Annotated in this window: 62 protein-coding genes, 1 tRNA gene and 1 pseudogene (1 of these 64 only partly in view); 29 read left to right on the forward strand and 35 right to left on the reverse strand. The window is 60.9% G+C overall.

Going from position 1 to position 54,066, the window contains the following annotated elements:
- Positions 1-180: 180 nt before the first annotated feature.
- The 6 genes from ACM5SV_RS15850 to ACM5SV_RS15875 all read right to left on the reverse strand — a co-directional run bounded on the left by ACM5SV_RS15850 (position 181) and on the right by ACM5SV_RS15875 (position 4,333).
- Positions 181-1,062: an aldo/keto reductase gene (locus ACM5SV_RS15850; protein ID WP_222015259.1), complete on the reverse strand. Its 882-nt coding sequence runs from the start codon at positions 1,060-1,062 to the stop codon at positions 181-183.
- Positions 1,063-1,369: 307 nt separating this feature from the next.
- On the reverse strand, positions 1,370-2,005 hold the full coding sequence (locus ACM5SV_RS15855) for a TetR family transcriptional regulator (protein ID WP_012755848.1): 636 nt from the start codon (positions 2,003-2,005) through the stop codon (positions 1,370-1,372).
- Positions 2,006-2,024: 19 nt separating this feature from the next.
- A complete protein-coding gene (locus ACM5SV_RS15860) occupies positions 2,025-2,696 on the reverse strand; it encodes a class I SAM-dependent methyltransferase (RefSeq protein ID WP_012755847.1) in 672 nt (223 codons plus the stop codon).
- A 296-nt stretch (positions 2,697-2,992) separates the two neighbouring features.
- Positions 2,993-3,295 carry a hypothetical protein gene (locus ACM5SV_RS15865; protein ID WP_012755846.1) on the reverse strand — a complete coding sequence of 101 codons (303 nt, stop codon included), beginning with the start codon at positions 3,293-3,295 and terminating at the stop codon, positions 2,993-2,995.
- Between the two features lie 154 nt (positions 3,296-3,449).
- Positions 3,450-3,821, reverse strand: a complete 372-nt coding sequence (locus ACM5SV_RS15870; RefSeq protein WP_012755845.1) for a hypothetical protein — start codon at positions 3,819-3,821, stop codon at positions 3,450-3,452.
- Between the two features lie 191 nt (positions 3,822-4,012).
- Positions 4,013-4,333, reverse strand: coding sequence for a hypothetical protein (locus ACM5SV_RS15875; protein ID WP_012755844.1), 321 nt, complete (start codon positions 4,331-4,333; stop codon positions 4,013-4,015).
- Between the two features lie 199 nt (positions 4,334-4,532).
- Between ACM5SV_RS15875 and ACM5SV_RS15880 the strand changes: the two genes are divergently transcribed.
- Positions 4,533-5,231 carry a class I SAM-dependent methyltransferase gene (locus ACM5SV_RS15880; protein ID WP_222015257.1) on the forward strand — a complete coding sequence of 233 codons (699 nt, stop codon included), beginning with the start codon at positions 4,533-4,535 and terminating at the stop codon, positions 5,229-5,231.
- Positions 5,232-5,321: 90 nt separating this feature from the next.
- Here the strand turns inward: ACM5SV_RS15880 and ACM5SV_RS15885 are convergent.
- Positions 5,322-5,908 (reverse strand): annotated as a pseudogene (locus tag ACM5SV_RS15885) (hypothetical protein).
- 211 nt (positions 5,909-6,119) lie between these two features.
- Between ACM5SV_RS15885 and ACM5SV_RS15890 the strand changes: the two are divergent.
- Entirely contained in the window at positions 6,120-6,611 is a 492-nt protein-coding gene (locus ACM5SV_RS15890; RefSeq protein ID WP_017995903.1) for a hypothetical protein, read from the forward strand.
- 262 nt (positions 6,612-6,873) lie between these two features.
- Here the strand turns inward: ACM5SV_RS15890 and ACM5SV_RS15895 are convergent, their stop codons facing one another.
- A complete protein-coding gene (locus ACM5SV_RS15895) occupies positions 6,874-7,170 on the reverse strand; it encodes a hypothetical protein (protein ID WP_017995902.1) in 297 nt (98 codons plus the stop codon).
- Between the two features lie 27 nt (positions 7,171-7,197).
- The gene (locus tag ACM5SV_RS15900) at positions 7,198-7,380 is read right to left on the reverse strand and encodes a hypothetical protein (protein ID WP_222015255.1); all 183 of its coding nucleotides are present in this window, start codon (positions 7,378-7,380) and stop codon (positions 7,198-7,200) included.
- A gap of 205 nt (positions 7,381-7,585) precedes the next feature.
- On the opposite strand from ACM5SV_RS15900, the gene ACM5SV_RS15905 reads away from it, so the two are divergent.
- Both ACM5SV_RS15905 and ACM5SV_RS15910 read left to right on the forward strand, forming a co-directional pair.
- Positions 7,586-8,107, forward strand: a complete 522-nt coding sequence (locus tag ACM5SV_RS15905; RefSeq protein ID WP_017995901.1) for a hypothetical protein — start codon at positions 7,586-7,588, stop codon at positions 8,105-8,107.
- A 238-nt stretch (positions 8,108-8,345) separates the two neighbouring features.
- The gene (locus ACM5SV_RS15910) at positions 8,346-8,591 is read left to right on the forward strand and encodes a DUF982 domain-containing protein (protein WP_012755837.1); all 246 of its coding nucleotides are present in this window, start codon (positions 8,346-8,348) and stop codon (positions 8,589-8,591) included.
- A 92-nt stretch (positions 8,592-8,683) separates the two neighbouring features.
- On the opposite strand, the gene ACM5SV_RS15915 is transcribed toward ACM5SV_RS15910, so the two are convergent.
- The 5 genes from ACM5SV_RS15915 to ACM5SV_RS15935 form a co-directional block, all read right to left on the reverse strand.
- The gene (locus ACM5SV_RS15915) at positions 8,684-8,902 is read right to left on the reverse strand and encodes a hypothetical protein (RefSeq protein WP_113546452.1); all 219 of its coding nucleotides are present in this window, start codon (positions 8,900-8,902) and stop codon (positions 8,684-8,686) included.
- Positions 8,903-8,930: 28 nt separating this feature from the next.
- Positions 8,931-10,859 (reverse strand): hypothetical protein, encoded by a 1,929-nt coding sequence (locus ACM5SV_RS15920; RefSeq protein ID WP_113546451.1) that lies wholly within the window; start codon positions 10,857-10,859, stop codon positions 8,931-8,933.
- Positions 10,860-11,340: 481 nt separating this feature from the next.
- Positions 11,341-11,417, reverse strand: a tRNA-Arg gene (locus ACM5SV_RS15925).
- Positions 11,418-11,539: 122 nt separating this feature from the next.
- Positions 11,540-13,060 (reverse strand): ATP-binding protein, encoded by a 1,521-nt coding sequence (locus ACM5SV_RS15930; RefSeq protein WP_222015253.1) that lies wholly within the window; start codon positions 13,058-13,060, stop codon positions 11,540-11,542.
- A gap of 157 nt (positions 13,061-13,217) precedes the next feature.
- On the reverse strand, positions 13,218-15,215 hold the full coding sequence (locus tag ACM5SV_RS15935) for a methyl-accepting chemotaxis protein (protein WP_012755833.1): 1,998 nt from the start codon (positions 15,213-15,215) through the stop codon (positions 13,218-13,220).
- A 419-nt stretch (positions 15,216-15,634) separates the two neighbouring features.
- On the opposite strand from ACM5SV_RS15935, the gene rpmH reads away from it, so the two are divergent.
- The 8 genes from rpmH to ACM5SV_RS15975 all read left to right on the forward strand — a co-directional run bounded on the left by rpmH (position 15,635) and on the right by ACM5SV_RS15975 (position 21,214).
- On the forward strand, positions 15,635-15,769 hold the full coding sequence (rpmH, locus tag ACM5SV_RS15940; protein ID WP_003545006.1) for a 50S ribosomal protein L34: 135 nt from the start codon (positions 15,635-15,637) through the stop codon (positions 15,767-15,769).
- A 20-nt stretch (positions 15,770-15,789) separates the two neighbouring features.
- The gene (rnpA, locus tag ACM5SV_RS15945) at positions 15,790-16,191 is read left to right on the forward strand and encodes a ribonuclease P protein component (RefSeq protein WP_003545005.1); all 402 of its coding nucleotides are present in this window, start codon (positions 15,790-15,792) and stop codon (positions 16,189-16,191) included.
- On the forward strand, positions 16,191-17,978 hold the full coding sequence (yidC, locus tag ACM5SV_RS15950) for a membrane protein insertase YidC (protein WP_222015250.1): 1,788 nt from the start codon (positions 16,191-16,193) through the stop codon (positions 17,976-17,978). The genes rnpA and yidC overlap by 1 nt, the downstream gene beginning before the upstream one ends.
- A gap of 153 nt (positions 17,979-18,131) precedes the next feature.
- Positions 18,132-18,785 (forward strand): ribosome biogenesis GTP-binding protein YihA/YsxC, encoded by a 654-nt coding sequence (yihA, locus tag ACM5SV_RS15955; protein ID WP_012755831.1) that lies wholly within the window; start codon positions 18,132-18,134, stop codon positions 18,783-18,785.
- 267 nt (positions 18,786-19,052) lie between these two features.
- The gene (locus ACM5SV_RS15960; protein ID WP_003545000.1) at positions 19,053-19,262 is read left to right on the forward strand and encodes a cold-shock protein; all 210 of its coding nucleotides are present in this window, start codon (positions 19,053-19,055) and stop codon (positions 19,260-19,262) included.
- Between the two features lie 133 nt (positions 19,263-19,395).
- Complete coding sequence (locus ACM5SV_RS15965; RefSeq protein ID WP_003556111.1) at positions 19,396-19,620, forward strand: hypothetical protein; 225 nt, start codon at positions 19,396-19,398, stop codon at positions 19,618-19,620.
- Positions 19,621-19,740: 120 nt separating this feature from the next.
- Positions 19,741-20,016: a hypothetical protein gene (locus ACM5SV_RS15970; RefSeq protein ID WP_003556110.1), complete on the forward strand. Its 276-nt coding sequence runs from the start codon at positions 19,741-19,743 to the stop codon at positions 20,014-20,016.
- 121 nt (positions 20,017-20,137) lie between these two features.
- On the forward strand, positions 20,138-21,214 hold the full coding sequence (locus tag ACM5SV_RS15975) for a sensor histidine kinase (RefSeq protein ID WP_128407339.1): 1,077 nt from the start codon (positions 20,138-20,140) through the stop codon (positions 21,212-21,214).
- Between the two features lie 272 nt (positions 21,215-21,486).
- On the opposite strand, the gene ACM5SV_RS15980 is transcribed toward ACM5SV_RS15975, so the two are convergent.
- From ACM5SV_RS15980 to ACM5SV_RS15990, 3 genes are all read right to left on the reverse strand, one after another.
- Positions 21,487-22,041, reverse strand: coding sequence for a fasciclin domain-containing protein (locus tag ACM5SV_RS15980; RefSeq protein ID WP_222015249.1), 555 nt, complete (start codon positions 22,039-22,041; stop codon positions 21,487-21,489).
- A 122-nt stretch (positions 22,042-22,163) separates the two neighbouring features.
- On the reverse strand, positions 22,164-22,883 hold the full coding sequence (locus tag ACM5SV_RS15985) for an anti-sigma factor (protein WP_012755828.1): 720 nt from the start codon (positions 22,881-22,883) through the stop codon (positions 22,164-22,166).
- On the reverse strand, positions 22,880-23,419 hold the full coding sequence (locus ACM5SV_RS15990) for a sigma-70 family RNA polymerase sigma factor (protein ID WP_221990319.1): 540 nt from the start codon (positions 23,417-23,419) through the stop codon (positions 22,880-22,882). Before ACM5SV_RS15990 ends, ACM5SV_RS15985 begins: the two co-directional genes overlap by 4 nt.
- A gap of 143 nt (positions 23,420-23,562) precedes the next feature.
- Here ACM5SV_RS15990 and argB point away from each other — a divergent pair, with 143 nt between their 5' ends.
- Complete coding sequence (gene argB / locus ACM5SV_RS15995; RefSeq protein ID WP_003556104.1) at positions 23,563-24,450, forward strand: acetylglutamate kinase; 888 nt, start codon at positions 23,563-23,565, stop codon at positions 24,448-24,450.
- 69 nt (positions 24,451-24,519) lie between these two features.
- Complete coding sequence (locus ACM5SV_RS16000) at positions 24,520-25,668, forward strand: alpha-hydroxy acid oxidase (RefSeq protein WP_012755826.1); 1,149 nt, start codon at positions 24,520-24,522, stop codon at positions 25,666-25,668.
- A 171-nt stretch (positions 25,669-25,839) separates the two neighbouring features.
- Here ACM5SV_RS16000 and ACM5SV_RS16005 read toward each other — a convergent pair whose 3' ends face one another.
- A complete protein-coding gene (locus ACM5SV_RS16005; protein WP_221990320.1) occupies positions 25,840-26,610 on the reverse strand; it encodes an isocitrate lyase/PEP mutase family protein in 771 nt (256 codons plus the stop codon).
- A complete protein-coding gene (locus tag ACM5SV_RS16010) occupies positions 26,607-27,683 on the reverse strand; it encodes a bifunctional transcriptional activator/DNA repair enzyme AdaA (RefSeq protein WP_222015247.1) in 1,077 nt (358 codons plus the stop codon). The genes ACM5SV_RS16005 and ACM5SV_RS16010 overlap by 4 nt, the downstream gene beginning before the upstream one ends.
- Positions 27,684-27,785: 102 nt before the next feature.
- On the opposite strand from ACM5SV_RS16010, the gene ACM5SV_RS16015 reads away from it, so the two are divergent.
- Together ACM5SV_RS16015 and ACM5SV_RS16020 are read left to right on the forward strand one after the other, a co-directional pair.
- Positions 27,786-28,493 carry a pyrimidine 5'-nucleotidase gene (locus tag ACM5SV_RS16015; protein ID WP_012755823.1) on the forward strand — a complete coding sequence of 236 codons (708 nt, stop codon included), beginning with the start codon at positions 27,786-27,788 and terminating at the stop codon, positions 28,491-28,493.
- Between the two features lie 104 nt (positions 28,494-28,597).
- Positions 28,598-29,236: an EF-hand domain-containing protein gene (locus ACM5SV_RS16020; RefSeq protein WP_222015244.1), complete on the forward strand. Its 639-nt coding sequence runs from the start codon at positions 28,598-28,600 to the stop codon at positions 29,234-29,236.
- An 86-nt stretch (positions 29,237-29,322) separates the two neighbouring features.
- Here ACM5SV_RS16020 and ACM5SV_RS16025 read toward each other — a convergent pair whose 3' ends face one another.
- Positions 29,323-30,189, reverse strand: coding sequence for an LOG family protein (locus ACM5SV_RS16025; RefSeq protein WP_012755821.1), 867 nt, complete (start codon positions 30,187-30,189; stop codon positions 29,323-29,325).
- Between the two features lie 192 nt (positions 30,190-30,381).
- Between ACM5SV_RS16025 and dapD the strand changes: the two genes are divergently transcribed.
- The 3 genes from dapD to ACM5SV_RS16040 all read left to right on the forward strand — a co-directional run bounded on the left by dapD (position 30,382) and on the right by ACM5SV_RS16040 (position 33,120).
- Positions 30,382-31,242, forward strand: a complete 861-nt coding sequence (gene dapD / locus ACM5SV_RS16030) for a 2,3,4,5-tetrahydropyridine-2,6-dicarboxylate N-succinyltransferase (protein WP_012755820.1) — start codon at positions 30,382-30,384, stop codon at positions 31,240-31,242.
- Positions 31,243-31,343: 101 nt separating this feature from the next.
- On the forward strand, positions 31,344-32,537 hold the full coding sequence (gene dapE / locus ACM5SV_RS16035; protein WP_017995888.1) for a succinyl-diaminopimelate desuccinylase: 1,194 nt from the start codon (positions 31,344-31,346) through the stop codon (positions 32,535-32,537).
- On the forward strand, positions 32,524-33,120 hold the full coding sequence (locus ACM5SV_RS16040; protein WP_012755818.1) for a hypothetical protein: 597 nt from the start codon (positions 32,524-32,526) through the stop codon (positions 33,118-33,120). Before dapE ends, ACM5SV_RS16040 begins: the two co-directional genes overlap by 14 nt.
- A gap of 6 nt (positions 33,121-33,126) precedes the next feature.
- On the opposite strand, the gene truA is transcribed toward ACM5SV_RS16040, so the two are convergent.
- From truA to ACM5SV_RS16070, 6 genes are all read right to left on the reverse strand, one after another.
- Positions 33,127-33,945, reverse strand: a complete 819-nt coding sequence (gene truA / locus ACM5SV_RS16045; RefSeq protein ID WP_012755817.1) for a tRNA pseudouridine(38-40) synthase TruA — start codon at positions 33,943-33,945, stop codon at positions 33,127-33,129.
- Complete coding sequence (fmt, locus tag ACM5SV_RS16050) at positions 33,945-34,880, reverse strand: methionyl-tRNA formyltransferase (RefSeq protein ID WP_012755816.1); 936 nt, start codon at positions 34,878-34,880, stop codon at positions 33,945-33,947. The genes truA and fmt overlap by 1 nt, the downstream gene beginning before the upstream one ends.
- A 20-nt stretch (positions 34,881-34,900) precedes the next feature.
- The gene (locus ACM5SV_RS16055; RefSeq protein ID WP_012755815.1) at positions 34,901-35,320 is read right to left on the reverse strand and encodes a type II toxin-antitoxin system VapC family toxin; all 420 of its coding nucleotides are present in this window, start codon (positions 35,318-35,320) and stop codon (positions 34,901-34,903) included.
- A complete protein-coding gene (locus tag ACM5SV_RS16060; protein ID WP_012755814.1) occupies positions 35,317-35,577 on the reverse strand; it encodes a FitA-like ribbon-helix-helix domain-containing protein in 261 nt (86 codons plus the stop codon). Before ACM5SV_RS16060 ends, ACM5SV_RS16055 begins: the two co-directional genes overlap by 4 nt.
- 65 nt (positions 35,578-35,642) lie before the next feature.
- Positions 35,643-36,158, reverse strand: a complete 516-nt coding sequence (gene def, locus ACM5SV_RS16065; protein WP_026157556.1) for a peptide deformylase — start codon at positions 36,156-36,158, stop codon at positions 35,643-35,645.
- Between the two features lie 97 nt (positions 36,159-36,255).
- Entirely contained in the window at positions 36,256-37,740 is a 1,485-nt protein-coding gene (locus tag ACM5SV_RS16070; protein ID WP_221990321.1) for a globin-coupled sensor protein, read from the reverse strand.
- 206 nt (positions 37,741-37,946) lie between these two features.
- Between ACM5SV_RS16070 and ACM5SV_RS16075 the strand changes: the two genes are divergently transcribed.
- Together ACM5SV_RS16075 and ACM5SV_RS16080 are read left to right on the forward strand one after the other, a co-directional pair.
- Positions 37,947-39,170 (forward strand): DNA recombination protein RmuC, encoded by a 1,224-nt coding sequence (locus ACM5SV_RS16075; protein WP_012755811.1) that lies wholly within the window; start codon positions 37,947-37,949, stop codon positions 39,168-39,170.
- An 80-nt stretch (positions 39,171-39,250) separates the two neighbouring features.
- Positions 39,251-40,150: a ribokinase gene (locus ACM5SV_RS16080; RefSeq protein WP_222015231.1), complete on the forward strand. Its 900-nt coding sequence runs from the start codon at positions 39,251-39,253 to the stop codon at positions 40,148-40,150.
- Between the two features lie 260 nt (positions 40,151-40,410).
- Here ACM5SV_RS16080 and ptsN read toward each other — a convergent pair whose 3' ends face one another.
- The 7 genes from ptsN to lptC form a co-directional block, all read right to left on the reverse strand.
- Positions 40,411-40,875 (reverse strand): PTS IIA-like nitrogen regulatory protein PtsN, encoded by a 465-nt coding sequence (gene ptsN, locus ACM5SV_RS16085; protein ID WP_003556082.1) that lies wholly within the window; start codon positions 40,873-40,875, stop codon positions 40,411-40,413.
- A 70-nt stretch (positions 40,876-40,945) separates the two neighbouring features.
- Complete coding sequence (hpf, locus tag ACM5SV_RS16090; protein ID WP_012755807.1) at positions 40,946-41,521, reverse strand: ribosome hibernation-promoting factor, HPF/YfiA family; 576 nt, start codon at positions 41,519-41,521, stop codon at positions 40,946-40,948.
- 292 nt (positions 41,522-41,813) lie between these two features.
- Positions 41,814-42,737, reverse strand: coding sequence for a DMT family transporter (locus ACM5SV_RS16095; RefSeq protein WP_222015227.1), 924 nt, complete (start codon positions 42,735-42,737; stop codon positions 41,814-41,816).
- A 127-nt stretch (positions 42,738-42,864) separates the two neighbouring features.
- Positions 42,865-44,424 carry an RNA polymerase factor sigma-54 gene (gene rpoN, locus ACM5SV_RS16100; protein ID WP_012755805.1) on the reverse strand — a complete coding sequence of 520 codons (1,560 nt, stop codon included), beginning with the start codon at positions 44,422-44,424 and terminating at the stop codon, positions 42,865-42,867.
- Between the two features lie 173 nt (positions 44,425-44,597).
- A complete protein-coding gene (gene lptB / locus ACM5SV_RS16105; RefSeq protein ID WP_003556077.1) occupies positions 44,598-45,374 on the reverse strand; it encodes an LPS export ABC transporter ATP-binding protein in 777 nt (258 codons plus the stop codon).
- A gap of 40 nt (positions 45,375-45,414) precedes the next feature.
- Positions 45,415-46,068, reverse strand: a complete 654-nt coding sequence (locus ACM5SV_RS16110; RefSeq protein ID WP_017995878.1) for an LptA/OstA family protein — start codon at positions 46,066-46,068, stop codon at positions 45,415-45,417.
- A 15-nt stretch (positions 46,069-46,083) separates the two neighbouring features.
- Positions 46,084-46,749: an LPS export ABC transporter periplasmic protein LptC gene (gene lptC / locus ACM5SV_RS16115; protein WP_012755803.1), complete on the reverse strand. Its 666-nt coding sequence runs from the start codon at positions 46,747-46,749 to the stop codon at positions 46,084-46,086.
- Positions 46,750-46,974: 225 nt separating this feature from the next.
- Between lptC and sppA the strand changes: the two genes are divergently transcribed.
- From sppA to ACM5SV_RS16130, 3 genes are all read left to right on the forward strand, one after another.
- Entirely contained in the window at positions 46,975-47,925 is a 951-nt protein-coding gene (gene sppA / locus ACM5SV_RS16120; protein WP_012755802.1) for a signal peptide peptidase SppA, read from the forward strand.
- A gap of 29 nt (positions 47,926-47,954) precedes the next feature.
- On the forward strand, positions 47,955-48,254 hold the full coding sequence (locus tag ACM5SV_RS16125) for an integration host factor subunit beta (RefSeq protein WP_003544934.1): 300 nt from the start codon (positions 47,955-47,957) through the stop codon (positions 48,252-48,254).
- A gap of 161 nt (positions 48,255-48,415) precedes the next feature.
- Positions 48,416-48,748, forward strand: coding sequence for a lipopolysaccharide assembly protein LapA domain-containing protein (locus ACM5SV_RS16130; protein ID WP_012755801.1), 333 nt, complete (start codon positions 48,416-48,418; stop codon positions 48,746-48,748).
- 52 nt (positions 48,749-48,800) lie between these two features.
- Here the strand turns inward: ACM5SV_RS16130 and ACM5SV_RS16135 are convergent, their stop codons facing one another.
- Positions 48,801-49,235, reverse strand: coding sequence for a GNAT family N-acetyltransferase (locus tag ACM5SV_RS16135; protein ID WP_222015223.1), 435 nt, complete (start codon positions 49,233-49,235; stop codon positions 48,801-48,803).
- Positions 49,236-49,272: 37 nt separating this feature from the next.
- A complete protein-coding gene (locus ACM5SV_RS16140; RefSeq protein ID WP_012755799.1) occupies positions 49,273-49,728 on the reverse strand; it encodes an SRPBCC family protein in 456 nt (151 codons plus the stop codon).
- Positions 49,729-49,851: 123 nt separating this feature from the next.
- On the opposite strand from ACM5SV_RS16140, the gene ACM5SV_RS16145 reads away from it, so the two are divergent.
- The 5 genes from ACM5SV_RS16145 to ACM5SV_RS16165 form a co-directional block, all read left to right on the forward strand.
- Positions 49,852-50,442, forward strand: coding sequence for an NUDIX hydrolase (locus tag ACM5SV_RS16145; protein ID WP_012755798.1), 591 nt, complete (start codon positions 49,852-49,854; stop codon positions 50,440-50,442).
- Between the two features lie 185 nt (positions 50,443-50,627).
- Complete coding sequence (locus ACM5SV_RS16150) at positions 50,628-51,725, forward strand: class I SAM-dependent methyltransferase (RefSeq protein ID WP_012755797.1); 1,098 nt, start codon at positions 50,628-50,630, stop codon at positions 51,723-51,725.
- Positions 51,722-52,582 carry a TrmH family RNA methyltransferase gene (locus ACM5SV_RS16155; protein ID WP_012755796.1) on the forward strand — a complete coding sequence of 287 codons (861 nt, stop codon included), beginning with the start codon at positions 51,722-51,724 and terminating at the stop codon, positions 52,580-52,582. The genes ACM5SV_RS16150 and ACM5SV_RS16155 overlap by 4 nt, the downstream gene beginning before the upstream one ends.
- Positions 52,579-53,082, forward strand: coding sequence for a signal peptidase II (lspA, locus tag ACM5SV_RS16160; protein ID WP_012755795.1), 504 nt, complete (start codon positions 52,579-52,581; stop codon positions 53,080-53,082). Before ACM5SV_RS16155 ends, lspA begins: the two co-directional genes overlap by 4 nt.
- 55 nt (positions 53,083-53,137) lie before the next feature.
- Positions 53,138-54,066, forward strand: the 5' end (the start) of a protein-coding gene (locus ACM5SV_RS16165; RefSeq protein ID WP_222015221.1) for an ATP-binding protein. The gene runs 1,354 nt beyond the window's last position; only the first 929 of its 2,283 coding nucleotides appear in the window; its start codon is at positions 53,138-53,140; its stop codon lies beyond the right edge, outside the window.

The raw sequence follows: 54,066 nt of genomic DNA on the forward strand, positions 1-54,066 counted from the left end.
CGGACCACTTCTGTGGCAGGCCGTCTGTAATCTCGTCACGCGAAGTCGTCGCCACCTCTGTGAGCCGCCGCGACGACGCCGAAAACAATGCGACGATCTACACGCTCGCTTAACCTAGCGCATATGAGGGTGAGGGTGAGGGGCTGCCATCGGCACAGACATCTTTCGCCGGTTTGCCCGTCAAGCAGCCTTGAAGACTTTGCTGCCCTCGGCGTCGAGGGCGGAGAATTCCTCGTCTGACAGCACGATATCAACCGCCGCCACGTTTTCCTCAAGATGCTTGACCTTGGAGGTGCCGGGGATCGGCAGCATGACCGGGCTGCGCTTCAGCACCCAGGCGAGCGCGATCTGGCTGGGTGCGGCATTGTGCTTTTTGGCGATCGTATCGAGCAGCGAGCCGGGCTTGGCGAGATCGCCGGCGGCGAGCGGGTACCAGGGGATGAAGCCGATATTGTGCTTGGTGCAATAATCGAGCACGTCCTCGCTGGTGCGATCGACGAGATTGTAGCGGTTCTGGACGGTCGCGACCTTGAAGTGCTTCGAGGCGGCCTCGATGTCGGCAACGGACACTTCGCTGAGACCCGCATGGCGGATGAGGCCGGTATCGAGCAGCGATTTGATCGCATCGAACTGTTCCTTGGCCGGCACCTTCTGATCGATCCTGTGCAGCTGCCAGAGATCGATCTGCTCGACGCCGAGATTGCGCAGGCTCTTATGCGCCTGCTGGATCAGGTATTCCGGACGTCCCACAGGCAGCCAGATATCGGGTCCGTGGCGGGTCAGGCCGCCCTTGGTGGCGATGACCGACTTGCCGCCATAGGGATGCAGCGCTTCCTTGATCAGCCATTCAGAGACATCGGGGCCGTAGGAATCGGCCGTATCGATAAAGTTCACGCCGAGTTCCGGCAGGCGCTTCAGCGTACGGATGGATTCGGCATGATCGGAAGGCTCGCCCCAGATGCCCTTGCCGGTGACGCGCATGGCGCCGAAACCGAGACGATTGATCTCGATATTGCCGCCGATCTTGAAGGTGCCTGACTTTGCTGCGTTGTAATTGGACATGGTCTTTCCTCTCTTATCAATCAATCATTGAAATTCGGTGGAACGGTCGGAGGCGGTTAAACAGCGGCGGCACGAATGCCGAGGCTTTCGGAGATGCCTTCGAGCGCGAATGTCTGCCCTGATCGAAAGCGATGCCCGGCATGGTGATAATCCGCCTATCGCGGGATCAGCAGAATGTGGCCGCTACGACGCTTGCAGATATAGGACGGCCCAGTCCCGATAACAGGGCCCGATGACAGGGATGAGTGGAAACATCGACATCGAACCGACGCATCGGGCGAGCGCAGTGATCCTCAGGCGGGCTGGGTCAAAGCCTGGTCTTCGCCTCGTCGCCGAATTCCGCCAGCATCTTCCAGAGGTCGGCGAAGATCTCCCGGGCGAAATCCTCAAGCGAGGCGCCCGGCGGGCGCTGCTGCCAGAGTTCCGCCCCGACGCGCAGCGCACCGATGACGACGGCCGCAAGGACGCGCATGCGGGGCCGCTCAAGCGGATCACCTCCCTTGCGCAGCAGCAGCGCCTCGGCGAGCTTCTGTTCGAGCCTGGCGTATTTCAGCTGGTCGCGGGCCTTCAGCGCCGGCGTGCGATGGATGAGTTCGCCAAGCGCCAGGCCAGGCTCGTCGACGGCAGCGATGACGGTTGCCGTGATCGCCGCCTCGACGGCGGCGACCGAGGATTCTGCCGCCGGCCTTGCGGCGACCGCCGCCATCAAGCGATCGGCGAAGGCATCCTGCCAGGCGAAAACCACCTCTTCCTTGGAGGGGAAATAATCGAAGAAACTGCGCTTGGATACATCGGCCGCCTCGGTGATGTCCTCGATCGTCGTGCCCTCAAAGCCGCGCTGCAGAAAGAGGGACATCGCCGCATGCTCAATGCGCTCGCGCGTCTGCCGCCGCTTGCGTTCCCGCCTGCCTTCGGTTGTCTCCGTCCGCTTGTTCTCAGCCATTCCGGCCCGGCATCATCGTTCAGCCGCCGGTTTCGTTGGAAAAGGCGGCGACGTCGTCGATTTCAGTCTCGCTCTGGCGATAGCTGATGCGCTCGCGCGACAGTTCCAGCGGCTTGCGGCGTGAAATCCTGTAGACGGAGGCCGGCGGCAGGTTGCGCACCGTGCCGCCGATGCGCACCGCCTTCAGGCCGAGACGATCGAGGATCGGCCGCGGCACCGGGCAGCGCGGACCATAGGTAAACTGATAAATGGCTCCGCCCGGGCGCATATAGGCGAAGGCGCCGGCCATGATCGAGGCGATCTTGCGGGGCGACATGGAGAGCAGAGGCAGGCCGCTGACGACTGCGCCGACCGGTTCGCCCTCGAAAATATCGGCATGGGCGAGATGGGCGGCATCCATCTGCAACACGCGCGCCGTCGGGAACCGTGCCTGCAGCGAGGTGATGAACTCCGGGCCGTACTCGATCAGGGTCAGATCCGCTTCGCTGACGCCGCGCGCCAGCAGCGCCCGGGTGAAGACGCCGGTTCCCGGGCCGAGTTCGATGATCGGACCGTCGAGTGCGGCAATTTCACTGGTCATGATCCTGGCAAGCGAATCCCCCGACGGCGCGATGGCCGCGACCCGAAGCGGGTTGCTGATCCAGGAGCGGAAAAAATGCAGGAAATCGGAGCATGCGGCCTTTGCAGTCATGACTATCCCACCTGTCTGAAATTCGATTGATTATAAAATGCGACCATCGCGGCGAGCATGGCAATTCCAAGGCAGACGCGTCAATCGCTCTTGGCTGCGGCTTTTCGCAACACCCACTGTCACCAGTTTGCATGATTCTGTACTTATTGCATTTTTGCATTCGATGCAACATTTTCCAAACGGGCGACAATGGACCCAGCGCAACCAGTCACCCCGCATGCGAAAGGGCGACCCTGAGGCCGCCCCTTCAGCCCATTGCGGGCCGCTCACGATCGCGAAAACGCCGAAGCGCCTTGTCAGTAGTTGCAGCTAGAGCTGCTCGTCGGGTTGAAGCCGAGCTTGCAATCCTGGTTGAGCGGCTTCTTCGGGTTCATCATATAATGTGTCGAGCCCGTGGTTTCCGAGGCGCGCTCGCCGATCGAACCGGTGGTGCGCCTGTCGTGCTCAACCTTGGTTTCCTGTTGGGCAACCGGACGCGTCGTCGCACCCTGCTCCGTCGCGCTCGACTGAAGGGGAGCTGCCGTTGCCGAGAAGGCCGAGAGGCCGAGAATTGTGCCGAAGGCAGCGGCCATCAGGCCGTTCTTGAAAGTCGTGGTCATCATCGTCTCCTTGGGAGGATTCGGGGAATTTACGCCCCGGAGTTAGGAAGGCGATCTGTCACATACTACGGTGCCAAAGCAGAGGTCACGGACATGTGAGCGGCGGCCCGATCGAGAAAAAGGCGGCTCATCGCCGCCTTTTTCATTTGCCGGCTCAATAGCCGTTATCGCAAGGCATGCTACCGGGACCGATCGATCCAGAAAACGTAGGGTTGCACATTTCCGGAGCTGCCGGCCTGTTCACCGGCGGGCGGACGATGGAGCCTGTGGTGCCGGCCTCGACGCCGAAAGCAGCAAGCGGATACCAGTAGCCATCGGAATGGCGGCGGGTGCCGGGGCGCTCGGTGCGGAAACCTTGATAGCCATGCCAGGACCCGGGATGTGGTTTATATTGCACCATTTTCACGCCCGAGACAGCAGGCGGCCGAACCGCCTGGGCGGGCGCCGCCTGCGCGGGGATGATCGATGTGAGGGCGAGAAGGGCGCTAAGCGCGACGGTGGAAGGGGCAAGTCTGAGCATTTTCATGATAAACCCTCCTTACTGGATTTATCTCGAGAGAATGCCTTTCCCGCGTGCGGAGTTCCGCCGTTGCCTGCAACTTCCAAAACTCGTGATTGCAGGCGATCCGGCGTGACTAAATCGCCGAAAAACGTGAAAAGTCGCGATCAGGAAGAGGGCTCAAACGGCGCTGGTGAGGAAAGCTGAATTCTCTGTTCTCAATTCGCGTATAATGTCCGGTAGCCCTGGCCGGAGAGGCAGGCGACATATTGGCGATGGGCGGCGGCGCGCGCTATCGTTTCGGCCTCCAGCTCATCGGCCCCGGCATATCCGGTCAGTTGGGCGCGCAGCTGATACTGCTTCCTTGCCTCGTCATACATGGCGTTGCCGTCGGTCATGCAAATGCCGTGCGCAACAACAGGCGGATTGACCGGCACGCCGACCGCCAGGAGTACGGGATCATTGGCATGGTCGATGCAGCCGCCAAGGGCCGTCATCATCGCCAGGGCAGCCAGAGCCCGAAAAATTCCCACCGTCATGCATTCCTCCGGCTGAAGCGCCTCAAAGATCATCAAACCTGCGGATACATCAGGAAGGTTGCGCGAAACTAGGCTGACGGCTTGCCTCAATTCCGGCCGGACGGCGCCGCCCGTCCCAGAGATGTTTAAAATATTTCTAAAATAGTATATTAATGCTTACTTATAGTCGTAGACGTTAATCTTTCGGGAGGGAAGGATTATGGCTTCGCCGTGGGTAAACGACGCGCTGTCGCACGCACAATCCGCGTTTTCCGGCAACAACAACACAGATATCCTTGAGGTTGGAGGCGGCTCCCGCACGCATATCCCCTTGAAAGGTGCGAGATATACCGTCGTTGATATCTCCAAGGAGCAGCTGGAGAAGAACAGGGACGCGGCCGAGCGGATCCTCGGCGATGCTCAAACCATCGACTATGGAGATCGTCACTTCGACGCCTGCGTCTTCTGGGACGTTCTCGAGCATTTGGAAAGCCCGCGCTCTGCCTTGTTGAGAGCCCATGACACCCTGTCTCCCGGTGGTCTGGTGTTCGTCAAGGGTCCGATCCTGAACTCAGCCAAGGGGATCTTCACCGATCTGACGCCCTGGTGGACCCACGTCTTGTTCTATCGCTACGTTCTCAGGCAGAAAAACGCCGGAAAGCCGGGCTACGCCCCATTCCGCGTCGAGCACGCCGCAGAGGCATCCCATTCGGAGATTGCCGGGACATTGAAGGACCTCGGCATGGATGTCGTCTTCGTCGGCGAATATGTGTCGACACAGGTGCACGCGCTCAAGGACCGAATTCCCCCACTTTATTGGCTCTATGAAGCTTTCGGCCTTCTGCTTCGCACGACTTCGGCTGGGAAGATCGGGGGGCGGGAGACGGAGTTCCTGATCGTGGCAAAGTGCCTTCGTTAGGGACAGCCCCACCAAGATCTATATAGCACTTCGGAATCCCGAAATTGGTTGCGGCATTGAAATCATTGCCTGTTTCTTCACCTGCGCAGCTCACGAAGCGCGGCGAATTTCGGAATCCCGAAGCGGGGGGATTTCGGGATTCCGAAGTGGGGTTTTTTTCTTCCTGCCGACGCGTCCGCGTTTGTCGGCGGCAATCTTGCGGTCGGTCTCGGACCATTTCCGGCACCTTTCCGCCGTGCATCGCTTCCACTCGTCGGTGGGCGGCGCACCTTCATGGTCACCGACAAAGTCAGCGTGAACCGGTTGGGATGCGCGACACCGCTGCCCGCCCGGCCGCGGCGAACTTTTATCAGCCCCTTATATTCGAGCTCATCGATCGCATCGGCCACATATTCGCCAGTCACGCCGTAAGACACGAACTGAGGATGGGTCACGACAAGCTTGCCGTTTTCCAAGGCGGCGTGCGACGTGTGCTCGATGACGATGCGGAAGAAGGCGCGGCAGGCATTTGCACTCAATGTCGTGAAGGCCGCAGATTCCAGCAACTGAATGGTGAACCATTGCCAGCGAAGACTGCCGTCATCCATGCCGCTCGGCGGAGCGGTATGCCTGCGCACCATCGCCCGCGTCTTTCCTTGACTGGTTCGGCTTTTGTCGCGAGGGTTGAATTCCGCCATCAGCCCCTCGCCCGTGTTGTCGATCGGTATCCGCCCGCCCTCCGGAGCCTGTTGCGGGAACTCCGTTCATGCCGCGCGTGACGGCCAAAGCTCGTCCACACCATCACCTGACCTCGGAGAAAAAATTTGCTCAACATCTAACAGTCCGTGGTTGCAATTGCGGCAAACCTAGCGCAAGAACGATCCGTGAACTAGGAAAATATTCTTAGTTATGATCTTCTATTATCCAGTCCCTTCTGATAGGATCCCTGCAATGAATCTCGGGGGTAGAAGCGCGATGCGAATAAGCTGTATGGGGGAGAAGAGCGTGGCCGTTTGCGTCCGGCGATTGTTGGCATTGATTTCGATCGTGCTGGGAAGCGCCGTCCAGGCTTTTTCCTGCGATCAGCCGATTGTCATATCCAATTGGTCGTTCTGTGCGCTCGCCAACGTGAGCGAAGAGGGCGGCGACGCTGATTGGAAAGTCGTTCCTGCCTGGACTCGCGAGAAAGCCATAAGCGCGTATTTCGGAAACGATCCGCGGCTCCTAGCAAACCACGGACTTTGCAACGCCAAATTCCATCACGTCGTACTCTGCCAGCCGGGATGGCAAACGGGCAACCCGGATGAGTGCTCATATCTGGTTTGCAGCGGCTATTACTCATCTTTGGTCGGGAAGGAAGAAAGGGAAGACTATTTGAGAGACCACCCGACCGCTCAATAGTTTTTCCCTTCGCTGCCTTGGTGAGACTGGAGCGGCCGACGAGAAGTGCTTATCGTTGATCTCCCGATCTCCATCTTGAAAACCTGAAGCAGTTTCGCGCAAAACGATTATCACAGTGTCGGCACTACCCATCCTCTTCGTCAGCCAATCAGCTCGCGGCCGGCAGCCGGAAGGCGCCGCTGGCGGAACAGTTGAGAGTTCCCGGGGCGAAGATTCTCGTCCGGTTACGCCCATGAGGGCGCCAGCTGTGTAAAGGCGGGCTTCAATCTTTCACTTCAGAAATCAGACGTATCAGAGTTCCATCATTCGCCGCAGCGCTAATTGCCGTTGCGATCTGCCGGAGCGGTCCACGCGCGACGAGCATCTCTGGCGGAGGAGGTTTTCCGGGACCCGGATCGATAAAGGCCGAACACAGGTGATCCGAGTCGCGCATCGCCATGAATGATGTGGCGACAATCGCTTCGCCGCAGGCGGCGCATCGGAGAATGTAGGAACCGCGGTGGACGATCGATTCTGTTTTGTCCAATCCGCAGGACGGGCAGGCCAACATATCGGTCATTGCTTCACCCCAGCCTGAGCACGCAGCTTATGAGGCAGCCACCAGAACCACTGCGATCGCGAGCAGCAAGGGACCCATCCACTTGAAATGGCGAATCAACGGTGGCCGGCTGGCCGGCTTGCCTGGATATGGCAGATAACCAAAGCCGACTGATGTCATCCACAGGCCGGCGCAAAACATGATGATTTCATCAATATAGGCTGCGATCATGACTTTCCTGCCTTCGGAAGGGCTCGACGATATCTCCGTCTCCGCGCCCGATGCCACTCATCCTACCCATCAGCACGGCCAGACGGAAGAGAAGAGTGGAGCTGAGAGATTAAACTTGGGGTAGCATAATTACTTCGAATCCCCTAGGCATTCGAAACTCGCAACGCGCCAATCCGCGACAGCCACTCTCTCGGGAAAATATTCCATGCACAACGCCAAATTCATTCGCCACGCTGCCGTCTCCGCATGCGTCGCTTTTGCGGCATTTCAGGCCGGGCAGGTTCTGGCCGATTCGGCCAATGACAAATTCTTTGACGCAGCCCTTTGCAAACCACCCTATACGATGACATCGGCAATGAAGGTCTATGATGTCGTGGAAGCTTTGGCCAAGCCGGACACGTCATCCTTGGGCGCGGCGATCTACAAACTCCCGAACCAGATAGGCCGCGACGGCTTTAAATCGACCGAGGTTTTCTTTGCAAGCAACGCGGTCGGAATTTTGGTCGAGGGCGAACGCGCCGACGATCTGGCCGCAAAATACGGTTTGAAGCCGGAGACCTCGGATCTACTGGGCACATCCACCAAGGGCTATTCGCGCGAGCTGCCGGCAGATCTGCAGCCGGAACCAGGAATGGCCGGGCCTGGAAAGGTCTCCATCGTTGCCCGCCAAGGCAACGCCTTGCCAGGAAAGACATTGCTGGCGTGTGAATTCGTTCAGGAGTTCTAGGCGTCGCATGCAAATGCGCGGTTATATTCGACTGCGGGTTTCATTGCTTCGAGGGCTCACACAGAGACTGTCGTGGGGGCGGCCATGAGTTTCCGGGCAAGACATGGGTCCTATAAGGCGGGCGACGATGTCCTCGCTGCTGGAGAAGCTATCTCGTTCACCCGCTCACCTCGCCACGCTGGATGAACCGCGCTATGTGAGCAGCCTATAGAGAGCACGCAGCGGAGGTGCTGAGATCATGCAAACCATTTGGAAGAAGCCGGTGACGCTTGCCCTTGAAGGGCCGGATCAGTGGGTGGTGATCCAGACGACCCAGGCCGCGACATGGGCGCTGGTCGAAGACTGGCCGACCGAAGAGGGTCCTGCCCTGGATAGAGCCTGTGCGGTTTGCGCCGATGTGATGTCGGGCAAACGAAACCGGGAAGAGGCGCGGCAGGCGTTCATCGACGCTGCGATCGAAGCCGGAATCCCGATTAAGGAATGAGGCCACGACCCGTGCGGCGCCTATCTGGCGCTGGAAGGCGAGCGATCATCTCGGCCCGCCATCCAGCGTGATGATGCAGAGATTATGCGCGATCAGCCATCATAATGGCCCGACAATGCCGCGTCCGCAGACTTGACCACCACGGCCAGATTGACGCCCTTTGTCACGATTGCCCCGGTTGCTCGAAGGTCGGTTACCGCTTTCAGCCCGCCCGACTTGGGAGACGGAAGAGGCACCACCGTGCCGGCGTCCAGATCAGCGACCCAGAGAGCATCGTCGCCTTCAACACTAATAACAACAACTCTAGCCATGCTTTTTCCCTCTTCTAATGATTGGTGTTTAAAATCCAGCTTTCTTCAGGCCTTCTCGGTAAAGATCCTTATGCCATTGCTCCTTACTCGGAACCGCAGACAGCCATTTGTCCACGTCGAAGTCCGGATTGACTTCGCGAAACCTCCTGACGAAGATCCGCGCCTTGTCCTGATGGCCCAACATGGCCCAGCTTGCGGCCGCTAGCCTGTCGGCCAAACTGGCATCGGCCATCTGGCCAATGTAATCCAGCGAAGCTTCGAATTCGCCAAGGGCATAATTTGCGCCGGCAGCGGTCCAGAAATAGGTGTCGGGGCTGAGCGGGTTCAGCTCGATTGCCCGCTCGATCTTTCGCAAGGCGATGGCAGGGAGCGAACAATGAACCAAAGTGTCGGCGTAGTCGGCAATAACATCCGCATAGTGCGGGGCGAGGCTCTCCGCCACTTCCATTGCCTCGGCGCTTTCGTCAAATGCACCCTGCAACAATTTCGCCACGCCGAACTCGCGATATCCATCGGCAAAATCCGGACGCGTTTCGGTGGCCTGCTTTGCCAAGGTCTCTGCCGTTTTCAACAGATCGATATCACCCCGCGCGGTCAACAGCCATTCCTTGGAGTAAGTCCGCGCCATTGAACTCAGCGCCGGTGCGAAATCGGGGCTGAGGCTGAGCGCGGCTTTCATCTCCTTGCGCGCACGCCGTAGATTCGGAAGCGTCAGCCGCGCCAGATGCCGCCTGCCAACGAGATATCGATGGTAAGCCGCCGGGTTCAAATCCTCGCGCAACGCCTCATGGCGCTCGATTTCGCTGGATATGGAAAGAGCAATCCGTCGAGAGACAGTCCTCCTGTCTTTGACAAGATCCCGATGATCAAGGCTGAACCTCTCTGCCCAGACAATTTGATTCTGGTCAAAAAAGATCAGTTGGGCGAACAGGGTGACGTCATCGCCCGCATTGCTGATCCGAGTGTCGAGAATGTAATTGACGTGATGTCGTTCAAAGAAGGCCTTCTGGGTCTCCATGTGGTGGCCAATTTGCACCGCCGAATATGGGGCTATGACCTGCAGGCTGTTGAAGGCGCAAAATCCAATCGTGATATCCTCCACCAAAGACGCAGCTAAAAAACCGGCTTGGGGATGAATGGATTGATTTCTGGGTGGAAGCAGCACCAGGCGAGGAATTGCAATGCTGACGTCCTCGGGCTCAAGGGAAGCAGCGGTTACGTGTTTTTCCCTTGACGGCACTAACGCCGGGCGAACGGGTTTTGTGTCAGCACCGTCGGATGCGCCGCGTACCGCGATCCCTCGCGAAATCGAATTGCGCCGCTGTTCGAAATAGGTCCGAAGCGATTCAACCTCTTCCTCCGCCTTGAATATCTCTATCAGCAACTGCAGCGTATCCGGATCCTTCGGTTCCGTCCGAAACAGGATAATGGCGGCCTTTCGCAGGAGTTCTGATTCCGCTCTCGACTGCGCTCGTCGCGATACCGTTTTCAATGTATTTGCGAGAAGGTCGATATGGCATTTTTCGCGCTCGGCAAGCCACTGTTGAAACTCGCGGCTGTGGCAGTGAACCGGCCCCAGAAAGGGTTGGTTCAGCAGCTTCACAAGATGTTTAAGCAGAGAGAACGGCGCGACCGCTTCGTCGGTCTCGGATAGCAGGTCGGAAGACAAGGACTTTCGGTCGAGAGAGACCATGTTGCCCTGGGATGAGAGAATGTTTATTCCGAGTTCGGCTTGGCGGGCCTTCACTCTCGAAATCAGCTTACGCAACGTCGAAAGCGCAACGTCCCTATCGGCATCGCCCCACAGAAAACGCGCCAAGGTCGTTCGATCCGCCGACCCTTCACCGATCGTCAACAAAAAGACGAGAAGCAGCAAACCTTTCTCGGGAAAGGCAACGAGGCTTCCCTCCCCGTCAACGAGCTGCAACCTGCCAAAGGTGTTTAGAACAAAAGCCATTTTGCCTTTACGTCACCACGTACCCGGGTATTCACAAGAAAAGTGAAATGCACGCATTGCAATAATAAAGTCGCGAATTCGTTATGCGGCGGGCACTTTGTCCCAATGTCCTACGAAACTCAATATGCGCGAGAGACGCAAAGGTTGCGTTATGCTTGAGATCCTCGCCATTACGAATAGATTTTTCGCAAACCAGCTTATTGCCGGTTAGCTTTAGAATAATTCTATATGTAATATCGTTTTCCGAAACACCTGCGATAGCGGTGTTTAGGCATTTTCCGCGGGGTTGAAGATATCCTTAGGCAAATTACTGCAAAGCCAAAAACCCAAATCAATCAATCGAGCAGCGCTGCTCGCTCTGTTGCTAATGAAACTTCCACCTGATCGCCCGAACGAAGGATAGCGTCGGCAAAGCACCTGGAACGGCAAATTTCTTCCCGCGGTTCAACAGGTCGTGGCAGACTTTCGATGAAAAGAGAAATGGCGCACCCGAAGAGATTCGAACTCCTGACCCCCAGATTCGTAGTCTGGTGCTCTATCCAGCTGAGCTACGGGTGCGTGCAAAATGCGGCGGTGCCGCTTGCGTGGCGATCCTCTAAAACGTCCTTCGGGACAATGCAAGAGCATTTCTGAAAAAATCGCGTCTTTGTCTGTCCGCAGCCGCGCCTTGCCAAACCCCGTCACTTATCAACATGCGTCCGGCTGCGGTAATCCTCCAGCGAAACCGGGCGATCGGGGATCTCGATGCGGAACTGGGTGCCGACCGTCGGTTTTTCCACCAGCGCGATCGTGCCGCCATGGGCGAGCACCAGCTCGCGGGCGATGGTGAGGCCGAGGCCGGTACCGCCGGAACGGGCGGAGCCGCGGAAGGCGGCAAAAAGGTTCTGGCGCGCCTTCAGCGGCATGCCGGGGCCGGTATCATCCACCGTGATGCTGACGACGCTGCCGACGCGCTGGGCGGAAACGGTGATGCGCCTGACGGAGCCCGGGCCGCCCTCGCCCGGCGAGGTCAGCGCCTGCAGCGCATTGCGGCAGAGATTGTGGATGACGCGGAAGAGCTGCTCGCCATCGGCATCGACCTCAAGCTCGGCGCCGATCTGCTCTGCGAATTCGATGCCGCTTTGCGGATCGATCGCCAGCATGTCCTTGACGTCCTGGGTCAGTTCCAACAGGCGGATATGGCGGCGGCGCGGGGCGGATTCGCTCGCCTTGCCGTAGGACAGCACCTCGGTGGTGTAACCGACGGCGCGGTCGATGGTACGCAAGAGCTTCGGGGCAAAGCTTTTGACCATCGGATCATCGACATCGACCAGCCGGTCCGACATCAGCTGCGCAGACGCCAGGATATTGCGCATGTCGTGATTGATCTTGGAAACGGCGAGGCCGAGCGCTGCCAGGTTCTTCTGCTGCTTCAGCGTCTTCTGCAGCTCCATCTGCATCGAGGTGAGGTTGCGGCCGGCGACCGCCAGTTCGTCGCGGCCGCCGTCGCCGATATAGATATGGGCCGGGTTGTCAGGATCGGAGGAGAATTGCTGCATGCTGCCGGTCAGCCGGCGGATCGGGCCGATGAGGATGCGGTTAATCGCAAAGAAGATCAGCGTCGCAGTGAACAACGAGATCAGCACCGACAGCAACAGGACATTGCGGGAATAGACGAACATCGCCCTACGCAGCGGCCTGTCCTTCATCACCACCTCGACGCCGGTATTGGTGTCGCCGACGGGACCATAGACGCGGATCATCCTGCCGCCGCCGAAAACCAGCGTGTCGAGCGCATCGCGGATTGCCGTTACCGGCGGCACGTCAGTCAGATCGTAGGCCTCATCGACGGAGGTCGGCATATCGGTCGTCGCCAGCAGCCGCGAGGTGCCGTCCTTGCGCAGTACGATCGCCTTGGTGCCGGTCGCCTCCAGCGTCTCTTTCTGCAGCGCGCGCGGCAGCTCGACCGGCTGCAGGCCATCGATGACGATGGCGGCGGCAGCGGCCGTATTCAGCCTGTCCTGCAGCCAGCGCACGCGCATGCTGGCGACCGAGGGAAAGAAGATCAGGATTTCGGCGAGCATGATGAAGAAGACGGTGAGCCAGAGCAGCTTGCCGGAAAGGCCGCCGAACAGGCCGGCAGACGGGCACGGCGCCCTTGCAGCCTCGCCGGCAGCCGGGCTTTCCGCCGAAGGATTATCGCCCTGATCTTGAATCGGCATTCTGGTCTCGCCCGATCGGCAGCACCCAGGCCGCCCTTACCGTTGAGCTCTATATTAGACCAAGATGCTCCGCTTTCAAATCTTTGCGAGCAGCGTCATGTCGCCACAAGAAAACGCCGCCCGGAGGCGGCGTTTGAAGGCACGTGATCAGGAAAGATCAGAACTCTTCCCAGCTCTGTTCGGCTGCGGCGGCATTGCCGCCGAAGGCGCGTGCGACCTTGGCGATTGCGCGGCGGGCGGGCGAGGCGACCGGCCGATGCGGCTCGTTGCGGACGAGCGCCGCGGGTGCCGGCGCATCATCCGACAGTTTGAAGCGGGCAATGAGGCGCACCAGGCCACCGGCTTCGGCCGAAAGCCTGTGCGTGGCGGCGGAGGTCTCTTCCACCATCGCAGCGTTCTGCTGTGTCACCTGGTCCATCTGGTTGACGGCGGTATTGACTTCCTTGAGGCCGGTCGACTGTTCGGTCGCAGCCGTCGCGATCGAATGGATATGGTCATTGATGGCGATAACGCGGGTGCCGATTTCGGCCAGCGCCTCGCCAGTCGCCTGGACCAGCTTGACGCCGACCTGCACCTCGTTGCCGGATTTGGTGATCAGCGCCTTGATGTCCTTGGCAGCCGTCGCCGAACGCTGGGCGAGTTCGCGCACTTCCTGCGCCACCACCGCAAAACCCTTTCCGGCATCGCCGGCGCGTGCCGCCTCGACACCGGCATTCAGCGCCAGCAAGTTGGTCTGGAAGGCGATCTCATCGATGACGTTGATGATCTGGCTGATTTCGCGCGAGGCCTGCTCGATCCGGCCCATGGCCTCGACGGCATTGCGCACGACGACGCCGGAGCGGCCGGCATTCTCCTTGGCTTCGGACACCATGATGGTGGCTTCATGCGCCCGCTCGGTGGAATTCTGGACGACGGCGGTGATCTCGTCGAGGGCCGCCGAGGTCTCCTCGAGGGCGGCTGCCTGTTGCTCGGTGCGCTTCGACAGGTCATCGCTGGCATTGCGCAGCTCGGCGGTGTTGCCGTTCATCGCTTCCGTCGTCTCGCGCACTTCGCGCATCGTCGCCTGCAGGGTAACGAAGGTATTGTTGACGTTCTGCTGCAGCTCGGCGAAGGCGCCCTGGAAGTTGCCGCTCATCGTCTGGGTGAGGTCGCCTTCGGCAAGGCTTGCGATGACGCGGCGGGTCTCACCGATGCCGGCATCGACGCTCGACAGCAGCATGTTGATGTTGCCGGCGAACTGATTGAGGTTATCGTCCTCGTAGTCCTTGCTGATGCGGTGGCCGAAATCACCGGCTGCTGCCGCTGCCACGACGACAGACATGCTCGACTGCAGGTCGTCGCTCTTGGCGCGCATCGCCGCCTCCTGGGCGTTCAGGCGCTTGATGGCCAGGCCGTTCGCCTTGAAGACCGCAACCGCTGCGGCCATCTCGCCGATTTCATCCGGACGGCCGGCAAAGGGGACCTCGGCGTCGAAATTGCCGTCGGCAACTTCCTTGATCGCATGGGTGACGCGCTTGATCGGGCGGCTGAGATGGCTGGTGCCGATATAGAAGCCCATGCCGACGCCGACCGCGATGCCGATGCCGGTGATGCTGAGTACAAGCATCAGCACCCAGGAGCGGAAGCTCTCGATCTCGGCGTTGACGGTCTCCAGCGCTGCCTTGTCGGTGGCGACGACCGCATCGATTTCCGCCTGGAACGCCTTGCGGTTGGCGCGGTTGGCGTCATTGTTGCCCTGTTGGCCAGCGGCTTCGGGGCCGACTTCCGTGCCGAGACGGACCGTTTCCGTGCGGAAGGTGCGGAATTCCGCGGCGCGGGCGACGAGCTTGGCAAAGTCGGCCTTCTGGCTCTCGGGAACGAGCGGCGCCCAGCCCGAGATGACCTTGTCGATCTCGTCGAGATCGGCCATCAGGCCCTTGGCGAAGTTCGGCGTATCCTTGATCGTTTTGGCGGCATAGATGCCGCGCGCTTCCATGACCACCGCCGTGACGAAACGGTTGAGGCGTTCGCCTGCATAGGCACGGGCTGCGGCATGCTCGTAAGCCGTCAGGTTGCGACTGTATTCGTGCATGGCGGACAACGCCGTTGCGCCGATCAAAAGCGCCACCGCGCCCATCACGCAAACCAGCAGATTAATTTTGCCCCGGATCTTCAATGCAATGCCTCCTAGCTACGCTACTGCCTGGAAAGCAAATTCCCAGTCGATGCGTTGAATATCGGCGAAATTTATTAAAGTTCGATTTCTAATATTTACGATTGGGGCTTCTGAAATGATCCATGCCGAATACGGTTGTCCGACCTAAGCGCCTGAAAACAGGGGCGATCGATCTGCCACGACGAAAACTACAACCACTCGGGGCATGCCTCATTTCTTAACACCAGGGTGCGAAATTACTTTAGGGGCCGGCAGCGCAGAGCGAAATTATCTGGCATAATTGACTTTTACAGGCTTCATCCTTATAAGCCCGCGCACGTTCGGTCACTTAAGCCTTTCATGGCCCGCCCGTTCGAAAAACAACGCTCCTTGCACTATGCAAATTCAAGAAGGGCCGCACTCCGCGGTGTTTAAAATAAATGAAGCGTACCTACCAACCATCCAAGCTTGTTCGCAAGCGTCGCCACGGTTTCCGTGCGCGCATGTCCACGAAGGGTGGCCGCAAGGTCATCGCAGCCCGCCGCGCGCAGGGCCGCAATCGTCTGTCGGCGTAAGCCTGGCTGCCCGGTAAGAGATGGCGGGCGAATTGACGATCAGTGAGAAAAAACACACTGTCGGGCGGCTGAAGAGCCGCCCGCAGTTTCTTGCCGCGCGCGAGGGCGAAAAACGCCGGGGCGGCCTCTTCCTTCTCGAAGTCCTCGACCGGAAGGAACCCGACAGCCAGGCACGCGTCGGTTTTACAGTCACCAAAAAACATGGCAACGCGGTCGAACGGAACCGCATGCGCCGCCGCCTGAAAGAGGCGGTGCGGCTTCATGCGGGGTTTGCAATGCAGCCCGGACACGACTATGTGGTTGTCGCGCGCAGGGACGTGCTTGACGCGTCCTTCCAGGAATTGGCCGCGGAACTGAAATCCCGCGTGGAAACCAGGCCGAAACACCGGCGCTCCGGAGACGGACGCCCCAGGAACGTATGATGGAAAACAACCGCAATTACTTCATTGCGATCGCTCTCTCGGTGCTGATCGTCCTCGGCTGGCAATTTCTCTATATGAATCCGCGCATCGAGGCCCAGCGCAAGGTGCAGGAAGCCCAGAAGGCGCAGCAGCAGACCGAGCAGGTGCAGCAGCCGGCAGGTCAGACGCCGGCCCAGCCGAGCGGTGCGGCACCTACCAGCCAGGCGGCCGCAACGGCGACGCTCGAGCAGGCGCTGGCAAAGAGCCCGCGCGTCGTCATCGACACTGCTGCCCTCTCCGGCTCGATCAATCTTGCCGGCGCCCGCCTCGACGACCTGAAGCTCAAGGGCTACCACGAGACCGTCGACGACTCGAGCCCGATCATCACGCTGTTCAGCCCGGCCGAAACCAAGGACGGTTACTTCACCGAGCTCGGCTATATCGGTAGTGACGCGACAGGCAGCGTTCCCGGTCCCTCGACGCTCTGGACGGCTCCGGAGGGCGCCAAGCTCACCGAAAAGACGCCGGTGACGCTTTCCTACACCAATGACAAGGGTCTGACCTTCACCCGCACCATCTCCGTCGACGAACGCTACATGTTCACCGTCGCCGACAAGATCGAGAATGCCGGCCAGGCTCCCGCCTCGCTCAATTCTTACGGCCGTGTCACGCGTTACAACAAGCCGACGACGCCCTCGGTCTACGTGCTGCATGAAGGCTTCATCGGCGTCATCGGCGACGACGGCCTCGTCGAAACGAAATATACCGCCGCCGAAAAGGAAGCCGTCAAGCCGGCCAAATCTACCGGTGGCTGGCTCGGCATCACCGACAAATACTGGGCCGCGACGATCGTTCCACCGCAGAGCGCTCCCTATGAGGCAAGCTTCTCGCATTTTGCCGACGGTCAGCCGCGCTATCAGGCCGACTACAAGGAAGATGCCTTCACCGTTGCGCCTGGCCAATCGATCGAGCTGAAGAACCTCGTCTTCGCCGGCGCCAAGGAAGTGCCCGTCATCGACGGTTATGAGGCCAGCTACTCGATCCCGAAGTTCGACCGGCTGATCGACTGGGGCTGGTTTTATTTCATCACCAAACCGATGTTCAAGCTGATGGACTTCTTCTTCCGCTACTTCGGCAATTTCGGCGTGGCGATCCTGTGCACCACCATCGTCGTCAAGCTCCTGTTCTTCCCGCTCGCCAGCAAGCAGTACGCTTCGATGGCGAACATGAAGCGCATGCAGCCGAAGATGGAGGAGCTGAAGGCGAAATTCGCAGACGACCGCATGGGGCTGCAGCAAGCGACGATGCAGCTCTACAAGGAAGAGAAGATCAATCCGATCGCCGGCTGCTGGCCGGTGGCGCTGCAGATCCCGATCTTCTTCTCGCTCTACAAGGTGATCTACATCACCATCGAAATGCGGCATGCGCCGTTCTTCGGCTGGATCAAGGACCTTTCGGCGCCCGATCCGACGACGATCGTCAATCTGTTCGGCCTGCTGCCCTTCGAGGCGCCGACCATTCTGCATCTCGGCGTCTGGCCGCTGATCATGGGCGTCACGATGTTCCTGCAGATGCGCATGAACCCGACGCCGCCCGATCCGACGCAGGCGATGATCTTCACTTGGATGCCGCTGGTGTTCATGTTCATGCTGGCAAGCTTCCCGGCCGGCCTGGTCATCTACTGGGCCTGGAACAACACGCTCTCGGTGGCGCAGCAGTCGGTGATCATGAAGCGCCACGGCGTCAAGGTCGAACTCTTCGACAATCTGAAGGGTCTGTTCCGACGAAAAACGGCACCGTCGAAATGATGCCTGCCAAGCCCCGCTCCGGCGGGGCTTTTCTTTTGCGGCAGCGGAAGAAGGAGGCAAAGCCATAGCCTGCAAACGGCCTCGAAGCTTGACATCCGCCTGCAAAACCACGAAGCCCGGTAAAAGACCCAACCCAGAGATTGCAGAGCCCGCATGCCCGAAACCGAAAAGCCGCTCTTCGGCCACCCGTGGATCTTCATCCGCGGCGTACCGTCCCTGAACTTCCTGCCGCCGGAAGGGCCGTTGGAAGTGGCCTTTGCCGGTCGCTCGAATGTCGGCAAATCCTCGCTGATCAATGCGCTGGTCGGTCAGAAGGGCCTGGCGCGCACCTCGAACACGCCGGGACGCACGCAGGAACTGAACTATTTCGTTCCGGACGGTTATTCCGGCGAAGGCCAAGACCTGCCGCCGACGGCGATCGTCGACATGCCGGGCTATGGTTATGCGCAGGCGCCGAAAGAGCAGGTCGACAAGTGGACCAAGCTCGTCTTCGATTACCTGCGCGGCCGCGCGACGCTGAAGCGCGTCTATGTGCTGATCGACAGCCGCCACGGCATCAAGAAGAACGACGACGACGTGCTCGATCTGCTCGACAAGGCCGCCGTCTCCTACCAGATCGTGCTGACCAAGACCGACAAGATCAAGGCGGCTGGCGTGCCGAAGCTGCTTGCCGAAACGGCGGAAAAGATCCGCAAGCGCCCGGCCGCCTATCCCGGCGTGCTGTCCACCTCCTCGGAAAAGGGCGATGGACTGGACGAACTGCGCCAGGCGATCGCCGAAACCGTCGGTATCGCCCGCTGGAAGTAGAGGGCGTACGCGCGCCGGACGCGGCGACTTGTCTGGTGTAAAGGCCTCAGCGACATCCAACAGTTGAATCTGCTTACAGTTGAAAACTAAAGGTTGACGAAGCAGCTTTAATGAGCTAGATAGCGAGCATCGAATTTTGCTTGCTGGCTTGGTTATCGCGCGATTGGCACCGCGCTCTGAACGAACTTCCTTTCAAAAATCGCTATCACCATCCGCATCGCCTTGGCGTTGCGGTTCTTCAATATTGCTATGAAAGGGTTCATCATCATGGCCACTGGCACAGTTAAATGGTTCAATTCCACCAAAGGCTTCGGCTTCATTCAGCCTGATAATGGCGGCGACGACGCCTTCGTTCACATCTCCGCCGTCGAGCGCGCCGGAATGCGCGAACTCGTCGAAGGCCAGAAGATCGGCTTCGACCTCGAGCGCGACAACAAGTCGGGCAAGATGTCCGCTTGCAATCTCCAGAACGCTTAAATCGGTATCTGCTTCCCTTTGACCACGGATGTACTGGCACTGCCGGAAGCACGTTATCAATCCAAGGCCAGGCGATTTGCCTGGCCTTTTTTGTTTTCGCTCGCGCGTCGAGCCCACCCGTATCGGAGCCAACATGACAGAGACATACAGCAAATCTCGACAGCGGGCGGAGATTGCCTTCGGCAACGTCCAGACCCAGTTCTTCGCGAAGAACCAGGCGGCCGAAGAGCTCGAATCCGACGCCCAGTCGCAACAGGCAAAGACGTTGCGGCTTCGGGAGGCCCGGCTTGCCAGGGAACAGAGTGACCGGGTGTCGGCAACCTCTGCCCTCATTGCAAAACGCGCCAGGGCCCGCTGAGATCACAACCCGATCGCCAAGGCTCGAGACTTAAAACGCGTCTGAAATGACGGGCTTACAGATCGCGCGCTGCACACGACCCAAAGCGTGCTGATATTCACTCGCATCAAGGAAGCATCAATGGCAGAGACTCCGCAGGAACTTCAGTCGATCAATACGGCCTGGCAGATCGCCATTCAGGAAATTCTGCGCATGGTGATCAGAGACATGTATCACGGCGGCGGCGAGGCTTCGTTCAAGACGCATATCAAGCGTATCGAAGAAGCGGCCGTCGACAGTATTTACACGGATTTGCGGCTGCGCGGGACTGATGAATGGACGGAAGTGCTGGTCAAGGAAAGGGCGAGCAATTTCGTCACGACCCTGCTGACGTCATTTACCTATGACCGGGCTTAAATCACCCTGTGGCCGGAAATCGATGGACGTGCCGCCGATCAACGCTTGCGTCCCAGCAGTTTTTAAAGCAACCCTAGTTCTCCTGCTGTGCGGGAAAAGCCGCGTCCAAGAGTAATATTTGATGACCGATAGCAAAGACCAGCCGATTTCGCCAGAAGGCGTCGGCAACTTGCCCCATCTTGCCGAAGCCCTTGATGACGACCGGTTTCGACACTTTCTCGATCATGTGCCATTCGCGGTGGCTGTCTCCGAACTCGGTGGCGACGAGCCGCTGGTTTACGTCAATCTCGAATTCGAACGGCTGACGGCGCTTGAGGCAACCGAGGTCCAGGGAAAACCCTGGCCGGACATTAAATTGAACTCCACCGCCGTCTCCGGAGAGGTGCCGCTCACAGCTGCTGTGACCTCTGCGGAGGAATATATTGGCGCCTTCTCGCTCGCCGCCGAACCCGAGAGCACCGTCATTATCGATGTCTGGTCGAATACGATCGTCGACGATGATGACACCCCACTCTTCCGACTGGTGGCCTTTGCTGCCCGCAATGAGGCGACGGCCGCTGAGAGCTTCAGCGAACTGCTGACGGAGAAAGATGTCCTTCTGCGGGAACTACAGCATCGTGTGAAGAACAATCTTCAGATGATCACGGCGCTCATCCGAATGGAGGCGCGCAATGCCCAACAGAATGAGGAAAGCGAAAGGTTTGCACGGCTTGCCGGGCGGATTGAAGCCTTGGCCCTGCTCTATCGCTCGCTGTCAGACGAAGAGAAAGGCGCCACTGTCGATCTTGGCACCTATGTCAGCCAGATTGCCGCCTCGGTGATGGCGGCCCATGCCGTGGAAGGGATCCGGCTGGACATGAAGGTCGACACCTGGCCGGTTTCGGTCGATGTCGCCATGCCGGCCGGCCTCGTCATCAACGAGCTCCTCACCAATACGCTGAAGCATGCCTTCATGGGGCGTGATGGCGGCGAAATCACACTCCGCTGTGTCGTCAGCGATACAGGCTGCAGGATCACCGTTGCTGATAACGGGGTCGGTCTTCCCCCGGATGTGACCTGGCCGCAGCCGGGAAAGCTGAGCGCGATGATCGTACAGTCACTGAAACAGAATGCCCGCGCCGAGGTTGAAGTCAGCTCATCCCCTGACACCGGCATGAGTGTCTCCCTCGTCTTCCCGAGAGCTGAAGCGGCCCAATAGAGCGCCGCGCGCCTTTTCAGACGCACTAGGGACGCTCTATCATTTTGAATCTGCGCGTAATCCTTTCCGAAAATCGATGCCGAATTTCGGGGTTATGCGATAGCCACCTCATCAATTTGTGTTTGGGGCGCCCTTAGAGCGTTCAGCTTTTTATGGAAGCGCAGAACCGCTCTAACCTTTTGTTTTTGCGCAATTCCGGACGGAAACCCGCTCTGCACTTTTCCTGGAATTGCTCTAGGAGCGCCCCAATGCGTCTGGCGATACGAGCGGGCTTACATCTTCGGCAGCAGCACCTTGTCGACGACATGGATGACGCCGTTCGACTGTTTGACGTCGGCAATCGTCACATGGGAGACGCCGCCGTTTTCATCGGTCAGCGTGATCTTACCCATGCTTTCCTTGGCTTTCAGCACGCAGCCGCCGACGGTCTTGATGTCGTGCTCGCCGCCGTCATCCTTGATCATCTTGGCAACGGTCTTGGCCATCGCATCGGCGGCAACGACGTGGCAGGTCAGAACCTTGGCGAGCGTCGCCTTGTTTTCCGGCTTCAGCAGCGTATCGACGGTGCCCTTCGGCAGGGCGGCGAAAGCTTCGTTGGTCGGCGCAAAGACGGTGAAGGGGCCCTTGCCTTCGAGCGTGCCGACCAGGCCTGCCGCCTTGACGGCTGCGACCAGCGTCGTATGATCTTTGGAATTCACGGCGTTCTCGATGATGTTCTTGCTATCGAACATCGCAGCGCCGCCGACCACTGGATTCTTGGCGGCGGCAAAGGCGACGGCGGACATGGCTGTGGCGAGCGCGACGCCGCGCAATACGGACTTGATCATGATTTTCTCCTCACCGGACACCATCCGCGGGCTTTATGCCTGAGCGTCGTCCGGACATTTCGAACTACGGAGGGCCGCGCCGAAGAGTTTCAGTGAGGAGACATGATTTATGGCCGAGACGGTTATGGTCGGTGCAGGGGACCGCTTGCGATCACCGGACCGGTCGCCTGGCCTGTCGGCGAACCGCCGAAGGGTTCGAGGCTGACGGCAAGCGTTGCGCCATCGGCGACCTGGCTGCGCAGATCGGCGGGGATGACAAGTTCACCGCTCTCGCCCGGCTGGAAGACGCCGAGCGATCTCGTCATGCCGCTGCCCGGTACCAGCCAGAGTTCCAGCGACTTCTCCTCCGGCTTACCGGCGGCGACCGGCACGATCTTCAGCCGGCCGCTCTGCAGCTCATAGGAGGCGAGAAGATTGATGGTGCTGTTCTGGCCCGAAAGCGAGGCTACCAGCGGTGCCGGTCCCTGCGGCTCCGGCACCACGCCGGAGGCGAAGATGACGGCGCTGACGGCGACGACGATGCAGGCGAAGCTCAGCGAGCGCCAGAAAACGGCGGAATTCCAGAGCCCTTGGGAAAAGGACGGGGGCTTTTGGCCATCGCCGAACAGCCGCGCCTCGATCTGCTTGAAGGTTTCCCGGTTCGGAGCAACGCCTTCATACTCGTCGTTGAAGGCGGAGAGGTTGGTTTCCCAGCGGCTGACGATCGCAGCGAAGGGCCGGTCGTGGCGCATGCGCTCTTCCACCACCCGGCGATCCTGCAACGACAGGACGCCAAGCACATATTCGCCGGCGAGAACCTCGTCGCGGGAGCGGTCTCCCTTGCTTTTGTCGGGCGATGTCATCGTTCCATGCACTCTCTCAGTTTCAAGAGGCTGCGCCTGAGCCAGGTCCGCATCGTGTTCAGCGGGATACCAAACTGATCGGCCAGTTCCTGATAGCTCAGCCCTTCGACATAAGCCCGTTTCACGGCGACCGCACGATCAGCTTCCAACTCTTCCATGCAGGTGTCAATCCGCCTTCCTTCATCCTTCGTCACCGTCTGCATTTCCGGGTCGGGTCCGGCATCGGCCAGATCATAGACCGTGTCCAATTCGTCGGCGACGGGCTTGCGCGCCCGCAGCGCATCGATCGACCGGTTGCGGGCAATTGCCGCCAGCCATGCCGAGGACGAACCCGAGGCGACGGAGAAGCTGCGAGCGCGTTGCCAGATGCTGATATAGACTTCCTGCAGGGCCTCTTCGGCTTCCGTGCGATCCTTCAAGATACGCAGGCAGATCGAGAAAAGTTTCGGTCCGGTCTGATTGTAGAGGGCCACGAAAGCCCTGCGGTCGCCGAGTGCGACGCGGCCGATCAGGTCTGCGATGTCATCGCCTTGCATGCCGTTCCTCATCTCAAGCTTACGTGCGCCAGACCGTAACGGCGTCCGGCTCCGCGCCAGATACGAAAAACTATTGCCCTCTGGATTATTCCCTCTGTCAGAAACTTGCGATAAAAGGCCGCGAACAATTCTGCGGGGTTCCCATGAACGAAACCGAAAGCGAAATGCAGGCACGGCTTCTGGCCAAGGCGCTGCCCTTCATGCAGCGCTACGAGAACAAGACGATTGTCGTGAAATATGGCGGCCACGCCATGGGCAATCCCGAGCTCGGCAAGGCCTTTGCCAGCGACATCGCGCTGTTGAAGCAATCGGGCGTCAACCCGATCGTCGTTCACGGCGGCGGCCCGCAGATCGGCGCCATGCTGAGCAAGATGGGCATCGAATCGAAATTCGAGGGCGGCCTTCGCGTCACCGACCAGAAAACGGTCGAGATCGTCGAAATGGTGCTCGCCGGCTCGATCAACAAGGAAATCGTCGCGCTCATCAATCAGACCGGCGAATGGGCGATCGGCCTTTGCGGCAAGGACGGCAACATGGTCTTCGCCGAAAAGGCGCGCAAGACCATCAAAGATCCGGATTCGAACATCGAGCGCGTGCTCGATCTCGGTTTCGTCGGCGAAGTGGTCGAGGTCGACCGGACGCTGCTCGATCTGCTTGCCCGCTCCGAGATGATCCCGGTCATCGCCCCCGTGGCGCCTGGCCGCGACGGCGCCACCTACAATATCAATGCAGATACCTTCGCCGGCGCCATTGCCGGTGCGCTGAACGCCACCCGGCTGCTGTTCCTGACCGATGTGCCGGGCGTGCTCGACAAGAACGGCCAGCTCATCAAGGAGCTTTCTGTCGCCGAAGCACATGCGCTGATCGCCGATGGCACGATTTCGGGCGGCATGATCCCCAAGGTCGAGACCTGCATCGATGCGATCAAGGCCGGCGTGCAGGGCGTCGTCATCCTGAACGGCAAGACCGCCCATTCCGTGCTGCTCGAGATCTTCACCGAGCACGGCGTCGGAACGCTGATCGTTCCCTGAACCAGGCTGCGCCCTTCACTTGCGAAGGGCGGATCTTCCTGACGCGGAAACAGGGTATCGAGGAAAGAAATGCGCCTGACAGACTGCTATAATTTTCACGATTTCCGGCGCATGGCCAAACGGCGTCTTCCCGGACCGATATTCGACTATATTGACGGCGGTGCCGACGACGAGGTGACGTACCGGCGCAATACCGCGGCCTTCGAGGCCTGCGATCTGGTGCCCGACGTTTTGCGCGGTGTGGCCGATGTCGACATGTCGGTAACTGTCATGGGCCAGAAGCTCGCAATGCCGGTCTATTGCTCGCCGACGGCGTTGCAGCGGCTTTTTCACCACCAGGGGGAGCGGGCGGTCGCGGCGGCGGCGGCAAAACATGGCACGATGTTCGGCGTCTCCTCGCTCGGCACGATCAGCCTGGAGGAAGCCAGACAGATCAGCAACGGGCCGCAGGTCTATCAGTTCTATTTCCACAAGGACCGTGGCCTCAACCGCGAGATGATGGCGCGAGCGAAAAATGCCGGCGTGCAGGCGATGATGCTGACGGTCGACAGCATCACCGGCGGCAACCGCGAGCGCGACAAGCGCACGGGCTTTGCCATTCCCTTCAAGCTCAATCTTGCCGGCATGACCCAGTTCGCGATCAAGCCTTCCTGGGCGATCGACTGGCTGACGCATGAGCGCTTCCGGCTGCCGCAGCTCGAAAACCACGTCAAGATGGATGGCGGCGCGCTGTCGATCAGCCGATACTTCACCGAGATGCTGGACCCCTCGATGTCGTGGGACGACGTGGCGGAGATGGTGCGCGAATGGGGCGGGCCATTCTGCCTGAAGGGCATCATGTCGGTCGAAGACGCCAAGCGCGCGGCCGAGATCGGCTGCAGCGGCATCGTGCTTTCCAATCATGGCGGGCGCCAGCTCGACGGCTCGCGCAGCGCTTTCGACCAGTTGGCCGAGATCGTCGACGCCGTGGGCGACCGGGTCGACGTGATGATGGATGGCGGCGTGCAGCGGGGAACGCATGTTCTTAAAGCGCTGTCGCTGGGGGCGAAGGCCGTCGGGCTCGGGCGCTACTATCTCTTCCCGCTTGCCGCGGCCGGACAGCCCGGTGTCGAACGGGCGCTGGAGACGATGCGCACCGAGATCGAGCGCGGCATGAAGCTGATGGGCTGCACCTCGGTCAGCCAGCTCAGCCGGCGGAATCTGCGCTTCCGTTCCTGAGCGGAACGGGATTTCATTGCGGGCCGCAGCCTTTCGTACTAAAGTGCGTCGCGATCTTTCGGATTCGCTCGTCGCGCTTTAGCTTTTTGTTTTTACGCATGCCGTTGTCGCAAAACCGCTGCACACTTTTGCGCGACATGCTTTAGATCTGCGGCCCTCGGGCATTCGACGTCAGAGCAGACTATAAATCGCCGCCGCCTCCTGTTTCAACTTTTCCATCATCGATCGGTAAGGCCCCGGACCATAACTGATGCGGCCGACGCCGAGCTTGGCGAGCGTCTTCACGTCAGGGGCGCCTGTCCGCATCATGATGTTGACCGGCAGCGGCGATGCGGCGCAGATCTTCTCGATCAAGGCGGGATCGATCAAGCCAGGAACGAAGAAGCCGCTGCCGCCGGCGGCCGCATAGGCCTTGCCCCGCTCGATCGCCTCTTCCACCAGACCGGCATGTTTGGAAAGATCGCTCTCCGCCAGGAAGAGATCGGTGCGAGCGTTGATGAAGAAGGGAATGCCCTTGCCTTGCGCCATGGCGCGAATGGCGCGGATGCGGGCCGCCTGCCTCTCGGCCGGATAAAGCCCGCCACCGCCGACCACCTGATCCTCGAAATTGATGCCGATAGCGCCGACCTCCACCAGCTTGGCGACGTTGGCGGCGGCACCCTCAGGCTCAGCCGAATAAGCGCCTTCGAAATCGACCGAAAGCGGCAGATCGACGACAGCGGTGATGGATTTTGCCGTCTCGACCAGCACCGACATCGGCAGCTTCTCACCGTCGGCATAACCATGGGCAGCGGCGACCGACCAGCTTCCTGTTGCAAGCGCCTTGGCGCCGGCATCGGTCACCGCCTTGGCCGTGCCGGCATCCCAGATATTGTAAAGAACAACCGGGTCGCCCTTGCGGTGCAATGCTCCGAATGCCTTGGCCTTTTCACTCTGGTTCATGCCGTCTCCTCCACGTTAGGTGCTTGTGCTCTGATCTTCTCTTCATGCCGCAACAGCCATTGCTTGCGCCAGAGCCCGCCGCCATAGCCGGTCAGCGAACCATCCGCGCCGAGGATGCGATGGCAGGGCACGATGATGGCAAGCTGGTTGGCGCCATTGGCGCGGCCGACGGCACGCACGACCTCCGGCCTTTCCATCTCCCTTGCAAGATCCCCATAGGCGCGCGTCTGGCCGGCAGGGATGTCCATGAGCTTTGCCCAGACATGTTTTTCGAAGGGCGTGCCGCCAAGCGCCAATGGCGTCTTGAAGACGGTGAGCCGCCCTTCGAAATAATCCCGGATTTCTGCCTCGATCTGGTCGATCGCCGGCGTGCGGCCGATTGCGACCGAAGAGCGGACACGCTTCTGCAGTGCCTCGAGTTCGGTGGGCAGCGCTTTGCGGTCGTGGAATTCGAGAAGGTGCAGATGCGTCCGGTCGGCAACGGCCACCATCGGTCCGAGCGGCGTCTCGAACCAGTCGGCAAACAGAAATTCACGGTTTTGCGACAGCGCCGGCGCCTTGCCGACGAGCCGCTGAAAAGCCGTCCGGAAACCACTTGGGGAGTCATATCCGGCCTCAAGCTGAGCATCGATAACGCGCGCGCCATCGGCCAGTTGCCGGGCCGCCTCGCCCAGTCGGCGATAGCGGACGATATCGTGGAAGGTCATGCCGAGCCCGCGTTTGAAGGCGCGGCGCACGGTCGAGGGATCGTGGCCCCGGCGCACAAGCTCATCCTCGCTCCAGCGCAACTGCGGCTCGCGGTCGAGCGCGGCAAGCAGCTCGTCGACGATCGGCTCCCTGCCCGGCTGCTCCAGCGGCCTGCAGCGCTGGCACGGGCGGAAGCCGGAATGCATGCAGGCGGCGATCGTATCGAAAAAGAGCGTGTTTTCCCGCTTCGGCTTGCGCGCCGGGCAGGTCAGGCGGCAGAAGATGCCTGTCGTCTTGACGCAGACATAGGCCTGGCCCTCATAATCGGCGCTGCGCGCGATCAGGGCATCATAGAGCGTATCGTCATTGGGGCGTTCGAAAAGCATGAGCGCTTTCTAGCATTCCGTGCCTGCGCCGTCCGCCGAAAATCGGGCGTCTATTCTTTCTTGCCGATTTCCTTGGCGGATAAGCCGTGCCATAAGACCGCCATGACCAAGATCGACCGCACGCCTGATAAAGCCGATTTCGAGCACGTTACAGATTGGGTCTTCGACCTCGACAACACGCTCTATCCGCATCATGTCAATCTCTTCGCGCAGATCGACAAGAACATGACTGCCTATGTCGCGGCACTCTTGCAGATGGAGCGGGAAGAGGCGCGCAAGCTGCAGAAGCAATATTATCTCGAGCATGGCACGACATTGCAGGGCCTGATGATCCATCACGGCATCGACCCGAACGACTTTCTCGAAAAGGCGCATGCGATCGACTACACGGCGCTGACGCCGCAGCCGGAACTCGGCGAGGCGATCAAGGCGCTGCCGGGGCGCAAGTTCATCTTCACCAATGGCAGCGTCAAACATGCAGAGATGACGGCGGAGGCGCTCGGCATTCTCGAGCATTTCGACGACATTTTCGATATCGTCGCCGCCGACTACGTGCCGAAGCCGGCGCAGGCGACCTACGACAAGTTCATGGCGCTGAAGCGGGTCGAAACCACCAAGGCCGCCATGTTCGAAGATCTACCGCGCAACCTGACGGTGCCGAAGGCGCTCGGCATGCAGACTGTGCTGCTGGTGCCGCGCAATCTGGAAGAGACGGTCGTCGAATGGTGGGAAAAGACCAGCGGCGATGAGGATCACATCGATTTTGTCACCGACGACCTTGCCGCTTTTCTCGGCAAGATTACCGGCTGAAGCATTACCAAGTTTTCACTTAGCTTACCGATGTTTAACTGGGTCTTGCGGGCCTGCTGCCATAGCTTCTTTCGTGAGGGGACACCTTACGAAAGGCAAACACGATGTACCGCAACAAGCTGATACTGGCAGCGCTTTCCTCCACCCTCATCTTCGGCGCAGCCGCCGGAGCCGGCTATGCAGCGCCCGGTGACGGGCCGCGTCAGCACCCCGGCAGGCACGGTCCCATGCACGGTCCGGGGCCTGCCGCCTTCCGCGAAATCACCTATGTCCGCATGCTCAAGCAGTTCGACACCAACAAGGACGGACAGATCTCCAAGGACGAGGCGACCGCCGGCATCGACAAGATCTTCGCTGCGATCGACACCAACAAGGACGGCTCGCTGACCCCAGGCGAAATCGGCGCATACCAGAAAGCGCAGATGCAGGCGATGAGAGATCAGCGCAAGCAGGATGCCAGCAATAACAAGGATGCGAAGACCGCAGACGCGACGCCTGATAATAACGACCAGGGCCGGCCGCCTCAGGGTGGTCACGAGGGTCGTGACGGACATCGCTGGATGCGCCATGGCGGCAACATCATGCGTGCCTCGATCGTGATGCACCGGGTCGACACCGACCAGAACGGCCAGATTTCCAAACAGGAAGCTGAAGCCGGCATGGACAAGCTGTTCACTCGGATGGACTGCAACAAGGACGGCGTCATCTCGATCGACGACATGCCGGACCGGCCACTTCTGTAAGGCCGAACGAGCCGATGTATCTCCACTCTTTCCCTGCTCCAGCGGGGAAAGAGTGGGAGATTCGTCGAAACGCCGCGTTCTGGCCCCTATTCGCGGTGTTCGTAGAAATCCTGGACGATCTTCCAAGCGGCTTCTGCCGTATCGACGAAGCTGATCAGCTTGACGTCGTCGGGCGCGATCGTGCCGAATTCGGCCAATGCCTCGAAATTGATAATGCTCCTCCAGAAGGTCTCGCCGAAAAGGATCAGCGGCAGGCGCTCCATGCGGCCGGTCTGGATCAGCGTCAGGCATTCGAAGAATTCGTCGAGCGTGCCGAAGCCGCCGGGAAAGACCGCGATCGCCTTGGCGCGCACCATGAAATGCATCTTGCGGATGGCGAAATAGTGGAAGTTGAAGCTGAGCTCCGGCGTCACATAGGCGTTCGGCGCCTGCTCGTGGGGCAGCACGATGTTGAGGCCGATCGAAGGGGCGCCCTCGTCGGCCGCGCCGCGATTGCCGGCCTCCATCACGCCGGGGCCGCCGCCGGTGACGATGACATATTCGTGGAAATTGAAGGTGGCCGAATATTTCGAGCAGAGCCGGGCGAATTTGCGCGCCTCGTCATAATAGACCGAGGCCGCCTCCAGGTTGACGCGCTGGATGTCGTTGCGGGCTGCCCAGGCGCTCTGGCCGGGGGCGGGAATGCGGGCGCCGCCGAACATGACGACGGTCGACTTGATGCCGCGTTCGGTCAGCATCATTTCCGTCTTCAACAGCTCCAGCTGCAGACGGATCGGCCGCAACTCCTCGCGGCAGAGGAAATCCTGGTCGACATAGGCCAGGCGGTAGGCAGGCGACATCGTCTGCGGCGTCTTCGGCACGGCTTCGGCGCGCTGCTTGTCGGTCGAGCTGCTCTTCAGCGGGTCCCATACGCCATCCTTGCGCCTCGAACCGCCGTTTCGTCCCTTCGCCATGTCGAAATGCCTTTCGGTATTGCCGGCTACGAAGCCGGATATGTCGCTATAACGCCTTGAATCCAGGTATGATCTTGTCGGAAAAATCATTCCGTTCTACGGCTTCATGCTGTAGAGCAGGGTAAACCCCGCCAACCGCAATTCCGGAGACACCCCGTCTCCACGATAAAGATCGAAGTTTAAGGAATTCTCATGAGCGCCACCGACCTCGCATCCCTCGAAAAGATCATCGAATCCGCCTTCGACAATCGCGACAATGTGAACACGTCGACGAAGGGCGAGGTTCGCGATGCGGTCGAAGCAGCGCTCGATCTGCTCGATGCCGGCAAGGCCCGTGTCGCCGAACGCTCCGCCGACGGCGCCTGGACGGTCAATCAGTGGCTGAAGAAGGCCGTGCTCTTGTCCTTCCGCCTCAACGACATGGACGTGGTGGAGGGCGGCTCGGGCAACTCGACCTGGTGGGACAAGGTTCCCTCGAAGTTCGAAAACTGGGGCGAGAACCATTTCCGCGCCGCCGGCTTCCGCGCCGTGCCGAACTGCGTCGTGCGCCGCTCGGCCTATATCGCCCCGAACGCCATCCTGATGCCCTCCTTCGTCAATCTCGGCGCCTATGTCGGCGAAGGCACGATGGTCGATACCTGGGCGACGGTCGGCTCCTGTGCGCAGATCGGCAAACATGTGCATCTCTCCGGCGGTGTCGGCATCGGCGGCGTGTTGGAACCGATGCAGGCGGGCCCGACGATCATCGAGGACAATTGCTTCATCGGCGCCCGTTCCGAGGTGGTCGAAGGCTGCATCATCCGCGAAGGCTCGGTGCTCGGCATGGGCGTCTTTATCGGCAAGTCGACCAAGATCGTCGACCGCGCCACCGGCGAGGTGAGCTACGGCGAAGTGCCGCCCTATTCCGTCGTCGTCGCCGGCTCAATGCCGTCGGGTAATGCGACGATGGGCAACGGCCAGCCGGCGCCGCATCTCTACTGCGCCGTCATCGTCAAGCGCGTCGATGAAAAGACCCGCTCGAAGACCGGCATCAACGAGCTGCTCAGAGATTGATGACACCGGGACATTGATCCGGTAAACAGACGGCGTCTTTTTACGCGAGGCGGCCCCGCCTTGCCATGTCTTTGCCATTCCCGCCGGATAGTTCGACCGCCATGACCGCTACCGACCCCGTCGCCAATCTCCAGACGCTGATTCGCTGCCCGTCCGTGACGCCCGCCGAAGGCGGCGCGCTCACGGCGCTGGAGGCGATGCTTGCGCCGCTCGGCTTTGCGGTCGACAGGGTGAAGGCGAGCGAAGAGGGAACACCCGAGATCGAAAACCTCTATGCCCGCCTCGGCAAGGACGGCCCGCATCTGATGTTTGCCGGCCATACCGATGTCGTGCCGGTCGGCGACGAAGCCGCCTGGACGCATCCACCGTTTGAGGCCCAGATTTCGAAGGGCGAGCTTTTCGGCCGCGGCGCCGTCGACATGAAGGGCGGCATCGCCTGTTTCGTCGCCGCCGTCGCCCGCCATATCGAGAAAAACGGGCCGCCCAACGGCTCGATTTCCTTTTTGATCACCGGCGACGAAGAGGGCCCGGCGATCAACGGCACGATCAAGCTGCTGCAATGGGCGGCCGAGCGCGGCGAGCGCTGGGATGCCTGCCTTGTCGGCGAGCCGACCAATCCGGACAGGCTCGGCGACATGATCAAGATCGGCCGGCGCGGCTCGCTGTCGGGTAAAATCACCGTGCACGGCGTGCAGGGCCATGCCGCCTATCCGCATCTTGCCGACAATCCGGTGCGCGGCATGCTGCAGCTGACGCAGGCGCTGATGGACCCGCCGTTTGACGCCGGCACCGGCGATTTCCAGCCTTCGAACCTCGAAGTGACCACGGTCGACGTCGGCAACCCGGCGACCAACGTCATTCCGGCCAAGGCATCGGCAAGCTTCAACATCCGCTTCAACGATAGCTGGACCGTCGAAACGCTGCGGGCCGAAATCCTGCGCCGTCTGGAAGCCGCCGCCGGCAACGGCGCATTGCGGCCGGGCCGCGATCCGGTGGCCTATGATATCGTCTGGGCCGACCGGCCGAGCCATGTCTTCCTGACGCGCAACAATGCGCTGATCGCCTCACTGTCTTCAGCCGTCGAAAGTGTTGCCGGCCAGTCGCCGCGGCTTTCGACCACCGGCGGCACATCGGATGCGCGCTTCATCAAGGATTATTGCCCGGTCGTCGAGTTCGGCCTCGTTGGCCAGACCATGCACATGGTCGACGAGCGCGTCGCTGTCGCTGATCTGGAGACGCTGACGGCAATCTACGAAACTTTCATCGCCCGCTGGTTCGCCAATGCCGGGCTTTAGGGAGGTTCAATATTACCTGGCCGGCCTCTGGCTGCTGATCCGGCTGGATCCGCGCGGCTTCCGCTACCTCGATATGTCCGAGCGCGGCGTCAATCGCTCGTTCTGGGCGATGCTCTGGTGCCTGCCGCCGATGGGTATTTCCTGGCTCTGGTGGCGGCAGGCCTTCCTGCGGTCGATGCCGCCGGAAGCCGATGTCGATTTTCCCTTCTATATCAGGCTCGGCCTCGTCGAGGTCGCCAACTGGTTCGTGCCGCTGGTCTTTGCAGGGGTTCTGCTGCTTGCCTTCCGGATGGGCGAGCGTTTCGCGCCCGTCGTCGTCAGCGTCAACTGGCTCGGCGTGCCGCTCTCCTATATCAACGGGCTGCTGCTGGCGCTGGTGTTCTTCCTGCCTGGATCCATCGGCCTCGTCTCGCTGCTGCTGCTCGCCTTCATGCTGGCGCAGGTCTTCGTGCTGGCCCGCATTATCCGGATGATCTGCCACGGTCACGCGCTGATGACCGGGGCGCTGACACTGGTGCTGCTCGTGCCATCGATGATCCTTTCGGAATATCTGCAGCACTTCCTCGGCATCTATCCCGTCTGACCAAGTTTACGAGGGATCGTCAGCATCCCCGTCATTGGCATCGGTATCGGTGACCGGCCTTCGGCGATCGGGGATCACGTCGGGATAATCCACCTGCATGAAATAGAGCCCGTCCGGCGGCGCCACTGGGCCGCAGGCCTTGCGGTCGCGCGCTTCAAGCGCCGCCTCGACATCATCAGGCGTCCATTTGCCTTCGCCGGCGAGCTTCAGCGTGCCGGCGAAGGAGCGGATCTGGTTGTGAAGAAAACTCTGCGCCGTGGCGCGGATCTCGATCAGTTCGCCGTTGCGCGTCACATCCAGCCGGTCGAGGGTGCGCACCGGGCTGTTTGCCTGGCAATGGGCGGCGCGGAAGGTGGAGAAATCGTGCTTGCCGACCAGCCTCTGGGCGGCGGCATGCATGACCTCGTGGTCGAGCACCTTCGGCACCCACCAGGCCTTGCCGGCTTCGAGCGCCAGCGGCGCCCGGCGGCTGACGATGCGATAGAGGTAATGGCGCCGCAGCGCCGAAAAACGGGCATCGAAGAACTCGGGAGCCGCCTCGACCTCGAGAATGGAGACCCGCTCGCCGGCGAGCCTCAGATGCGCGTTCAAGGCATTCTGCAACTGGTAGGGCGACCACTCCTTCGAAAGATCGGCATGGATCACCTGCCCCATGGCGTGGACGCCGGAATCGGTACGGCCCGCGCCGCGCACCAAGACCGTCTCACCGGTCAGCGACAGCACCGCCGCCTCGATCGCGCCCTGCACCGAGTGGCCGTTTTCCTGCCGCTGCCAGCCGACATAGGGGCCGCCGTCATATTCGACGGTCATGCGGAAACGCGGCATCAGGTGAGCCTCGTGCCCGCCGCAAGCGGCGTGCCCCTGAGGAAATCGGCCGCCGCCAGCGGCTTGCCGCCGGCCTTCTGCAGCCTGGTCAGCCGCAGCGCGCCCGAGCCGCAGGCGATCACGAGATCGTCCGTCAGCAATAGCCCGGCAGCACCCTGCCCTTCAGCCAGCTCGGACGCCAGCACCTTGACCCGCTCCGGCTTGCCGCCGATTTCGAGCTCGAACCAGGCACCCGGAAACGGCGCCAGGCCGCGAATGTGATTGTGCACGTCGCCGGCGTTCCTGGAAAAATCGATGCGCGTCTCGGCCTTGTCGATCTTGGCCGCATAGAGCACGCCGTCTTCCGGCTGCGGCGTCAGCGGCAGGTCGTTCATTTCGAGTTTCACCATGGCTTCCGCCATCGCCTTGGCGCCCACGAGCATCAGCCGGTCGTGCAACTCGCCAGCCGTCATGTTCGGGCCGATCTCGACCTCGCGGGTGAGTGCCACGGCGCCGGTATCCAGACCCTTGTCCATCTTCATCACCATCATGCCGGTCTTTGCGTCGCCGGCCATGATCGCCCGCTGGATGGGTGCCGCACCGCGCCAGCGCGGTAGCAGCGAGGCATGACCGTTGTAGCAGCCATCGCGGGTGCCGTTCAAAATCGCCTCCGGCAGCAGCAACCCGTAGGCAACGACGACGCCGACATCGGCATTCAAGCCACGAAACCTCTCGCGCTCCTCGGGGTCCTTAAAATTGACCGGGGTGAAGACCGGCAGGCCGAGCAGTTCGGCGGCCTGATGCACCGGCGATTTCTGCAGATCGAGGCCGCGCCGCCCGCCCGGCCGCGGCGGCTGCGTATAGACCGCAACGATCCTGTGGCCGGCATCGACGAGCAGGCGCAGGGTCGGAACCGAGAACTCCGGCGTTCCCATGAAGATGATGCGAAGAGACATTTTATCTCGCCAATTGAGGATCAACCGTCTTCAAACGGGTTTACGAGCTTGAGATCAAGCCCTTCGAAATCTCTGGTGTTGCGGGTCGCAAGCGTCGCGCCGTTTGCAAGGCAGATGGCGGCAATCATGGCATCCTTGGTTTCCATCGGTCGTCCCGCCTTTCTACGCTCGGCCGCCAGCAGGCCGTAGCGATGCGCTGCACTGAGGGCAAAACCGAGTATGCGGCCGGCAAATTCAGACTCGATCCGGTTGAAGTCGGACACCAGTGCTGTCTTTCGCCTGCCATCATCAAGGAGTTCAAGACCGTAACGCATTTCCGCGACGGCAATCGTCGTCAGGAAAAGCGTCTCGACGTCATAGGCGTCCAGCCAGTTCAATATCCGATCGCTGTGGATCCTCCCCTGCATTTCGGAAATCACATTCGTATCGAGAACGATCATGTGTCGAAACGCGGCGGTTCACGGTCCCGTTCATGGCGGGATGCGGCAATGGCCTCCACCTCATCTTCGCTCAATCTTTCCTCACTCATCAGGGAACGCAGGCGCTGCCCGGCGGAATCCCTCGAGCGCTCCACCGCAATCTGTCGGCGCATGATTTCAATCGCCTCTTCCGAAAGGCTGCGGCCGTTGCGTTGTGCGCTTTCCTGAAGCTGCCGCTTCATCGCATCCGGAACGTCTCGAATAAGCAAGTCGCCCATTTCGGCACCTCCATCATGATATCAGTGATATCATAGTGCGTCGCCGCTGGATTTTCAACGCAGCGTCAGAGCGCCTTCGACTTCGCCGCCTTGGTGAATTTCTTGATCACCATCTCCCGCTTCAGCCGCGAGATGTAATCGATGAACAGCACGCCGTTCAGGTGGTCGATCTCGTGCTGCAGGCAGGTGGCGAGCAGGCCGTCGGCTTCCACGGTCTGTTCCTTGCCGTTCCGGTCGAGATACTTGACCGAGACGACAGCCGGGCGCTCCACCTCGGCATAATAATCCGGAATCGAAAGACAGCCTTCCTCATAGACGGAGCGCTCGTCGGAGGCTTTGACGATCTCCGGGTTGATGAAGACCTGCGGCTGCTTTTCCTCGCCCTCGCGGGCGATGTCGATGACGAGCATACGGCGCGGCACGCCGATCTGGATGGCAGCGAGGCCGATGCCCGGCGCGTCATACATGGTTTCCAGCATATCGTCGGCAAGACGCTGCAGGTCGGAATCCACCCGCTCGATCGGCTTGGACAGCTGGCGGAGAACGGGATCGGGAAGAATGATGAGTGGCTTGATGGTCATGGCGTTCCCATAACCCATCTTTTCCGACTATGGAATTATCCGGCAGGCGGGGAATACGCTTTTTTGCATCCCCGCCTGGAATTTCGCCATATTCGCCTCAGGCCGCCCGGCGGGCAGCACCCGCGGAACGGCCCTCCGGCCGGGCGCGGAAGCGCCGCAGCAGCTCGATCAGGGTCTCCACCTCGTCCTTCAGGCGGCGGGTTTCCGCCGAAGAGTGCTCGACCATGTCCGAATTCTGCTGGGTGATCGCACCCATGTTGCGGACGGCGAGGCTGACCTCGTTGACGCCGGTCGCCTGATCACGGGCGGCGGCGGCGATATCGGCGACGAAACGGTTGATGATGTCGATGCGGCTGATCATGTCGTTCAGCGCCTCGCCGGTGCTGGAAACGATGCCGACACCCTGATTGACCTGGGTCGAGCTCTGCGAGATCAGGTTCTTGATCTCCTTGGCTGCTTCCACGGTACGCTGGGCGAGCTGGCGAACTTCCTGGGCGACGACGGCAAAACCCTTGCCGGCATCGCCGGCACGGGCCGCCTCGACACCGGCGTTTAGCGCCAGCAGATTGGTCTGGAAGGCGATCTCATCGATGACGCCGATGATCTTGGAGATCCCGGTCGAGGATTTCTCGATGCCGGCCATCGCCGAGACGGCGCTGGTGACGAGTTCGCCGGAGTTCTTCGCCTTCTGCTGTGTCTCGCGCACGGCATCCGACGCCTTCTCGGCATTGGCGGCCGTCTGGCCGACGCTGACGGACAGCTGCTGCAGCGCGGCCGAGCTCTCCTCGACGCCTGCCGCCTGCTGGGCGGTGCGCAGCGCCAGATCGTTGGTCGCGTTGGAGATGACGTCGGCGCCGGTCTTGATATGGCCGGAGGTCTCGCGCACGGAGGCGAAGGATTGGCGAAGGGCGCTGACGGCGCGATTATAGTCCTCGGCCATCTGCCGGAAATTGCCCGGCAGATCGGACGGTAAAGTGGCTTCGAGATCGCCGTTCGACAGCGCTTCCAGACCGCGGCGCAGCTGCTCCAGCGCGATCGCCTGGTCGGATTGGGCCTCAGCGCGCTGCTCTTCCAAGGCGCGGCGCTTGGCTTCCAGCGTCTCGAGATAGACCGAGATGGAATAATCCATGTCGAGCATGCCCGATTTGACGACCGCCGATAGCTTCTCGGCCAACAGCTTGCCTTGCTGGCGCGCGAAGATCGAAGGCCACTGCTTTTCCATGATGCCCTTGACGAGTTCGGACATGACGATGGCGTAACCGCCGATAGACCAGCGCGGTTCCAGCCCCATGCGCTCATGCATGCGGCCGACGGCGGTCACGCCGTCGACATAGCTCTCGTCGAACGTGCCGCCAGTAAGATTGACCCAATGATCCTGCTGACGCTTCTTGGCATGGCCCAGTTGGGACTTGTCGGCGACAGCGGGGGTCTTGGCGATCTTGGCGTAGAATTTATCGAGGGCGCCGCCGATCAGCTCTGATATGACAGGGCGCAGATCCCGCATCGACTTGCGCGCCGCTTCATCCAGCTCGATGAAATCGAGGCGCTGCCTGAGGGCATTGTCGGTCTGCTGGGCGGTCATGGGGATCTCTGTACTTGGCGCGACGCGCGCGGGAGGGGATTTCAGCGCCGCAGGTTTTGGCCAATATGGTTGAGCAATCGTTAAGCCGCGGCGACATTTCTTTTCGGTGGACGCGGAAGAGCAACGGCTTGCGAAGATATTGAGGATCGTCCATTCTGTTCACGTTTTGATCTATAAATCGCCGCTTCTTCTGTTATGCTTGCGGCATGACCGTCCATTCCGAATCGCTCGCCCTTTCCCTTGCCTCGATCAGCCCGGCCATGCTGGCGCTTGTCGGCGGGGGTCTCGCCGTCCTCGTCCTGCTGGTGATCGTGCTTCTGCTGCGCGGCTCCGGCCTTCGCCGCGAGCAGGCGGAGGAAGCGAACTTTCGCGCTGAGGAAAACGAAGCGCGCATGGGCGAGCTTTTGAAGATTCAGGCAGAGATGCAGGGCCGCATCGCGGCGATGACCGAGGTCTTCGGCGCGCGGCAGAGCGAACTCAACCAGACGATCAGCCAACGCCTCGACGGCATGTCGCAGCGAGTCAGCTCGACGATCACCGAGCAGACCAAATCGACGCATGAGAACCTGCAGCGGCTGCAGGAGCGGCTGGCGGTCATCGATGCCGCGCAGAACAATATCCAGACGCTCGCCAAGGATGTCGTCGGGCTGCAGGCCATTCTGTCCAACAAGCAGACGCGCGGCGCCTTCGGCCAGTCGAGAATGGAAACGATCGTCGCCGACGGTCTGCCGATGGGCGCCTACGCCTTCCAGCAGACGCTGTCCAACGGTTCGCGGCCGGACTGCACGATCCGCATGCCGAACGGCGCGCCGCCGCTGGTGATCGACGCAAAATTTCCGCTCGAAGCCTGGAACGCAATCCGAGACGCCGGCAGCCCCGAGGCCGGCAAGATCGCCGGCCAGCAATTCCGCCGCGACATGGAGGTCCATATAAGGGATATTTCCGAGAAATATCTGATCCAGGGGGAAACCCAGGATACGGCCTTTCTCTTCGTGCCGTCCGAATCGATCTTCGCCGAGATCCATGAGCACTTCGAGCCGGTGGTGCAGAAGGCGCACCGTGCGCGCATCGTCATCGTCTCACCGTCGCTGCTGATGCTGTCGATCCAGGTCATCCAGGCCGTGCTCAAGGATCAGCGCATGCGGGCGCAAGCGCATCTGATCCAGGGCGAAGTGGCGATCCTGATGGACGATCTCAGCCGCCTCGACGAGCGGGTGCGCAAGCTGCAGGGCCATTTCGCCATGGCGCAGAAGGATATCGACATGGTGGTCACATCAGCCGACAAGCTCACCAGGCGCGGCGCCAGGATCGAAGCGCTGGAATTCGAGGCCGGCGGCGATGCCAAGCCTGCCCGCGACAGCGAAGCCGCAGCCAAATCGGTGGAGAGCCGCACTGGTCTTCTGAAGCTGCGGGTGGTTGACGAGGAGTGACCGCTTCGGGCAGTGTCGCGCCCGCATGAAACACTAGGAGCATGATGTCGTCAGCATGCTCCAGAAGACGGGACACATTCATGATCACAGTTTTCGGGTCCATCAACATGGATCTCATCGCCACGACCGAGCGCCTGCCGAAGCCCGGCGAGACGGTGGCCGGCAACGGCTTTGCCACGGCCGCCGGCGGCAAGGGCGCCAACCAGGCGCTGGCCGCGCGCCGCGCCGGCCGGTACGTGCATATGGCCGGCGCCGTCGGCAAGGATGCTTTTGCTGCGGAAGCGCTGGCCCTGCTCGATGATGCAGGCACCGACCTTTCTCTGATCAAACATGTCGACGGTCCAACAGGCACGGCGCTGATCCTCGTCGGCGGCGACGGAGAAAACATGATCGCCGTCGTTCCCGGCGCCAATGGCCAGGTCACGCCTGCCGATGCCGAGACCGCGATCGGCCGCATGGACGAAGGCGATGTCCTGATGCTGCAGCTCGAAGTGCCGGCTGCTGCCGTCGAAGGCGCGCTGTCGGCCGCCCGCGCCAAGGGCGTCACCAGCATCCTCAACCTTGCGCCGCTGATCCCCGATGCCCCGCGTCTCGGCCGGCTCGCCGATATCGTCATTGCCAACGAGACCGAGTTCGAGCGGCTCGCCGGACAAGAGGGCATGGACGCCCAAGCGCGGGAGGCAGCCCTTGTGCGTCTGCATGCGGAGACGGGGCAGACGCTGATCGTGACGCTCGGCGCCGACGGTGTCATCGCCATTCGCGACGGGTCGATTTCGAGGGCGCAGGGTCTCAAAATCCAACCTATCGATACGGTCGGTGCGGGAGACACTTTCTGCGGCTATTTCGCCGCCAGCCTCGACGACGGCCTCGATTTTGTCTCGGCGTTGCGCCGTGCGGCAGTCGCCGGTTCGCTCGCCTGCCTCAAGGCCGGAGCGCAACCGTCGATCCCCTTGAGCGAGGAAGTCGCAGACAGGATATAAATCTTGAAGGATAGACGGCGACAAGCGCCGATGTGCTGTCTCATATAGTGATGGGACCGCGGAGACTGTGGCTTGATCGGTCAACGCGGTGCCGGCAGCCCCTTCGCCTCGCGCGAGTGCCCCGTCGCTCCGTTGCCTCATCGCGTGGATCCGCTGCCGTAGCGCAGGACAGCTGGGAAGAGTTCTGATCGTTCAGCCCCTCATAATGCAAAAGGCGCCTGGGAAATCAGGCGCCTTTGCATTTCGGGGATTAATGCCGCTCAGGCAGCGTTCGACGTCTGCTCTTCGTTGAGGAAGGCATAGATCGCCGAGGCGGACTCGGTGGCGCGCAGCTTGGCGACCAGATCGTGATCGCGTAGCACGCGGGCGATACGCGACAGAGCCTTGAGATGATCGGCGCCCGCGCCCTCCGGCGCAAGCAGCAGGAACACGAGATCAACAGGCTGGTCGTCCAGCGCCTCGAAATCGACCGGCTGCTCCAGCCGGGCGAAGATGCCGACGATCGAATGGATGTTTCCCAGCTTGCCGTGGGGAATGGCTATGCCGTTGCCGACTCCGGTCGAGCCCAGGCGTTCGCGCTGCAGGATGACGTCGAAGATCTCCCGTTCGGAAAGCCCGGTGATCCTGGAGGCTCTTGCAGCCAATTCCTGAAGCAACTGTTTCTTGGAATTTACTCTGAGGGCGGGAATGATCGCATCCTGATGGAGCAAATCTGCCAATGCCATTTCTTTTTCCTTCTGTCGCCGGGATCAAATGCAAGGAGCGGCGGCAATACCGCCGCTCACCACCCTGATCTCAGCCTTTGATACTGGCTGAATCGATCCAGCCAATATTTCCGTCGTGCCGACGGTAAACGATGTTCAGATGTTCCTTGCCGGGGCTGCGGAACAGGAGAAGCGGCTCGTCGGTCATGTCGAGCGCCATCACTGCGGTGGCGACCGACATGGTCTTCAGCTGCTTCGTGCTTTCAGCGACGATCGCCGGAGCGAAATCGTCAGCGATTTCATCATCGTGATCAGGAACGGAATCCATAACCGTGTAGGAGACCTCTGCAAAACCATTCAGATGGTTTCCGGCGTGATGGTCCTTCAGCTTGCGCTTGTAACGCCGCAGCCGTTTTTCGATCCGCTGGGAGGCGGCGTCGAAAGCCAATTGCGGGTCGGTCGCCTCGCCGGCCGCATGCAGCACCACCCCGCTGTCGAGATGAAGCTTGCAATCCGCCGAGTAACGAGAACTCGCCTTTTCCACGGTCACCTGGCCGGAATATCCCCCGTCGAAGTATTTCGTGATGGCCATACCAATTTGGTCCTCGATCCTTTGACGGAAAGATTCACCAATTTCCATATGTTTCCCGGATACACGCACACTCATGGAGTTTCCCTTCTTATGGTCGTTTGCGGGTATCAGTTTACGCCAAGCCTCAGGTTCATCCAAGCACTTCGCACAATCTCAAGCAAGATCGGCTTAGGCCTGCGGGTCCTTAGTGCCCTTCTGATGCTGGGGATAACTCCAGACGCCGTTCACGGCATCGATTGCGGCGGGCTTCTAGCCAGAGCTTGCCGAAAAGTCAATAGGGCGCCGAATCACCGTCGGCGGCACTCGGTCAACGTGTGGCGGATACCCAGTCGGGCAAGGCATGCCGCCGATCGCCACCCCATACAGTTTAGGCGTTTCGTGCCTGCGTTGTGCCCCTCCTTGCAGGGATCGTCATGGCGGCGACACCTGCTATGACGCAGACGAGCCCGATCCAGGCCGTCGGGCTCAGCCTTTCGCCGAGAAAAACGATGCCGATCGCAACCCCGATCGGCACTCTGAGATAGGCTTGCGCGGTGGTTCCGACCGAACCCAGCGTCTGGACGAGACGGAAATAGATCACAAAGGCGAGCGCCGTCGAAAAGGCGGAGAGGGCCAGCAGCGCCAGCATCGATGCCGGCGAAGGATCGATTTCCCACGGCCGATCGACGACGAGGCTCATCGGCAAGAGAACAACCGCGCCTGAGATCAACGAGCCGGCCGCCGGCACCGCGGGGTCGAGCCCCTTGAAGTTCTTGCTGAAAATCGCGGCACCTGCATAGCAGATGGTCGCCAGGATGATGGCAAGCTGCGCCATCAGGCTTTCGCCGAGACCGCCGAGCGCTTCGACGCCGATGACGAGGCAGATGCCGGCAAGCCCGGCCATGACGCCAAAAAGCCTTCGCAACGTCACCTGCTCACGGCGGGTGATCAGCACGGTCAGCAGGAAGGTGAAGATCGGCGTTGCCGAATTCAGGATCACCGCCAGTCCGGCATCGACGGACTGTTCCGCCCAGGCGATCAGAGTGAAGGGGACGACGCTGTTCAGACAGGCCTGAACGAAAAACCGCCGCCAGGTGGCGAGATCGCGCGGCAGGTGGACACGCCGGTGGCGCAGGACGGCCAGCAGAATGCCGCCGGCAATCAGCGTGCGAGCGGCGATCAACGTTATCGGCGGGATCGTCTCGACGCCGATCTTGATGAAGCTATAGGAGGAACCCCAAAGGGTCGCCAGCACCAGCAGCAGGAAAAGCTCCCTGGCAAGGTTGGAATTTTGCGGCATCATGGTCGGCATTTCGATATTCGTTGAAGACAATTCACAGGGTTTCGGCGCCGTTTGCATGTCTAAGACGCAGGGCGCTGGAGAGGAATAACGGGATTTGCGGGCCGGATGCTTCGATCGAGGCCGAAGCGTTGCCGCGTTAGAAACCGGCGACCTTGGCGAGCGCCCGCTTCTCGCGGCGGCGCTGGACCGAAGAGGCAATGTTCATCGCCTCCCTGTATTTCGCAACCGTGCGGCGGGCGAGATCGACCCCGCCCTTCTTCAGCATGTCGACGATATCGTCGTCGGAAAGCACCGCCTCCGGGCTCTCCTGCAGGATCAGCGCGCGGATCTTGTGACGCACGGCTTCGGCCGAATGGCTGTCGCCGCCTGCGACGGCGCTGATCGAGACGGTGAAGAAATATTTGAGTTCGAAGAGGCCGCGCGGCGTCAGCATATATTTGTTCGACGTGACGCGGCTGACGGTGGATTCATGCATCTTGATCGCTTCGGCGACCGTCTTCAGGTTCAGCGGGCGCAGATAGTCGACGCCGTGCAGCAGGAAGGCGTCCTGCTGGCGGACGATTTCGCTTGCCACCTTCATGATGGTTTTAGCCCGCTGATCGAGGCTGCGCGTCAGCCAGTTGGCGGTCTGCAGGCAATCGGAGAGGAAGGCGTGATCCTCGCCGTTCTTTGTCACCCGGGAAAAATAAGACTGGTTGACCAGCACTCGCGGCAGCGTATCCGGATTGAGCTCGACCAGCCAGCCGCCATCCGAGGAGGCTCTGACGACCACATCGGGCATGATCGCTTCGGAAATACCCGCCTCGAAACCGCTGCCGGGCTTCGGATTGAGCTGGCGGATCTCGCCGAGCATGTCGAGAAGATCTTCCTCGTCGACGCCGCAAAGCCGCTTCAGCGTGGCAAAATCGCGCCGGGCAAGCAGTTCGAGATTTTCGACCAGAGCCTGCATGGCCGGGTCATATCGGTCCTTCTGCTTCAGCTGGATCGCCAGGCATTCGGCGAGGCTGCGGGCGAAAACACCCGGCGGATCGAGGCTCTGGAGGGTGGCGAGCACGCGCTCTGCCTGTGCGAGGCTCGTGCCCAGCCTCTCGCCCGCCTCGACGATATCGGCCTGCAGATAACCGCAGTCGTCGAGCTGGTCGACGAAATTCTGCGCGATCAGCCGGTCGGCCATGTCAGGCAGGACGAAGGGGATCTGCTGGGCGAGATGATCGCGCAACGACACCTGGCCGGCGACGAAATCGTCGAGATCGTAGTCGGCGCCCTCGCCGCTGCCCGGCATCGACTTCCACTGGCTGACGAGCTCCGGCGCATCGAGGCGCTGCGGGGCACCGTCGTCAGGAAAGACATTGGTGTAATTGGCGTCGAGCTCGTCGTTCAGCCGGCTGGTGCTGGCGCTGCCGCCATTGTCATACCAGTCGCTGGAGAGCGCCTCGGTGCGGTTATCGTAACCGTCGTCCGACCCGGCATCCTCCGGCTGATGAGCATACTCTCCATCTTCGGCTTCGCCGCGTTCGCCGCCCGCCTCGCCGTCATTCGACGGAAATTCGAGCAGCGGGTTCTTCTCCACTTCCAGGGCGATGAACTGGTTGAGTTCGAAATGCGTCATCTGCAGCAACTGGATGGATTGCATCAGTTGCGGCGTCATCACCAAAGACTGAGTCTGGCGCAGGAAAAGATTGGCGGACAGTGCCATGACGGACGCAAAACTCCCCTCGATTCCTCCGGGAAACCGCGTCCGATCAAGGCTTCAGGCCACGGAAATCCAAGTTGGCCCAAAAATTGCTTTTTTATTGTATTTGGTCAAGCGGAACTATGCCGGCATAGTGAATTTCTGCCGATCCGGCCTAAAATCATCCGGATCTGACGTCAGAGGCTGAAATTGTCGCCGAGGTAGAGCCGGCGCACTTCCGGATTGTTGACGATGTCGTTCGCCCGGCCATGGGTCAGTACCTCACCGGCATGGATGATGTAGGCGCGGTCGATGAGACCCAGCGTCTCGCGGACATTGTGGTCGGTGATGAGAACGCCGATGCCGCGTGCCGTCAGGTGGTGAACGAGATTCTGGATGTCGGCGACCGAGATCGGGTCGACGCCGGCGAAGGGTTCGTCGAGCAGCATGAAGGTCGGGTCGGTCGCAAGCGCACGGGCGATTTCGAGGCGGCGGCGCTCACCGCCGGAAAGGGCGACGGCGGCACTCTTGCGCAGCTTCTGGATATGGAATTCCTCCAGCAGCTCGTTCAGCTTCTGCTCGCGCTCGGCCTTGTCCTTGACATGCACTTCGAGGACGGCGCGGATATTCTCTTCCACCGTCAACCCTCGGAAGATCGAGGCTTCCTGCGGCAGGTAACCGACGCCGAGGCGCGATCGGCGGTACATCGGCATGGTCGTGACGTCGTTGCCGTCGATCTCGATCGTGCCTTCATCGACCGGCACCAGGCCGGTGATCATGTAAAAACAGGTGGTCTTGCCGGCGCCGTTCGGGCCGAGCAGGCCGACGGCCTCGCCGCGGCGCACCACCAGCGAGACGCCGTTGACGACGCGCCGCGTCGCATAGGTCTTCGTCAGACCGCGTGCGATCAGCGTTCCCTGATAGCGGCTCTTGTCGGCGGCGCCCGCAGCTTGTGGCCCGGGCTTGCCGAACATGGTGGATAGCGATGTTAATTTCACGTGGGAGGCCGGCTTCTCAGTTCTGCTTCTGCTGCGGTGTATTCGGCTTCGACTTCGGATCGAGCTGAATCTGGACACGCCCGCCGCAGCTTTCAAGCTCCGCCTGGCCGGTCTGCATGTGAACCGTCAGCTTGCAGCCGGTAAAAACATTCGGCCCGTCCGACAGAATAACTTTTTTTCCCTCATCCGCGGTGAGGATGAATGTCTGCGAGGCCATGTCGAAATTGCCGTCATCGGCGGTCGCCGTCTGCGTGCCCGAGGTCAAAAAGACCTTGTCCGTCACCAGGATCTTGTCGATATCGGCACTCCCCGATGCAAGCGAGGCAGACTGCTGCGGCTGCGCTGCGGGTTGGGCCGCCGGTTGCGTCCCGTCAGCGGCCGGCTTTGCCGCCTTGTCCTTGTAATAGACGGTCATCTTGCCGGACTGCATCGTCGTCGCCCCTTGGACGACCTTGACGTTGCCGGTAAAGAGAGCGGTGTGTTCCTGGTCGTGGATCTCCAGCTTGTCGCTTTCGATCTGGATCGGCTGGTCGTTGGACAGCTTCATGCCCGGCATCGTGGCCGTCGCCTGCTGCGCGCCCGCGCCCGAGGCCGTCAGAATAAGGGCAAATGCGCCGGCAATGAATGCCATGCCTGTCTTGCAAGTGGAAAAGCGACAATCTTTTGTCATGGATGACCCGGCTGGTTAAGTGCCCTGTTTATGGATGGTGGATGGATCGACATTCATGCGAACATTCCCCTCGAATGTGATCACCCGCCCCTTATCGGTTATCTGAAGCGTCTTCGCAACAATGGAGGCATTGTCCTTGGTGATGGTGACGGGGTCGTCGCTCCGCATGTTTCCGCCCTTGATGTCGAGCTGTGCCGACTGGAAATTCGCATTGAGGCCGCTGCTCAGCACCAGGGTGAAGGGGGCCGTCATATGCAGATTGTCGGTGGCACGATTGTAATCGGCGGTCGAGGCGACGACACGGGCGATCAGGCCGTCATTCATCGGCACGGCGGCCTTGATGGTCTCGAGCGTGATGAGATCGGGATTGCGGATATCCTGCAGCGCCCTTTCGGCCAGCATCGAATAATTGATGCCGTCGGAATTGCGACCTGATATCGCCGGCTTTTCCATCACGACCTTGCCGTTCTCGATCTTGGCGCCTTCCATCTTGATGTTTTCGGGCAGATAGATGCTGACTAACGCCACCGCGGTGAGGCTTGCCGCGACGATGAGGGCCGCCACCGGCAGCAATATCTTCAGCCGCCGCACGCGGGCGGAATGGAACAACGCATCGCCATAGGCATTCTTGCCGGACCCTGAATAGGCGGCATGTCCGTTGTTCTTCAGGGTATCGAGCATAGGCCTCGTCCATGTGCGGTGATCGCCGCGCCTTCATAACAAAGCCGGCCGCCAATCACAGTTCGTTTCGCATTATTACATTGGCTTGCCAATATGGAATTTTTTCTGCAACAAGCAACAAAACGGAAAAACATTCAAAAGTGGCATTCGTACGGGCCGCTGCCACCCTATTTCACCGGATCGATCGGCGGCATGCCGAAGCTGGTGCCAGCGCTGGAGGTTTCTATGGACAGTTCGATCATCGCCGATCGCCGGCGGCTGCGTCGTAAGCTCGGCTTCTGGCGCGTCATCGCGGTGGCCCTCATCGTGGCACTTGGTTTCGCCTTCTACCGCTTTGCCCTCGGCGATGCCGGGACGGAGCGCCCGCACATCGCCCATGTGACGATATCCGGGCTGATCGTCGATGACGACGAGCTTCTGGAGCGGCTGAAGAAGGTCGAGATCAGCGATCAGGTGAAGGCAGTGGTGATTTCGATCTCCTCGCCCGGCGGCACGACCTATGGCGGCGAAAAAATCTTCAAGGCGATCCGTGCAATCTCTGCCAAGAAGCCTGTCGTCTCCGACGTGCGCACGCTTGCCGCCTCCGCCGGCTACATGATCGCCACCGCCGGCGATACGATCATTGCCGGCGACAGCTCGATCACCGGCTCGATCGGCGTCATCTTCCAGTATCCGCAGATCCAGCCGCTGCTCGACAAGATCGGCGTCTCGCTGCAGGAAATCAAGTCCTCGCCGCTGAAGGCCGAGCCCTCGCCCTTCCACGAGGCAAGCGAGGAAGCCAAGGCGATGATCCGCAACATGGTGGTCGACAGCTATAACTGGTTCGTCGACCTGGTCGCCGACCGGCGCAAGCTGCCGCGCGACGAGGTGCTGAAACTGGCCGACGGCACGATCTATACCGGCCGCCAGGCGCTGAAGGTGAAACTTGTCGATGCAATCGGCGGCGAGGCTGAGATCCGCGCCTATCTGACGTCACGCGGCGTCGACAGTGATCTGCCCATGGTGGACTGGGACAAGAAGAGCAATACGCCCTTTCTGCTCGCTGGGGCTGTTTCTCGGTTGATTACGATCTTCGGTTATGATGATCTCATGAAAACCCAGGATATCAATGGAATCCTGCCCCCAAAGTTGCTTCTTGACGGGCTGCTTTCAGTTTGGCAGGTTGGCCACGATTGATAAGAAATCAATAATTTAAGGGGGCGAAAGTGATCAAGTCTGAATTGGTGCAGATTGTTGCGGCACGCAACCCGCATCTCTATCATCGCGACGTCGAGAATATCGTCAACGCGGTTCTCGACGAGATCACGGATGCACTGGCTGCGGGTAACCGAGTCGAATTGCGCGGGTTTGGCGCCTTTTCGGTCAAGAACCGCCCGTCGCGCTCCGGCCGCAACCCGCGGACCGGCGATACCGTCTTCGTCGAGGAGAAGTGGGTTCCCTTCTTCAAGACCGGCAAGGAGCTGCGCGAGCGGCTCAATCCCGGCCAGGCCGACGAAGAGGATTGAACCGTCGCTGCCTGCGGCGAAACCGCACTTGAACTCGAGGGCCGTTTTCCTATTCTGGTAACGCATCGTGCTTTGCGTGTCCTATCAAGGACACATAGCGCTGCAAGCATGAAACGCGCCCCTCAAAAAGACCGGCGCAATCTGCCGCGTGGAGACCTCAAATGGCCAAGAAGATCGTCAACCTGTTGATTCTGCTGCCGCTCGGCGTCATCCTCATCGTCTTCTGCGTCGCCAACCGGCAGAGCGTCACGCTCGCCTTCAATCCGTTCCGGCCTGATGATCAGGTGCTGGCGGTTTCTGCGCCCTTCTTCGTCTTCCTGGTCGTCGTGCTGATCGCCGGCATGCTGATCGGGGCGGCCGCGACCTGGTTCAGCCAGGGCAAACACCGCAGGCGCGCCCGCACCGAGGCCAAGGAAGCCATCCGCTGGCAAAGCGAGGCCGACCGCCACAAGAACCGCGCCGAGGAAATCGCCGGGCAGCTGCCGGCGCGGTAAAACCGGTCAATATTCGATTGGCTCGGATTCGGCGGCCGGCTTTCGGCGGCTGTCAAGCCGGAAAAAAGCTCAGTTCCTCGTAGTCGCCCTCCGGCGAGGTGCCGTTGCCGGTCACGTGGAAACCGTGGGAAAGGTAGAACGCCTTTGCCCGCCGGTTCTTCACCAGGCATTTCAGCCGGTACCGGTGTTGCGGCCATTCCGGCAGCGCCTGCAGCAGCGCCTTACCGGCACCCTGGCCCTGAAATTCAGGGCTGATATAGAGCATGTGGATGAAATCATCGGCTGGCCAGAGCGACAGGAAGCCGGCAACGCGGCCGTTTTCATGCGTGCAGACGAAGACCGTCTCGCCATTGGTATGGGCAGCGAAATCCTCGCGATGGAATTTGCCGGGATCGACCCAGACGAATGTTTCGCGGCGTACGGAAAGATAAATCTCCGCGAGTATTTCCTGGTCTTCCGCCCGCGGCGGCCTGATGGTCCACGTCATCATGCCGATTTAAACAAACCCTGCGCCCGCGCCAAGCCTAACCCGCTGCCATCTTCGCGACGACCGCGGCATTGAAATCCGAAAAGAACCCTTCGGCGAGCTTTTGCGAGGTCGAATCGAGCAGGCGGGCACCCAGCTGGGCGAGCCTGCCGCCGAGTTCGGCCTTCGACCGGTAGTGCAGGATGGTCTCGGCACCCCTTTCCTCAAGCACGATATCGGCGCTGCCCCTGGCGAAGCCGGCAAGGCCGCCCTTGCCTTCGGCCGACAGCGTATAGCTCTTCGGCGCATCGACGTTGGAAAGCGTCAGCAGCCCGTGGAAGGTGGCGGACAACAGGCTGAACTTGACCTTGATCGTCGCCTCGAAGACATCAGGCGACAGCCGCTCGATGCTCTGGCAACCCGGAATGCAGCCGCGCATGATCTCGGGATCGTTGAGTGCTGCCCAGACGATGTCCCGCGGCGCGGCGATGCGTTCTTCGCCGGTGAAATCCATTCGATGGCCCCATCTTCGATTCGCTCATCTTATCCCAGCGCGAAAGCGCTTTGCCAAGGCAGGACGGAATGTTATCTGCCGGGTTCCGATCTGACACACATCTGACACACAAGGGATGGGCCGATGAACGACGAACTGAAGCCCTGGAGCGTGACGGCAAGCCGGATCACCTATGAGGATCGCTGGATCCGGGTCCGGAGCGACGATTGCGTCACCGCCGATGGAACCGTCGTCGCGCCATTCCATGTGCTCGATTATCCAGACTGGATCAACGTCATCCCTGTGATGCCTGACGGGCGCGTGCTGTTGACGCGGGAATACCGGCACGGCCGCGGCGAGATCGTGCTCGGTCTGGTCGCCGGCAGCCTCGAACCCGGCGACAGCGAGACCGGCGATGCGGCGATGGCGGCGGCCCGGCGCGAGCTCCGGGAGGAGACCGGCTATGAAGCTTCGACCTTCGTCAAGCTGCTCACCTCCTATCCAAATGCCGCCAGCCACAGCAACGTGGTGACGAGCTGGCTGGCGCTGGGTCTCAGCCGGGCCGGCGAACCATCTTTCGACCCCGGAGAGAAGGTCGAGCTGCTGTTTACGGATCTAGCTGCCATCCTTGGCGACCTGCAGTCCGGCGCCGTCATCATGCAGTCGATGCATGTCGCGGCCCTCTATGCGGCGGAAAGCTGGCTTCGCACACAGGCCTCCGAAGGCGTAAAATAGGCGCCGTGCCGGGAGAACCCTCTCCGCTTGCCCGGGCTTGGCCGGCAGCGCAGTTGATCCGCCCCGCTTTTCTGGGCTACTGCATATTCAAAGTGCCGCAATGTGCTTTGCGCGTTTCAAAAGACGCGCGGCGCTGCAGCGGACAAAGCCGATACCACACCCCGACAGAGACGCGGAAGAGCACGTTGAAACAGAGAGAAGGCCGGCCGGGCCAGAAGAAAACATCAGGTCCTTCCGGTGAAAATCGCAGGGACGATCGGGCAGGCCGGCCGCCGAAGCCGGTCGCGCAGCCCGCGGCAACCCGCGAGGCGGTGCGTGAGGCTGCTGTGCCTGCCGCCGTCGTGCGTCCTCTGATGACACGCAGCGGCGAGCGGCCGACTGAGCGTGTGCCCGTCATTCTCGAATCGCTCGGGGCCGGCGACTTCCACCTGATCGACAGCGGCAACGGCGAAAAGCTCGAGCAATACGGCCCCTATCGCATCATCCGTCCGGAAGCCCAGGCGCTGTGGCGGCCTTCGCTGGCGCCCCAAGTCTGGGAAAAGGTCGATGCCGCCTTCACCGGCGATACCGACGAGGAAGGTGCCGGCCGCTGGCGCTTTCCGAAGGAGGCGCTTGGCGAGACCTGGCCGCTCAATCTGCTCGGTGTCGATTTTCTCGGTCGCTTTACCTCCTTCCGTCATGTCGGCGTCTTCCCGGAGCAGATCGTCCACTGGAGCTGGATGAAAGAGCAGGTCGAAAAGGCCGGCCGGCCGCTGAAGGTGCTGAACCTCTTCGGTTATACCGGTGTCGCCTCGCTGGTTGCCGCCGCTGCCGGCGCCGAGGTCACCCATGTCGACGCCTCGAAGAAGGCGATCGGCTGGGCGCGGGAAAACCAGGCGCTCGGGCGCATGGAGAAGTTGCCGATCCGCTGGATCTGCGAGGATGCGATGAAATTCATCCTGCGCGAGGAACGCCGCGGCAGCCAATACGACATCATCCTCACCGATCCGCCGAAATTCGGCCGTGGCCCCAATGGCGAAGTCTGGCATCTCTTCGAGCATCTGCCCCTGATGCTCGACGTCTGCCGCGAGATCCTGTCGCCAAAGGCCGTGGGCCTGGTGCTGACGGCCTATTCGATCCGCGCCAGCTTCTATTCGATCCATGAGCTGATGCGCGAGACGATGCGTGGCGCCGGCGGCGTGGTCGAATCCGGCGAGTTGGTGATCCGCGAGGCCGGCACCGACGGCAAGACGCAGGGCCGCGCGCTCTCCACCTCCCTCTTTTCCCGCTGGGTGCCGAAATGAGCAAGGACTTCCACGATCAGGGACCGCGCAGGGTCGGGCAGGTGAAGGAAGTCACTTCGCTCGCCAATCCGATCATCAAGGACATCAAGGCGCTGACGAACAAGAAGTCGCGCGAGGAAAGCGGTACTTTCCTGGCCGAAGGACTGAAACTCATCATCGATGCGATCGAACTCGGCTGGGCGATCCGCACGCTGGTCTATGCCAAGGCCGCCAAGGGCAAGCCGCTGGTCGAGCAGATGGCGGCAAAGACCGTCGCGTCGGGCGGGCTGGTGCTTGAGGTCAGCGAAAAGGTGATCGCCTCGATCACCCGCCGCGACAACCCGCAGATGGTCGTCGGCATCTTCGAGCAGCGCTGGACGCCGCTCAAAGGTATCCGACTGAGCGACGGCGAGACATGGGTGGCGCTCGACCGGGTGCGCGACCCCGGCAATCTCGGCACCATCATCCGCACGGCCGATGCGGCGGGGGCTTCCGGCATCATACTTCTCGGAGAAACGACTGATCCCTTCTCGCTCGAAACCGTGCGGGCCACCATGGGCTCGGTCTTTGCCGTTCCGGTCGCGCGGGCGACGCCCGAGGAATTCATCGCCTGGCGGAAATCGGCCGGCGTTTCCGTCGTCGCGACGCATCTTGCCGGTGCGGTCGATTACCGGACGATCGACTACCGGAAAAAGCCCGTCGTGCTCCTGATGGGCAACGAACAATCCGGCCTGCCGGAGCAGCTGGCCAGGGAGGCCGACGCGCTTGCCCGCATTCCGCAGCAGGGCCGCGCCGATTCGCTGAACCTCGCCGTCGCCACCGCCGTCATGCTTTTCGAGGCACGCCGCCATCTCCTCTCACTTGCCGAGGGCAAATGACCGAACAGACGCATGCACGCCCGGCGCTGTTTTCGCGCCCGGCGCCGATCCTCTTCTTCATCGTCGTCGCCGTTCTCATCGACCAGGCCGTCAAGATCGCCGTTGATCATTACCTGCCGCTACAGGAGGCCGTACCCGTCGTTCCGATGCTGGCGCTCTACCGCACCTACAATCTCGGCGTCGCCTTTTCGATGCTGTCGGGCATGGACGGCTGGTTCATCGTCGGCATGCGGCTCATCATCGTCGCCTTTGTCATCTGGCTGTGGTACCGCACGGCGAAGGATCGCTGGATCGCCCATCTCGGTTATGCGCTGATCATCGCCGGCGCGATTGGCAATCTCGTCGACCGCTTCGCCTATGGGCATGTGATCGATTACATTCTTTTCTACACCGAGAGCTGGTCCTTCGCGGTCTTCAATCTCGCCGACAGTTTCATCACCATCGGCGCCGGCTGCGTCATTCTCGATGAGCTGCTGCTGCCGAAAAAGGCCAGTCGCTAAAATCTTATCGAAATCCTGAAGGCATTCGGAACGGGCCTCATGTTATCCAGATAGCATGCAGAACCTGGGACAGTTGCAGGAAAGATTGTCCGCCGCCTTCGGTGGACCCGCCGCCAAGCCGCATGAGAAGCGGATGGAGGCGGTCTTCGCACGACCGAACGCACCGGCACCCCGGGGCGCCGATGACCGCCAGGACGGACCTGCACCGACACGGCGCCTGCTGTTCTACTGGCTCGGCGGCGCCGGCCTTCTTGCCGCAACGATCCTGATGCTGCTTGCCCATGCCGGCGATCCGCTGCTGCTTTCGGGCGGTCTCGTCGTCCTTGGCCTGGCCGTCATCGCCAGTTATGCCCTGCTGATGGTTCGCTCGCGCAAGGCCGGGCAGCGCCCCGGTCAATCCATGCCGGATGAGAATGGCGGCGCAAAGCTGTTTGCCGACGTGCACGACGTGCTCGGCGACATCACGGTCACCCGCACCATGGACCGGCGCATCATCTCCGCCAATGACACGTTTCGCCGCCTGACCGGGCGGCTGCGTCCGGAAGGAAAAACCTGCGAGGAGATCGGGCTTGCCTTCCGCCCCGGTCCGATACCGCATTGCTACGATGTCGAGATCTCGACGCCGGAAGGCCAGCGCATCTTCCTCTGGCGTGACGTCGTTACCCGCGACCCGGCGAACGGCCGCCTGCTGCTGCAAAGCGTTGCCCGCGACGTGACCGACGAGCGGCTGATCGCGCAGGGCCGCGAGGAAGCCCGCCAGAAGGCCGAATATAACAGCGCCGCGAAATCGAGGCTGCTTGCCACCGTCAGCCACGAGGTGCGCACGCCGCTTTCGGGCATCCTCGGCATGACGCATCTGATCGCGGAGACGCGGTTGACGCAGGAGCAACAGAACTATCTCGCGAACATCCGCCAGTCCGGCCATGCATTGACGCAGCTCGTCGAGGATCTGCTCGATTTCTCCACCATCGAGGTCGGCCGCTT

It is taken from the genome of Rhizobium sp. CRRU65, assembly GCF_048551595.1.
Lineage (GTDB): Bacteria > Pseudomonadota > Alphaproteobacteria > Rhizobiales > Rhizobiaceae > Rhizobium > Rhizobium leguminosarum_J.

Coding starts and splice junctions, on each gene's coding strand:
- ACM5SV_RS16135 (WP_222015223.1), bottom strand. CDS start 49,235: ATGACGTGGACCATCAGGCCGCCGCGGGCGGAAGACCAGGAAATACTC.
- ACM5SV_RS15920 (WP_113546451.1), bottom strand. CDS start 10,859: ATGGCTTTTGTTCTAAACACCTTTGGCAGGTTGCAGCTCGTTGACGGG.
- yihA (WP_012755831.1), top strand. CDS start 18,132: ATGCCCGAAACCGAAAAGCCGCTCTTCGGCCACCCGTGGATCTTCATC.
- ACM5SV_RS15915 (WP_113546452.1), bottom strand. CDS start 8,902: ATGGCTAGAGTTGTTGTTATTAGTGTTGAAGGCGACGATGCTCTCTGG.
- ACM5SV_RS16095 (WP_222015227.1), bottom strand. CDS start 42,737: ATGCCGACCATGATGCCGCAAAATTCCAACCTTGCCAGGGAGCTTTTC.
- def (WP_026157556.1), bottom strand. CDS start 36,158: ATGACCATCAAGCCACTCATCATTCTTCCCGATCCCGTTCTCCGCCAG.
- ACM5SV_RS15880 (WP_222015257.1), top strand. CDS start 4,533: ATGGCTTCGCCGTGGGTAAACGACGCGCTGTCGCACGCACAATCCGCG.
- lptB (WP_003556077.1), bottom strand. CDS start 45,374: ATGTTCGGCAAGCCCGGGCCACAAGCTGCGGGCGCCGCCGACAAGAGC.
- ACM5SV_RS16020 (WP_222015244.1), top strand. CDS start 28,598: ATGTACCGCAACAAGCTGATACTGGCAGCGCTTTCCTCCACCCTCATC.
- ACM5SV_RS16140 (WP_012755799.1), bottom strand. CDS start 49,728: ATGGATTTCACCGGCGAAGAACGCATCGCCGCGCCGCGGGACATCGTC.
- ACM5SV_RS16010 (WP_222015247.1), bottom strand. CDS start 27,683: ATGCTTTTCGAACGCCCCAATGACGATACGCTCTATGATGCCCTGATC.
- ACM5SV_RS16080 (WP_222015231.1), top strand. CDS start 39,251: ATGATCACAGTTTTCGGGTCCATCAACATGGATCTCATCGCCACGACC.
- ACM5SV_RS15965 (WP_003556111.1), top strand. CDS start 19,396: ATGACAGAGACATACAGCAAATCTCGACAGCGGGCGGAGATTGCCTTC.
- ACM5SV_RS15960 (WP_003545000.1), top strand. CDS start 19,053: ATGGCCACTGGCACAGTTAAATGGTTCAATTCCACCAAAGGCTTCGGC.
- dapE (WP_017995888.1), top strand. CDS start 31,344: ATGACCGCTACCGACCCCGTCGCCAATCTCCAGACGCTGATTCGCTGC.
- ACM5SV_RS15855 (WP_012755848.1), bottom strand. CDS start 2,005: ATGGCTGAGAACAAGCGGACGGAGACAACCGAAGGCAGGCGGGAACGC.
- ACM5SV_RS16075 (WP_012755811.1), top strand. CDS start 37,947: ATGACCGTCCATTCCGAATCGCTCGCCCTTTCCCTTGCCTCGATCAGC.
- hpf (WP_012755807.1), bottom strand. CDS start 41,521: ATGAGTGTGCGTGTATCCGGGAAACATATGGAAATTGGTGAATCTTTC.
- rpoN (WP_012755805.1), bottom strand. CDS start 44,424: ATGGCACTGTCCGCCAATCTTTTCCTGCGCCAGACTCAGTCTTTGGTG.
- ACM5SV_RS15980 (WP_222015249.1), bottom strand. CDS start 22,041: ATGATCAAGTCCGTATTGCGCGGCGTCGCGCTCGCCACAGCCATGTCC.
- ACM5SV_RS15890 (WP_017995903.1), top strand. CDS start 6,120: ATGATCTTCTATTATCCAGTCCCTTCTGATAGGATCCCTGCAATGAAT.
- lspA (WP_012755795.1), top strand. CDS start 52,579: ATGACCGAACAGACGCATGCACGCCCGGCGCTGTTTTCGCGCCCGGCG.
- ACM5SV_RS15975 (WP_128407339.1), top strand. CDS start 20,138: ATGACCGATAGCAAAGACCAGCCGATTTCGCCAGAAGGCGTCGGCAAC.
- truA (WP_012755817.1), bottom strand. CDS start 33,945: ATGCCGCGTTTCCGCATGACCGTCGAATATGACGGCGGCCCCTATGTC.
- lptC (WP_012755803.1), bottom strand. CDS start 46,749: ATGCTCGATACCCTGAAGAACAACGGACATGCCGCCTATTCAGGGTCC.
- fmt (WP_012755816.1), bottom strand. CDS start 34,880: ATGTCTCTTCGCATCATCTTCATGGGAACGCCGGAGTTCTCGGTTCCG.
- ACM5SV_RS16040 (WP_012755818.1), top strand. CDS start 32,524: ATGCCGGGCTTTAGGGAGGTTCAATATTACCTGGCCGGCCTCTGGCTG.
- ACM5SV_RS16060 (WP_012755814.1), bottom strand. CDS start 35,577: ATGGGCGACTTGCTTATTCGAGACGTTCCGGATGCGATGAAGCGGCAG.
- ACM5SV_RS15900 (WP_222015255.1), bottom strand. CDS start 7,380: ATGATCGCAGCCTATATTGATGAAATCATCATGTTTTGCGCCGGCCTG.
- rpmH (WP_003545006.1), top strand. CDS start 15,635: ATGAAGCGTACCTACCAACCATCCAAGCTTGTTCGCAAGCGTCGCCAC.
- ACM5SV_RS15985 (WP_012755828.1), bottom strand. CDS start 22,883: ATGACATCGCCCGACAAAAGCAAGGGAGACCGCTCCCGCGACGAGGTT.
- ACM5SV_RS16110 (WP_017995878.1), bottom strand. CDS start 46,068: ATGACAAAAGATTGTCGCTTTTCCACTTGCAAGACAGGCATGGCATTC.
- rnpA (WP_003545005.1), top strand. CDS start 15,790: ATGGCGGGCGAATTGACGATCAGTGAGAAAAAACACACTGTCGGGCGG.
- ACM5SV_RS16055 (WP_012755815.1), bottom strand. CDS start 35,320: ATGATCGTTCTCGATACGAATGTGATTTCCGAAATGCAGGGGAGGATC.
- ACM5SV_RS16130 (WP_012755801.1), top strand. CDS start 48,416: ATGGCCAAGAAGATCGTCAACCTGTTGATTCTGCTGCCGCTCGGCGTC.
- ACM5SV_RS16025 (WP_012755821.1), bottom strand. CDS start 30,189: ATGGCGAAGGGACGAAACGGCGGTTCGAGGCGCAAGGATGGCGTATGG.
- ACM5SV_RS16015 (WP_012755823.1), top strand. CDS start 27,786: ATGACCAAGATCGACCGCACGCCTGATAAAGCCGATTTCGAGCACGTT.
- argB (WP_003556104.1), top strand. CDS start 23,563: ATGAACGAAACCGAAAGCGAAATGCAGGCACGGCTTCTGGCCAAGGCG.
- ACM5SV_RS16005 (WP_221990320.1), bottom strand. CDS start 26,610: ATGAACCAGAGTGAAAAGGCCAAGGCATTCGGAGCATTGCACCGCAAG.
- ACM5SV_RS16070 (WP_221990321.1), bottom strand. CDS start 37,740: ATGACCGCCCAGCAGACCGACAATGCCCTCAGGCAGCGCCTCGATTTC.
- ACM5SV_RS15930 (WP_222015253.1), bottom strand. CDS start 13,060: ATGCCGATTCAAGATCAGGGCGATAATCCTTCGGCGGAAAGCCCGGCT.
- ACM5SV_RS15990 (WP_221990319.1), bottom strand. CDS start 23,419: ATGCAAGGCGATGACATCGCAGACCTGATCGGCCGCGTCGCACTCGGC.
- ACM5SV_RS15875 (WP_012755844.1), bottom strand. CDS start 4,333: ATGACGGTGGGAATTTTTCGGGCTCTGGCTGCCCTGGCGATGATGACG.
- ACM5SV_RS15865 (WP_012755846.1), bottom strand. CDS start 3,295: ATGACCACGACTTTCAAGAACGGCCTGATGGCCGCTGCCTTCGGCACA.
- ACM5SV_RS15895 (WP_017995902.1), bottom strand. CDS start 7,170: ATGACCGATATGTTGGCCTGCCCGTCCTGCGGATTGGACAAAACAGAA.
- dapD (WP_012755820.1), top strand. CDS start 30,382: ATGAGCGCCACCGACCTCGCATCCCTCGAAAAGATCATCGAATCCGCC.
- ACM5SV_RS16000 (WP_012755826.1), top strand. CDS start 24,520: ATGCGCCTGACAGACTGCTATAATTTTCACGATTTCCGGCGCATGGCC.
- ACM5SV_RS15905 (WP_017995901.1), top strand. CDS start 7,586: ATGCACAACGCCAAATTCATTCGCCACGCTGCCGTCTCCGCATGCGTC.
- ptsN (WP_003556082.1), bottom strand. CDS start 40,875: ATGGCATTGGCAGATTTGCTCCATCAGGATGCGATCATTCCCGCCCTC.
- ACM5SV_RS16145 (WP_012755798.1), top strand. CDS start 49,852: ATGAACGACGAACTGAAGCCCTGGAGCGTGACGGCAAGCCGGATCACC.
- ACM5SV_RS15860 (WP_012755847.1), bottom strand. CDS start 2,696: ATGACTGCAAAGGCCGCATGCTCCGATTTCCTGCATTTTTTCCGCTCC.
- ACM5SV_RS15870 (WP_012755845.1), bottom strand. CDS start 3,821: ATGAAAATGCTCAGACTTGCCCCTTCCACCGTCGCGCTTAGCGCCCTT.
- ACM5SV_RS15910 (WP_012755837.1), top strand. CDS start 8,346: ATGCAAACCATTTGGAAGAAGCCGGTGACGCTTGCCCTTGAAGGGCCG.
- ACM5SV_RS15970 (WP_003556110.1), top strand. CDS start 19,741: ATGGCAGAGACTCCGCAGGAACTTCAGTCGATCAATACGGCCTGGCAG.
- sppA (WP_012755802.1), top strand. CDS start 46,975: ATGGACAGTTCGATCATCGCCGATCGCCGGCGGCTGCGTCGTAAGCTC.
- ACM5SV_RS15850 (WP_222015259.1), bottom strand. CDS start 1,062: ATGTCCAATTACAACGCAGCAAAGTCAGGCACCTTCAAGATCGGCGGC.
- yidC (WP_222015250.1), top strand. CDS start 16,191: ATGGAAAACAACCGCAATTACTTCATTGCGATCGCTCTCTCGGTGCTG.
- ACM5SV_RS16155 (WP_012755796.1), top strand. CDS start 51,722: ATGAGCAAGGACTTCCACGATCAGGGACCGCGCAGGGTCGGGCAGGTG.